General features: G+C 41.6%; 48 protein-coding genes and 1 other RNA gene (1 of these 49 only partly in view). 19 read left to right on the top strand and 30 right to left on the bottom strand.

The features are described from left to right. A protein-coding gene (ppk1, locus tag MKO06_RS12435) for a polyphosphate kinase 1 (RefSeq protein WP_241551470.1) crosses the window boundary here: on the top strand, nucleotides 1-1,478 show its 3' portion. The gene continues 625 nt to the left of window position 1, outside the view; 1,478 of the gene's 2,103 nt are visible here — the last part of the coding sequence; its start codon lies beyond the left edge, outside the window; the stop codon is at nucleotides 1,476-1,478. After that, complete coding sequence (locus tag MKO06_RS12430; protein WP_241551469.1) at nucleotides 1,478-2,377, top strand: Ppx/GppA phosphatase family protein; 900 nt, start codon at nucleotides 1,478-1,480, stop codon at nucleotides 2,375-2,377. Before ppk1 ends, MKO06_RS12430 begins: the two co-directional genes overlap by 1 nt. Here MKO06_RS12430 and MKO06_RS12425 read toward each other — a convergent pair. Together MKO06_RS12425 and MKO06_RS12420 are read right to left on the bottom strand one after the other, a co-directional pair. Next, nucleotides 2,374-2,955: a MiaE family protein gene (locus tag MKO06_RS12425; protein WP_241551468.1), complete on the bottom strand. Its 582-nt coding sequence runs from the start codon at nucleotides 2,953-2,955 to the stop codon at nucleotides 2,374-2,376. The genes MKO06_RS12430 and MKO06_RS12425 overlap by 4 nt on opposite strands. 2 nt (nucleotides 2,956-2,957) lie before the next feature. After that, nucleotides 2,958-4,910, bottom strand: coding sequence for a DNA polymerase III subunit gamma/tau (locus MKO06_RS12420; RefSeq protein ID WP_241551467.1), 1,953 nt, complete (start codon nucleotides 4,908-4,910; stop codon nucleotides 2,958-2,960). 113 nt (nucleotides 4,911-5,023) lie between these two features. On the opposite strand from MKO06_RS12420, the gene rnpB reads away from it, so the two are divergent. Then, nucleotides 5,024-5,338: RNase P RNA component class A (rnpB, locus tag MKO06_RS12415), an RNA gene on the top strand. Between the two features lie 47 nt (nucleotides 5,339-5,385). Here rnpB and MKO06_RS12410 read toward each other — a convergent pair. Genes MKO06_RS12410 through MKO06_RS12395 form a run of 4 tightly spaced genes read right to left on the bottom strand, consistent with a single transcriptional unit; the run spans nucleotide 5,386 to nucleotide 7,777 of the window. Continuing rightward, a complete protein-coding gene (locus MKO06_RS12410) occupies nucleotides 5,386-5,766 on the bottom strand; it encodes a hypothetical protein (RefSeq protein ID WP_241551466.1) in 381 nt (126 codons plus the stop codon). Nucleotides 5,767-5,782: 16 nt separating this feature from the next. Beyond that, nucleotides 5,783-6,316 carry an RsmD family RNA methyltransferase gene (locus MKO06_RS12405; protein WP_241551465.1) on the bottom strand — a complete coding sequence of 178 codons (534 nt, stop codon included), beginning with the start codon at nucleotides 6,314-6,316 and terminating at the stop codon, nucleotides 5,783-5,785. Continuing rightward, nucleotides 6,313-7,155 (bottom strand): DUF3822 family protein, encoded by an 843-nt coding sequence (locus tag MKO06_RS12400; RefSeq protein ID WP_241551464.1) that lies wholly within the window; start codon nucleotides 7,153-7,155, stop codon nucleotides 6,313-6,315. Before MKO06_RS12400 ends, MKO06_RS12405 begins: the two co-directional genes overlap by 4 nt. Then, a complete protein-coding gene (locus MKO06_RS12395; RefSeq protein ID WP_241551463.1) occupies nucleotides 7,115-7,777 on the bottom strand; it encodes a hypothetical protein in 663 nt (220 codons plus the stop codon). Before MKO06_RS12395 ends, MKO06_RS12400 begins: the two co-directional genes overlap by 41 nt. A gap of 121 nt (nucleotides 7,778-7,898) precedes the next feature. Here MKO06_RS12395 and MKO06_RS12390 point away from each other — a divergent pair, with 121 nt between their 5' ends. Together MKO06_RS12390 and kdsB are read left to right on the top strand one after the other, a co-directional pair. Next, nucleotides 7,899-9,335 carry an ATP-dependent DNA helicase gene (locus MKO06_RS12390; RefSeq protein WP_241552055.1) on the top strand — a complete coding sequence of 479 codons (1,437 nt, stop codon included), beginning with the start codon at nucleotides 7,899-7,901 and terminating at the stop codon, nucleotides 9,333-9,335. 19 nt (nucleotides 9,336-9,354) lie between these two features. After that, nucleotides 9,355-10,101 (top strand): 3-deoxy-manno-octulosonate cytidylyltransferase, encoded by a 747-nt coding sequence (kdsB, locus tag MKO06_RS12385; RefSeq protein ID WP_241552054.1) that lies wholly within the window; start codon nucleotides 9,355-9,357, stop codon nucleotides 10,099-10,101. Here the strand turns inward: kdsB and MKO06_RS12380 are convergent. Genes MKO06_RS12380 through MKO06_RS12370 form a run of 3 tightly spaced genes read right to left on the bottom strand, consistent with a single transcriptional unit; the run spans nucleotide 10,098 to nucleotide 12,617 of the window. After that, entirely contained in the window at nucleotides 10,098-11,405 is a 1,308-nt protein-coding gene (locus MKO06_RS12380; protein WP_241551462.1) for a cryptochrome/photolyase family protein, read from the bottom strand. The two genes, kdsB and MKO06_RS12380, sit on opposite strands and share 4 nt — an antisense overlap. Before the next feature lies 1 nt (nucleotide 11,406). Continuing rightward, nucleotides 11,407-12,102 (bottom strand): SDR family NAD(P)-dependent oxidoreductase, encoded by a 696-nt coding sequence (locus MKO06_RS12375; RefSeq protein ID WP_241551461.1) that lies wholly within the window; start codon nucleotides 12,100-12,102, stop codon nucleotides 11,407-11,409. Between the two features lie 5 nt (nucleotides 12,103-12,107). Continuing rightward, on the bottom strand, nucleotides 12,108-12,617 hold the full coding sequence (locus tag MKO06_RS12370; protein ID WP_241551460.1) for an SRPBCC family protein: 510 nt from the start codon (nucleotides 12,615-12,617) through the stop codon (nucleotides 12,108-12,110). Between the two features lie 146 nt (nucleotides 12,618-12,763). Between MKO06_RS12370 and MKO06_RS12365 the strand changes: the two genes are divergently transcribed. Further along, nucleotides 12,764-13,609: a DUF2911 domain-containing protein gene (locus MKO06_RS12365; RefSeq protein ID WP_241551459.1), complete on the top strand. Its 846-nt coding sequence runs from the start codon at nucleotides 12,764-12,766 to the stop codon at nucleotides 13,607-13,609. Between the two features lie 126 nt (nucleotides 13,610-13,735). Here MKO06_RS12365 and MKO06_RS12360 read toward each other — a convergent pair whose 3' ends face one another. The 9 genes from MKO06_RS12360 to MKO06_RS12320 form a co-directional block, all read right to left on the bottom strand. Further along, nucleotides 13,736-14,707, bottom strand: coding sequence for a Gfo/Idh/MocA family protein (locus MKO06_RS12360; protein ID WP_241551458.1), 972 nt, complete (start codon nucleotides 14,705-14,707; stop codon nucleotides 13,736-13,738). Beyond that, complete coding sequence (locus MKO06_RS12355) at nucleotides 14,704-16,407, bottom strand: sodium:solute symporter family protein (protein ID WP_241551457.1); 1,704 nt, start codon at nucleotides 16,405-16,407, stop codon at nucleotides 14,704-14,706. Before MKO06_RS12355 ends, MKO06_RS12360 begins: the two co-directional genes overlap by 4 nt. Nucleotides 16,408-16,518: 111 nt before the next feature. Further along, a complete protein-coding gene (locus MKO06_RS12350) occupies nucleotides 16,519-19,008 on the bottom strand; it encodes a PIG-L family deacetylase (RefSeq protein WP_241551456.1) in 2,490 nt (829 codons plus the stop codon). A gap of 71 nt (nucleotides 19,009-19,079) precedes the next feature. Continuing rightward, nucleotides 19,080-19,619: a mechanosensitive ion channel domain-containing protein gene (locus MKO06_RS12345; RefSeq protein WP_241551455.1), complete on the bottom strand. Its 540-nt coding sequence runs from the start codon at nucleotides 19,617-19,619 to the stop codon at nucleotides 19,080-19,082. After that, nucleotides 19,619-20,506: a septum formation inhibitor Maf gene (locus tag MKO06_RS12340; RefSeq protein WP_241551454.1), complete on the bottom strand. Its 888-nt coding sequence runs from the start codon at nucleotides 20,504-20,506 to the stop codon at nucleotides 19,619-19,621. Before MKO06_RS12340 ends, MKO06_RS12345 begins: the two co-directional genes overlap by 1 nt. A 24-nt stretch (nucleotides 20,507-20,530) precedes the next feature. Beyond that, entirely contained in the window at nucleotides 20,531-21,118 is a 588-nt protein-coding gene (locus MKO06_RS12335) for a Maf-like protein (RefSeq protein WP_241551453.1), read from the bottom strand. A gap of 5 nt (nucleotides 21,119-21,123) precedes the next feature. Continuing rightward, a complete protein-coding gene (locus MKO06_RS12330; RefSeq protein WP_241551452.1) occupies nucleotides 21,124-22,038 on the bottom strand; it encodes a geranylgeranylglycerol-phosphate geranylgeranyltransferase in 915 nt (304 codons plus the stop codon). Between the two features lie 3 nt (nucleotides 22,039-22,041). After that, nucleotides 22,042-22,554 (bottom strand): KdsC family phosphatase, encoded by a 513-nt coding sequence (locus MKO06_RS12325; RefSeq protein WP_241551451.1) that lies wholly within the window; start codon nucleotides 22,552-22,554, stop codon nucleotides 22,042-22,044. Beyond that, complete coding sequence (locus MKO06_RS12320) at nucleotides 22,538-23,299, bottom strand: Rossmann-like and DUF2520 domain-containing protein (RefSeq protein ID WP_241551450.1); 762 nt, start codon at nucleotides 23,297-23,299, stop codon at nucleotides 22,538-22,540. The genes MKO06_RS12325 and MKO06_RS12320 overlap by 17 nt, the downstream gene beginning before the upstream one ends. A gap of 129 nt (nucleotides 23,300-23,428) precedes the next feature. On the opposite strand from MKO06_RS12320, the gene MKO06_RS12315 reads away from it, so the two are divergent. Further along, nucleotides 23,429-26,593 (top strand): cytochrome c biogenesis protein, encoded by a 3,165-nt coding sequence (locus MKO06_RS12315; RefSeq protein WP_241551449.1) that lies wholly within the window; start codon nucleotides 23,429-23,431, stop codon nucleotides 26,591-26,593. A gap of 72 nt (nucleotides 26,594-26,665) precedes the next feature. On the opposite strand, the gene fumC is transcribed toward MKO06_RS12315, so the two are convergent. Next, complete coding sequence (fumC, locus tag MKO06_RS12310; RefSeq protein WP_241551448.1) at nucleotides 26,666-28,057, bottom strand: class II fumarate hydratase; 1,392 nt, start codon at nucleotides 28,055-28,057, stop codon at nucleotides 26,666-26,668. Nucleotides 28,058-28,273: 216 nt separating this feature from the next. On the opposite strand from fumC, the gene MKO06_RS12305 reads away from it, so the two are divergent. Next, entirely contained in the window at nucleotides 28,274-28,450 is a 177-nt protein-coding gene (locus MKO06_RS12305) for a hypothetical protein (protein ID WP_241551447.1), read from the top strand. A gap of 53 nt (nucleotides 28,451-28,503) precedes the next feature. Here the strand turns inward: MKO06_RS12305 and MKO06_RS12300 are convergent, their stop codons facing one another. The 4 genes from MKO06_RS12300 to prfB form a co-directional block, all read right to left on the bottom strand. Next, entirely contained in the window at nucleotides 28,504-31,047 is a 2,544-nt protein-coding gene (locus MKO06_RS12300; protein ID WP_241551446.1) for a TonB-dependent receptor, read from the bottom strand. Between the two features lie 103 nt (nucleotides 31,048-31,150). Next, nucleotides 31,151-31,519, bottom strand: coding sequence for a hypothetical protein (locus MKO06_RS12295; protein ID WP_241551445.1), 369 nt, complete (start codon nucleotides 31,517-31,519; stop codon nucleotides 31,151-31,153). A gap of 13 nt (nucleotides 31,520-31,532) precedes the next feature. Further along, nucleotides 31,533-31,874: an arsenate reductase (glutaredoxin) gene (arsC, locus tag MKO06_RS12290; protein WP_241551444.1), complete on the bottom strand. Its 342-nt coding sequence runs from the start codon at nucleotides 31,872-31,874 to the stop codon at nucleotides 31,533-31,535. A gap of 60 nt (nucleotides 31,875-31,934) precedes the next feature. Beyond that, nucleotides 31,935-33,036, bottom strand: a protein-coding gene (prfB, locus tag MKO06_RS12285) for a peptide chain release factor 2 (RefSeq protein WP_241551443.1) whose coding sequence is annotated in 2 segments (ribosomal slippage) — nucleotides 31,935-32,972 and nucleotides 32,974-33,036 — 1,101 coding nt in all. Because the reading frame shifts where the segments join, the coding sequence is not laid out codon by codon here. A gap of 97 nt (nucleotides 33,037-33,133) precedes the next feature. Between prfB and MKO06_RS12280 the strand changes: the two genes are divergently transcribed. Beyond that, nucleotides 33,134-35,524: a zinc-dependent metalloprotease gene (locus tag MKO06_RS12280; RefSeq protein ID WP_241551442.1), complete on the top strand. Its 2,391-nt coding sequence runs from the start codon at nucleotides 33,134-33,136 to the stop codon at nucleotides 35,522-35,524. On the opposite strand, the gene MKO06_RS12275 is transcribed toward MKO06_RS12280, so the two are convergent. From MKO06_RS12275 to MKO06_RS12265, 3 genes are read right to left on the bottom strand one after another with little or no spacing between them, the layout of a single operon-like run. Then, nucleotides 35,525-36,379, bottom strand: a complete 855-nt coding sequence (locus tag MKO06_RS12275; RefSeq protein ID WP_241551441.1) for a transglutaminase-like domain-containing protein — start codon at nucleotides 36,377-36,379, stop codon at nucleotides 35,525-35,527. Between the two features lie 41 nt (nucleotides 36,380-36,420). Then, nucleotides 36,421-37,365 (bottom strand): alpha-E domain-containing protein, encoded by a 945-nt coding sequence (locus tag MKO06_RS12270; RefSeq protein WP_241551440.1) that lies wholly within the window; start codon nucleotides 37,363-37,365, stop codon nucleotides 36,421-36,423. A gap of 3 nt (nucleotides 37,366-37,368) precedes the next feature. Next, nucleotides 37,369-38,841, bottom strand: coding sequence for a circularly permuted type 2 ATP-grasp protein (locus MKO06_RS12265; RefSeq protein WP_241551439.1), 1,473 nt, complete (start codon nucleotides 38,839-38,841; stop codon nucleotides 37,369-37,371). A 201-nt stretch (nucleotides 38,842-39,042) separates the two neighbouring features. Here MKO06_RS12265 and MKO06_RS12260 point away from each other — a divergent pair, with 201 nt between their 5' ends. After that, on the top strand, nucleotides 39,043-40,071 hold the full coding sequence (locus MKO06_RS12260; protein WP_241551438.1) for a threonine aldolase family protein: 1,029 nt from the start codon (nucleotides 39,043-39,045) through the stop codon (nucleotides 40,069-40,071). 81 nt (nucleotides 40,072-40,152) lie between these two features. Continuing rightward, a complete protein-coding gene (locus tag MKO06_RS12255) occupies nucleotides 40,153-40,668 on the top strand; it encodes a redoxin domain-containing protein (RefSeq protein WP_241551437.1) in 516 nt (171 codons plus the stop codon). 69 nt (nucleotides 40,669-40,737) lie between these two features. Here the strand turns inward: MKO06_RS12255 and MKO06_RS12250 are convergent, their stop codons facing one another. Beyond that, complete coding sequence (locus MKO06_RS12250; RefSeq protein ID WP_241551436.1) at nucleotides 40,738-41,064, bottom strand: YbaB/EbfC family nucleoid-associated protein; 327 nt, start codon at nucleotides 41,062-41,064, stop codon at nucleotides 40,738-40,740. A gap of 63 nt (nucleotides 41,065-41,127) precedes the next feature. Between MKO06_RS12250 and MKO06_RS12245 the strand changes: the two genes are divergently transcribed. From MKO06_RS12245 to capB, 3 genes are all read left to right on the top strand, one after another. Beyond that, nucleotides 41,128-43,254: a S9 family peptidase gene (locus MKO06_RS12245; RefSeq protein ID WP_241551435.1), complete on the top strand. Its 2,127-nt coding sequence runs from the start codon at nucleotides 41,128-41,130 to the stop codon at nucleotides 43,252-43,254. Between the two features lie 77 nt (nucleotides 43,255-43,331). Then, nucleotides 43,332-44,372, top strand: coding sequence for a cysteate synthase (capA, locus tag MKO06_RS12240; RefSeq protein ID WP_241551434.1), 1,041 nt, complete (start codon nucleotides 43,332-43,334; stop codon nucleotides 44,370-44,372). Between the two features lie 144 nt (nucleotides 44,373-44,516). Continuing rightward, nucleotides 44,517-45,779, top strand: coding sequence for a cysteate-C-fatty acyltransferase (gene capB, locus MKO06_RS12235; RefSeq protein ID WP_241551433.1), 1,263 nt, complete (start codon nucleotides 44,517-44,519; stop codon nucleotides 45,777-45,779). Nucleotides 45,780-45,853: 74 nt separating this feature from the next. On the opposite strand, the gene MKO06_RS12230 is transcribed toward capB, so the two are convergent. Beyond that, nucleotides 45,854-46,861, bottom strand: a complete 1,008-nt coding sequence (locus tag MKO06_RS12230; protein WP_241551432.1) for a transporter — start codon at nucleotides 46,859-46,861, stop codon at nucleotides 45,854-45,856. A gap of 81 nt (nucleotides 46,862-46,942) precedes the next feature. Here MKO06_RS12230 and MKO06_RS12225 point away from each other — a divergent pair, with 81 nt between their 5' ends. From MKO06_RS12225 to MKO06_RS12210, 4 genes are all read left to right on the top strand, one after another. After that, on the top strand, nucleotides 46,943-47,227 hold the full coding sequence (locus MKO06_RS12225) for a DUF4834 family protein (protein WP_241551431.1): 285 nt from the start codon (nucleotides 46,943-46,945) through the stop codon (nucleotides 47,225-47,227). A 68-nt stretch (nucleotides 47,228-47,295) separates the two neighbouring features. Then, nucleotides 47,296-49,710, top strand: coding sequence for a YfhO family protein (locus tag MKO06_RS12220; RefSeq protein WP_241551430.1), 2,415 nt, complete (start codon nucleotides 47,296-47,298; stop codon nucleotides 49,708-49,710). A 14-nt stretch (nucleotides 49,711-49,724) separates the two neighbouring features. Beyond that, nucleotides 49,725-51,008, top strand: coding sequence for a glycosyltransferase family 4 protein (locus tag MKO06_RS12215; RefSeq protein WP_241551429.1), 1,284 nt, complete (start codon nucleotides 49,725-49,727; stop codon nucleotides 51,006-51,008). After that, nucleotides 51,009-52,466 carry a lipopolysaccharide biosynthesis protein gene (locus tag MKO06_RS12210; protein WP_241551428.1) on the top strand — a complete coding sequence of 486 codons (1,458 nt, stop codon included), beginning with the start codon at nucleotides 51,009-51,011 and terminating at the stop codon, nucleotides 52,464-52,466. Between the two features lie 82 nt (nucleotides 52,467-52,548). Here MKO06_RS12210 and MKO06_RS12205 read toward each other — a convergent pair whose 3' ends face one another. Further along, on the bottom strand, nucleotides 52,549-53,793 hold the full coding sequence (locus MKO06_RS12205) for a hypothetical protein (protein ID WP_241551427.1): 1,245 nt from the start codon (nucleotides 53,791-53,793) through the stop codon (nucleotides 52,549-52,551). A 126-nt stretch (nucleotides 53,794-53,919) separates the two neighbouring features. Continuing rightward, complete coding sequence (uvrA, locus tag MKO06_RS12200) at nucleotides 53,920-56,709, bottom strand: excinuclease ABC subunit UvrA (RefSeq protein WP_241551426.1); 2,790 nt, start codon at nucleotides 56,707-56,709, stop codon at nucleotides 53,920-53,922. Nucleotides 56,710-56,944: 235 nt separating this feature from the next. On the opposite strand from uvrA, the gene MKO06_RS12195 reads away from it, so the two are divergent. Further along, the gene (locus MKO06_RS12195; protein WP_241551425.1) at nucleotides 56,945-57,529 is read left to right on the top strand and encodes an RNA polymerase sigma factor; all 585 of its coding nucleotides are present in this window, start codon (nucleotides 56,945-56,947) and stop codon (nucleotides 57,527-57,529) included. The last annotated feature ends 142 nt before the right edge of the window (nucleotides 57,530-57,671 follow it).

The following is a 57,671-nucleotide window of genomic DNA, read 5'->3' as shown; positions in this document are numbered from 1 at the left end:
AGTATATCATTCTTCTTGATGACCTTATTAGGTATAATCTGCACACGATTTTCAATATTTTCAACTACGAAAAACTTTCGGCCCACATGATCAAGATCACCAGGGATGCCGAATTGGATCTTGACAGCGATCTAAGTAAAAGTTTTATAGAAAAGATATCAGATAGTGTAAAGGACCGTATCAAAGGTGACCCGGTTAGGTTTGTTTATGATAAGAATATTGAAGAAGACACCCTTACCTATTTGATGAATAAAATGGGAATAGATGCTACCGATAGTATTATTCCCGGCGGGCGGTATCATAATCGAAGGGATTATATGGAATTCCCAGGATTGGGCAGGGGCGATCTTCATTACGAGGTCAAGGATGCGTTACCAATCCCGGGGCTCATTTTGCAAACCAGTGTACTTAAGGGAATTGCTGATAAGGATTACCTGCTTTACGCACCTTACCAGAGTTTTGCTTATGTGGTGAAATTTCTTCGGGAAGCTGCACTCGATCCAAAAGTAAAGACGATCAAGATAACCATTTATCGCCTTGCAAAGATCTCGCATATTGCCAGTTCACTGATCAATGCGGTAAAGAATGGAAAAAAGGTTACCGTCCAGATCGAATTACGCGCTCGTTTTGACGAGGTTGCTAATATCCGCTACGCGGAACAAATGCAGGAGGAAGGCGTGAAGCTCATTTTTGGAGTACCAGGACTGAAAGTGCATTGTAAGGCTTGCGTGATCGAACGTGAAGAAGAAGGTAAACTGAAGCGATATGGATTTATTAGCACAGGGAATTTCAATGAAAGCACCGCAAAGGTTTATACCGATTATACCTTATTTACCGCAGATCCTGAAATTCTGAAGGAAGTGAACAAGGTGTTCGATTTCTTCGAGATCAATTATAAGGTGAATAAATACAAACATCTAATCGTTTCTCCGCATTATACCCGAAGTGCTCTTTATAAGCTTATCCAGAATGAGATCGACAATAAGAAGAATGGTCTTCCTGCAGGTATTCGCTTAAAGTTGAATAGTATTTCAGATACCGGTGTAATCGATAAACTTTACATGGCAAGCAAGGCAGGGGTAAAGGTGAAATTGCTTGTAAGGGGAATCTGCTGTCTCGTGCCGGGGATCCCTGGTTTAAGCGAAAATATTGAGGCTATTAGTATCGTGGATAAATTTTTGGAGCATCCTCGCGTGTTTATCTTTGAAAATGCAGGAGATCCAAAGGTCTATATTTCTTCAGCCGATTTTATGACAAGAAACCTGGATCAACGTGTGGAAATTTCCTGCCCGATCTACGATGAGGATATTAAAAGCGAATTAATAGAAACATTTGAAATCAGCTGGAGCGATAATGTGAAGGCAAGGCTTCATTGCAGGGGAATCGAAAATCCTTACCGCAAGACCGATGGCCCCGTAATTAGGTCACAATTGGCCCTGTACGATTACTATCTGAAAAAAATTGAAATCAACGAGTAATGATAAAACAACGAGTTTACGCCGCAATCGATATTGGATCCAATGCCGTTAGGCTTTTGATCTCCACCATAACAGAAAAGAAAGGAATGGATACCGATTTCAGGAAAACCTCCCTGGTGAGAGTGCCAATACGTTTGGGAGCCGATGTGTTCCTGCGCCAGAAGGTTTCAGAAAAAAATATTCAAAGAATGGTAGATACGATGCAGGCTTTCAATTTATTGATGAAATCTCACGGGGTCGAAAAGTATGAAGCCTATGCAACCTCGGCTATGAGGGAAGCCAAAAATGGCCGGGAGGTTGGCCAGCTAATAAAGGAAAAGACCGGCGTAAACATTGAAATTATCGATGGTTCCCATGAAGCTGCTATTATTGCCGCGACAGATCTGCATGCGCTCATCCAGAACGATTGTAACTACCTGTATGTGGACGTTGGTGGTGGTAGTACCGAGTATACCTTATATAGCAACGGAAAGACCATCGCTTCAAGATCTTTTAAAGTAGGAACCGTAAGGATGATGGAAGACCTGGTGGAGCATCGTACCTGGGAAGAAATGCAGGACTGGGTCAAGGAAACCACCAATGGCTATGATGAAATTGACCTGATAGGTTCAGGTGGAAACATCAACAATATCTTTAAGACCAGTGGTAAAAAGGATGGGAAACCGCTTAGTTTAAAATATCTGAAGGATTATAATGAAAAGCTGAATAGCTATACCTACGAAGAGCGAATAACCGAATTAGGACTGAAAAATGACCGTGCAGATGTGATCATTCCAGCCGCGAAGATCTATGTGAATTCAATGAAATGGGCAAAAGCCAATCGCATCTTTGTTCCAAAGATCGGACTGGCAGATGGTATTATAAAATCGCTTTACAACAGGGCAACGAAAAAATCCTAGCCGTGAATGCTTTCAGATTTATTGAAATCTTTCATGATCTCGGCCTCATAATCGAGTAAGGCCTGCCATTTCTTATCTACTTCCTCACGCTCACCGTATTTACGGGCAAATTTAAGGAACATGGTATAATGGTTGGCCTCGCTTATCATTAGATCTTTATAGAATTTCGCGAGTTCCTCGTCTTCCAGCTCTTCAGAAAGAAGCCTGAAACGTTCGCAGCTTCGAGCCTCTATCAGCCCGGCTATTAATAAACGGTGAACCAGCTGGGTGTCGCGGCTTCCACCTTTAGGAAAGAACTTCATAAGCCTTAGAACATATTCATCTTTTCGTTCCCGACCCATGGTATAGCCTTTTTGAAGGATGCGGTCATGAACCATTCTAAAATGTCCCATTTCTTCCCTAGCAAGCGCGGTCATGGCGGTTACCAGTTCCGAATATTCAGGAAAGGTAACTATAAGTGAAATAGCGGTAGATGCAGCCTTTTGTTCACAATAGGCGTGATCTATAAGGATCTCCTTAATATTCTTTTTGGCGATATCGGTCCACCTGGGATCGGTGGGTAATTTAAGTCCTAACATAATTATACGTCCAGATCGAAAGTTGCTCTTAATTTATCTATTAAAGGATTGGCTTCCTTTAGTTTTTCATATTTTTCCTGTGGGGTAAAGGCGTATTTTCGTGAAACCTGTTCATCTACTTTGATCACTAAAGCAATATGTGTATTTCTAAGCTTCTTTTTAAGATAGGCCATTAACCTGTTTTCTTCCTTTTCCAGGTCTAATTTCATGGTCTCATTGGGAAATGTGAGTTCTATATCCCTGCCATTCAGAACCGGGTTCTGCGATTCCAGGATGGAAGCAAGGATCTTTTCACCCTTTTTCTTAAGCCATTCAGTGTATTTCTTCCATTCTTCCACCAGTTTCTCCTCATCAAACTCGTCGTCCATCACTTCTTCAACAGGTTCGTTTTCCCGGAGCTTCTCTGCAAGTTCTTTCTTTTTTGAAATACTTTTTAACGAAAGGCCAGAGACCTTTTCTCTTTTGATTTCGGGAAAACCGGTATTTGAGGAGGCGTTGACGGTGGCCACTTCTTCATTCGTGGTAGTTTCAGGTTTGGTAATGTGAGGAGTTGAACTCTGGGTTATTCCGTTAGTCTCAATTACCTCTTCCTCCTCTTTATGCGAAAGACCGGTAGCGCCGTTTTCAGAATTTCCAGCTGTCCTGTTGGCCTGTATACCTTCTTCTGGTTTCTTCGGAAGGCTACCCGGACTGTTTTCAGAATAATATGGCTGTTCTTCTGTTTTGGCACAGGTTTCTGTGGGTGCATCCTTTTCCGGAAGGCTTATTTCTTCAGAAGGCGATGAGACATCATGCTCATTTTCACGAACCAGCTCTTTTTTCTGACTATTGATCTTTACCGCCTCCTTTTCGAAGTTAGAAGGTGGAATGATCTTTACTTCAGGCTTTTTTTTTTCAGAATTAAAACTCAGCGAAGCCAGTTGCATCAGGCATAATTCTACCAGCAACCTTTGATTATGGCTGTTCTTGTATTTTAAATCACAATCGTTTGCCAGGTCTATGGCCTCAAGTAGAAACTGAAGGGAAGTCTTTTGAGATTGCTCAAAATACCTGGCTTTGGTTTCTTCGCCTACCTCCAGCAGGTCTATGGTTCTTTGGTCCTTACAAACCAGCAGATCTCTAAAGTGAGAAGCCAGGCCGGCTATAAAATGATGCCCATCAAATCCACTGGCAAGGGTTTCGTTAAAATTGACAAGTAATTGCGGTATATTATTTTCGAGAATCAGGTCGGTAGCCTGCATATAAGTATCATAGTCCAGCACATTCAGGTTTTCGGTCACCGCTTTCCTGGTAAGATCATTTCCGCTGAAACTTACTACGCGATCGTAGATAGAAAGTGCGTCCCTCATGGCACCATCAGCTTTTTGAGCGATGATGTGGAGTGCATCGTCTTCAGCATTTACTCCTTCCTGTTCAGCTATATAAGCGAGGTAATTTTTAGCATCACTAACGGTGATCCTTTTAAAATCGAAGATCTGGCAACGAGACAGGATAGTAGGTATGATCTTATGCTTTTCTGTAGTTGCCAGGATAAAGATGGCATGTTTTGGTGGTTCTTCCAGCGTCTTTAAAAACGCGTTGAAAGCAGCCTGGGATAGCATGTGAACCTCGTCAATGATATATACCTTGTAATTTCCTACCTGTGGTGGGATACGAACCTGGTCTATCAGGTTCCTGATGTCGTCTACCGAGTTATTGGAAGCAGCATCGAGCTCGAAGATATTAAAGGCGAAGTCTTCATCCGGACTTTGAGTACCATCGTGGTTGATCATTTTAGCCAGGATACGGGCACAGGTAGTTTTCCCAACACCTCTCGGGCCAGTGAACAATAAGGCCTGTGCCAGGTGATTGTTCTTGATGGCATTGGCCAGGGTGTTGGTGATCGCCTGTTGTCCTACCACATCCCTGAAAGTTTGCGGGCGGTATTTTCGTGCTGATACTACAAAATGCTCCATTAAAAAGTATTGAAAGACAAAGATAAAAATCGCTGACCTAAAGTCCAGCCAGATAGGCCTTATTTATGAACAAATAGCCTAAGAAATCAACATTAATTGCCTTACCTTTGCGCCAAGCAGGTCGCCTTATCGCTCCGACCATATTCGGGGAGGAAAGTCCGGACACCACAGAGCAGCATAGTGGGTAACACCCATCGGTCGTGAGATCAGGACCAGTGCAACAGAAAGAATGTACAGGTAAGGCTGTAGTGAAATCAGGTAAACTCTATGCGGTGCAATGCCATGTATACCGGTTTTTAAGGATTGCTCGTCCGTTGCCGGAGGGTAGGCAGCTAAAGAGCATCGGTAACGATGCTTTCAGATAAATGATAAGGAACCCGGTCTTATTCACCGGGTGACAGAATCCGGCTTACAGACCTGCTTTTTTAATATCTGTGTTTTGATCTGCACTTTCTGGTTGTTTCGGTGAACAATTTCAGTCATCATTTACCAAACTATTAGCCCAGATCAGGGCCTCTTCACGAATTTCAAAAAGTTCGTAAGGTACGGGGGAGAAATTCCGTTCAAAATTAGCCGTTTGTAATCTTTCTATTTTATCGCTAAGCACAGCGATTCCCTTTAAAGTTCCAACCTGAATAAGATCCAGGTAGATCACTGGGTTCACATTATAATTATATTTCCTGTTGGTGATATAAACGAAGTCCCTGTTTCCATAATGATCAATACAGATCTTCCTTAACTGTTGAACATGCTCATGCCCAAAGATCAGGTTTTCTTTGATAGTAGAAATAACAGCAGTTTCATAGAACTCAAGCTCTGTGAAACTAAGTTTTAGCTTCCTCGTAGATTGGGTCATAAAAGAAAGATAAGCTTTATTCGAAGAAACTAAAAACAGAACTTCCATATTTTCGCCCTTCTCTGAAATGATCAAGGTCTGAAAGATCGGTATGTTTAGAGTGTTCAATGATTAATTGGCCATTCTCCAGAAGTAGTTCTTTTTCAAATACGAGTTGGGCAATCCTGGCAAAATCATCCTTCTCCATGTTGTATGGCGGATCGGCGAAGATGATATCTGCCTTTACCGCAGCTTTTTCAAGATATTTGAAGGCGTCGCTTTTGATGGTGGTGATCGAAAAATCGAGTTCTGAAGCAGTTTTTTTTATAAACCTTACGCAATCGTAATTGGCATCTACGGCGGTGATATTTTCGCTGCCCCTGGCTGCAAATTCGTAGGAGATATTCCCCGTTCCCGAAAATAGATCCAGTACTTTTACTGAAGGTATATGATAATAATTATTGAGAATATTGAACAGGGCTTCTTTTGCCACATCGGTGGTAGGTCTCACCGGAAGTTTGGCTGGAGCTATAAGTCTTTTTCCTTTATATTTTCCCGAGATTATTCTCATGCCAGTGATTTTATAAGGAGGTATTCAGATAATTCATTAGCAGTGTTGCTGTCATTTTCAAAATCGTAACTGTGAAACGGCCCCATAAACGAAATGTTTCTTACGTAATTCCACGTTAATTTATATTCTTTGGATTCCCTGGTGATCCTTCCCAGGAGAACCAGGTCAAAGGTCTGCGGATTCAATTCAAGCTGTTCAGCAGTAAATAACAAGTAATACAGGAAATCCTCCGGAGTTTCATAGTCAAAACTATTTGCAAAAATAAGCTTCCCATTTTCGATGATCACCAGGTCATAGGAATGTCGCCCGGCATGTAAATAAACCCTGGGATTTGCCTCTTTTGGCAGTTCCAGCAAAGATTCGATAAGAACGCTCAGGCTGTGTTTATATTCGAACTCACCATATTTCTCGAAAAAATAATTGGTGATGTTGGCATAAGGGATGTAAATATTAACGATCTCATCTCTTATGGAGTCATGGGCTATATAATCGGTCTTTAAGATCCTGGTGTTGAACTTGAGGTAATTCGAGGCATTATCTTCATCAAAAAGTTCTTTAGGAACCAGGCTAAAAAGCGAATTGTTGAAGATAAGGCTAACCTCAGTTACCGGTTGCTGCAATTCTTCATTCGATTCATAGGTCTTTTCGATCCTCTCCAGAAGTTTAACCGGGTCCAGTTGCCTGTCGAACTGAATGCTTTTAAAAAAGTCAATTTTGGAATTCTCTTTGTCCAGGATGCAAAAAGAAAGTCCATTCAGGCTAACCTGAATGGACAGTTTATTATTGGAATTAGTTTCCTTAGTCGTTATCGCCTTCTCCACCATATCTGTCAAATCCATTACCACTGGTACTAACTTCGGTCATGGAACCAACACTGATATATCTACCATTTACATCGTCTACAGACTGAACTTCATTTTCCTGAAGTACTAGGGTTCTGTCCTGGTCCTGAAGCACAACCGCTTTAGGGATTCTCGCTTCGAATACCGGGATTTGATTCTCACCTTTCTGGATGAATCCGGCGCGAAGTTCGAACTTGGCGTCAACCCCTTCAACAGGAACGTTCATCATGTTTCGGTATCTTTGTTCGTTTCCGTTAAAAAGTGAATCTTTAACTGGTACGAAGCCTAAGGTGTCTATTATAACACTTTCAATGTACTGGTCTACACCGTAAGTCTTCTTATATTCTTCATCAAGGAAAGTAGTATCGCGACGCTGGGTGATAGCAAATTCAGCCGTATCGATGAATTTTACAAGGCTGTCCCAGTCTCCCTGAAATTTGCCGATCACCTCCTTATGAGCTAATTCAGCCGATCTGATATCCTTAAGATTTTTGATAACCTTGGTATATCTTTTCTCTTTTACTTTGTTAAACTGAAGTGGTTCGTAAACTGCATTGAAAGTAAGATATGCCAGGAAGATAATTACTGCCCATAGAAGAATCTGAATTACAAATCTCATTTTTTTTAATTTATGTTAAATTTCAGGGTTAAGGTTACCGACAAATCTACAACTTTTTTTTATTCGGAAAAGTTTCTGTCATAAAAATCCGTTCTTATCTTTGAGATTTTATGCGCTTTCTATGGATAAACCCACTCCCGACTCCTTTTATAAATTACTAACTGAAGACTTAGGATTTACTGCTACCAATAAGCAGAATATAGCTTTGCAAATGCTTTCCAAGTTTACAGTGGAAGGAGGTGATAACCAATTATTCCTGTTAAAGGGATTTGCGGGAACCGGGAAAACCACTATTATCAGCAGCCTGGTTAAGAATTTGTGGAAGATCAGGAAATCGGGTGTGCTTCTGGCACCAACCGGCCGTGCTGCGAAAGTCATCTCGAATTATTCGGGAAAAGAAGCCTTCACTATTCATAAAAAGATCTACTTTCCGAAGAAATCGGGTGGAGGAGGCGTGCAATTCACGCTTCAACCGAACAAGCATAAAAACAGTATTTTTATCGTTGATGAGGCCTCGATGATATCAGACGATGGCGGGAATTCCAAGTTATTTGAAAATGGTTCTTTGCTTGATGATCTTATCGAGTTTGTTTATGCCGGTCATCGCTGCCAGCTTATTCTTATTGGAGATACCGCCCAGCTGCCACCAGTGAAAATGGAGGTTAGCCCGGCGCTTGAAGAACAGAAACTGGAAATTAACTATAATAAGGAGGTTTCATTCATCGAACTTGACGAAGTGGTTAGACAAAGCGAGGGCAGTGATATTCTTCATAACGCCACTTTAATAAGGGAAAGCCTGCAGGAAGGTTTTTATGAAAGTTTTCAGTTCGAGCTATCCCAGAATGCTGATGTGGTGAGGTTGATCGATGGCTATGAGATCATGGATGCTATCCAGGATTCTTATAGTTCGTTGGGGCATGAAGAGACAAGCATTATCGTGCGTTCCAATAAACGTGCGAATATGTATAACCAGCAAATAAGATCCAGGATTTTATTTCAGGAAGAAGAAATTTCTGCCGGTGATCATCTAATGGTAGTAAAGAATAATTATTTCTGGCTCAAACCCAGCAGTGAAGCTGGTTTCATTGCAAACGGAGATATTGTTAAGGTGCTTGAAATCTTCGGATTTAAAGAACTGTATGGCTTTCGATTTGCCGAGGTGAAGGTTCAAATGGTAGATTATCCAAAAATGAGGCCTTTTGAAACCGTGGTAATGCTCGATACTCTAGAAAGCAATACCCCTTCACTTACCTATGAGGAGTCAAATAAACTCTACGAGGAAGTAAAGAAGGATTATGCGAACGAACGCTCTAAATACAAACAGTTTTTGAAGATCAAGAACAATAAATACTTTAATGCCCTTCAGATAAAATTCTCGTATGCCATCACCTGTCACAAATCCCAGGGTGGACAATGGAGTACGGTGTTTATTGAACAGCCTTACCTGCCTAACGGAGTGGGGAAGGAGTATCTACGGTGGTTGTATACGGCTGTGACACGTGCCAAGGATAAATTATACCTTATTGGTTTCGGAGATGACTTCTTCGCTTCCAACTAATCCTTAATTTTACAATATGATGAAAGCAGTTTCAAAGAATAAAGTAATAGCGATGATTCCAGCGCGTTATGAGGCATCCAGGTTTCCGGGGAAACTCCTGAAGGATCTTGCTGGGAAGACTGTGATAAGGCGTACTTACGAAGCGGCAGTAGACACCAACCTTTTTGACGAAGTTTACGTAGTAACCGATAGCGACAAAATAGAGGCAGAGATCAAACAGCATGGTGGGAAAGTCATCAGGAGCCAGAAGGAACATGAATGCGGAAGTGACCGAATCGCTGAGGCTGTTGAAAATATGGATGTAGACATTGTATTGAATGTTCAGGGCGATGAGCCGTTCATTGACAAGAACAGTCTGGCCAAACTGCTGGAGGTTTTCGAACAGGACCATTTAAAAGAAATTGACCTTGCATCCTTAAAAACCGCTTTATACGAAAGTGATGAGATTACCAGTGCGAATAATGTAAAAGTGATCACAGATCATAATGATTTTGCTTTGTATTTCTCCAGATTCCCCATCCCTTATCCAAGAGATACGTCTGCAAAGGTTACTTATTTTAAGCACATAGGAATTTATGCTTTTAGAAAGTCGGCTTTGATGGATTTTTACAAATTACCTATGCTTCCGCTGGAGGCAGCCGAGAAGATTGAATGCATCCGGTACCTCGAATACGGGAAGAAGATCAAAATGATCGAAACTTCAGTTAAAAGCATCGGGATTGATACGCCTGAAGATCTTGAAAAGGCAAAAAAGCTGCTGAGCTAAGTGCTAACAGCTTTTTTGTAGGTTTCCAGGGCCCGTTCCCGGGCTTCTTTATGATCTACCATAGGCTCCGGGTAATCATCAGTACCAAATTCTTCGACCCACTCCTTGATATATTCCTTATTCTTATCGAATTTATCTATCTGGGTCGTAGGGTTAAAGATCCTGAAATAAGGCGCGGCATCAACTCCGCTTCCGGCGATCCATTGCCAGTTTCCTACGTTGGAAGACATTTCGTAATCCAGCAGTTTTTCGGCAAAATAGGCTTCACCCCAGCGCCAGTCGATAAGCAGGTGCTTGCAAAGAAAGGATCCTACCAGCATCCTGATTCGATTGTGCATGTAGCCTGATTCATTAAGCTGACGCATTCCGGCATCAACCAGCGGATAGCCGGTTTTTCCTTCCTTCCATTTCTGAAATTCCTCCTTATTATTCCGCCAGTTGATACGATCGTACTTCTTCTTAAAAGCTTCGGTCACCGTATCAGGATAATGATGAAGTATCTGCATAAAGAATTCTCTCCAAACTAACTCCTGCAAAAAGGTTTTGTTCCGCTGTTTATCGGCTTCCCGTACCATCTGCCTAACGCTAACCGTACCAAACCTTAGATGCGGGCCTAACCTGGAAGTTCCCTCTACGGCCGGATAATCCCTTTTTTTCTCGTAATCCTTGATAAGTCCGGGTGTAACCTGGTAATCGGGAACCTTAAGACTCGATTTTTTAAACCCAATATCGCCCAGGCTCAAATTTGGAAGCCTGCTGTGCTCCACAAGATTATCCATATACCGCTTGGTGTACTGGAATTCGAGCTCGGTATTCCTGAATTTTTCCATCCAGGTGTTTTTATAGGGCGTGTAAACCACATAAGGATCCCCGTCGTTCTTGACCACCTCATTCTTTTCGAAGATCACCTGGTCTTTGAAGTCAAGGAACTCGATGTCATTTTCCTCCAGCAATTTGGTGATCTTTTCATCTCTTTCCTTTGCATAGGGTTCGTAATCCCGGTTGGTATATACCTTCTGGATGTTATAATCCTTAGTTATTTTCTGAAATATAACTTTAGGTTCTCCATGAAACATGGCTATGCTGCTTCCATATTCTTCCTGGATCTCATTTCGCATCTTTTGAAGTGTCTCGAAAATAAAAGTGACCCTTGCATCATCTTCGGGAAGTTTATCAAGGATTTCAGTATCGAAGATGAAAATTGGCATAACAGGCAGGTCATCCTGTAGCGCGGCTCTGAAACCTGCATTATCATCCAGCCTGAGATCTCTTCTAAACCAGAAAATATTGATCTTTTCCTGCATATTAATTAACGTTAAGGGCCGATAGTCCGCCATCAACGCCAAGTATCTGCCCGGTCATCCAGCTGCTTTCCTCACCCAGGAGGAAGGTGGCTGCAGAAGCGATATCTTCAGGTTTTCCATATCTTTTTAAAGGATGCCTGTCTTCCATTTTCTTCTTTTTATCGTCTGAAGAAAGTAGCTTTTCGGCCAGGGGAGTATCAGTTAATGACGGGGCGATCACGTTCACTCTTAAGTTTGGTGCATATTCTGCGGCCAGGGAACGCGCAAAACCTTCGATGGCTCCCTTTGCAGCGGCTACGCTGGTGTGGAATGGCATTCCGGTATTTACCGCTACCGTGCTAAAGAATACCAGGCTTGCCTGATCGGATTTCTTGAGTCTATCCATAATTCCATTCAGCGATTTTACAAGGCCGAAGAAATTTAATTGCATCTCTTTTTCGAAATTTTCAAGGCTGAGCATCTTGAACGGTTTCAGGTTAATGCTGCCGGGGCAGTAGACAAAACCATCTATCTGGTCTGGCAGGTCGAGTTCCTTTATGTCATCTTCAAGGGCATTGAATTTTAGATGTTTTATCTCCTTATCGGTTTCAATCTCATTTCTCGAGGCTACAAAAACATTGGCTTTTTCGCTTAAACGTTCTGCTATTTCCTTTCCAATTCCTGTTGAACCTCCAATTAATAAAATATTCTTTTTCATAATTCTCAATTTAAAATGTCATGTTTTTGGGTTTGCCTGCTTTCGTTTTCACTTTGATATTCACCGAAAAGTTCTACCAGCTTTTTCTGGCGATATTCGAAGATCTCTTCCAGCTTTGGTTTCACCAGAAAAGGTTGAACCATTTGGCCCAGGATTCCGAAGGGAAGCTTATAATCCACGATATCCTCCATTTCCACACCGCCGGGAATGGCCTTGATAAAATGTTTATGATGCCAGAGGCTGTAAGGGCCAAAGCGCTGTTCATCCACAAAATATTCCCCTTCCTGAACATGGGTGATCTCGGTCACCCATTTGTTCTTGATCCCGGCGACGGGTTTTACAATGTATTGTATGATCTGCCCTGGGAACATGGGTCTGTCGGCTCCAGAAAGTATGTCAAACCCCATATATTCCGGAGTAATCACCTTTAGGTTTTTGGGGTCTGAAAGAAAATTCCAGGCTTTCTCTACCGTAATGGGTAGCTTTTGAAACTTATGCAGGGTATATATTTTCATTCATAGAATTTAAAATAAAAGTAAGTCAGGTTTTGTTTAAAATAAAATATATACCGTTAAACAAAATATAAAACTGAAATGTTTGATAACAGGGGTAACTTATCTATATTTACTCAATACTATTACTTAAACTAATCTATTACCAAATGAAAAAACTAATTCTAGGCGTTATGGTCCTGGCTACAGGTCTTATGAACGCTCAAATCCAGGCGCCTGCTCCGAGCCCGGCTGCCAAAGTTGAACAAACAGTAGGGCTTACCGATGTAGCCGTTGAATATTCCAGGCCTGCAATGAGAGGGCGAGAGGTCTATGGTGACCTGGTGCCTTATGGTGAAGTATGGCGCACCGGAGCCAATGCGAATACCAAGATCAACTTCAGCGATGATGTGACCATTAATGGAAAAGAACTGAAAAAAGGATCTTATTCCATCTATTCCATTCCGAAGGAAGGTTCCTGGGAGGTGATGTTCTATAGTACTACCGATAACTGGGGTGTGCCACAGAACTGGGACGAAAGCAAGGTTGCTTTAAAGACCACCGCTGAAATTTCAGAACCAATGTCTGATATCGAAAATTTTACCATCTGGTTTGCAAATCTGGAAAATGATGCTGCCGATCTCAAAATGGGATGGGCTGATAAAATCGCAACTGTAAAGGTTGGCGTTCCCACCGAGGCTAAAACCATGGCCAGCATTGAAAGAGTGATGAACGGGCCAACTGCAAATGATTATTTTGCGGCTGCTTCTTATTATCATGAATCTGGAAAAGATCTTGATAAAGCATACGAATGGGTTACCAAGGCTACCGAAATGGCTGGTGACCAGGCTTTCTGGATGCTTAGAAGAAAGTCATTGATAGAAGCCGATATGGGTAAAAAACAGGAGGCTATAGCAACTGCTAAAAAATCCATGGCTTCGGCTCAAAAAGCCAATAATGCCGATTACGTAAAAATGAATAAAGAATCCATCGCAGAATGGGAGGGAGGTAAATAAACTTCTTCGAACAAAACAAAAAGGTTTTCTTTTGTCTAAAACGTCATCCTGAACTTGTTTCTGGATCTTTTGAGAAGCTGAAATAACTTCAGCTTGACGAAAACTTTGATAAAGGAAAACCTTTTTTTAATAAACCAATCCGGTCTTTTCCCTGATATCATCAAGCAATTTCATCAAATCCAGGGTTTTGGTGAAGTCCATTTTATCGCTTTCGGTTTTATGTTCGAGCAACATTCGAGTGACATGCGCCGCCTCGTAATTGTATCCATTCCCAATATTTTCAAATTTTATATGCTCTTCCTTTCCATCTGTAATTACAGTAAGACTTGAAGGTTCGTGGAACCTGGAATTGATCTTAATCACAGCCTTTTCTAACTGGACCTCACCAGTGGTAGGTGTTTTTTCGGCGAGAGTGGAATACAGTTCAGCTTCAGCCTGCGATGAATAGGAAAACCGAATTTCGGAAGAGGTATCTACCCCGGTTTCAGCAAAATGAGAGCTGGCTTCTATTTTTTCAGGATAACCCAGGATCGCATAGGCCAGGAAAACCGGATAAATACCAATATCCAGTAAACTTCCACCGCCCAGGGATTTATTGAAGAGCCGTTTACTGGCATCAAATTCGGCTTTAAAGCCAAAATCGGCCTTGATCTTTTTAACCTTACCATATTTACCCGAATTTACCAGCTCAAGTACGTGCTGGAAATGTGGTAAAAACATCGTCCACATCGCTTCCATCAGGAAAATATCCTTTTCCCTGGCCAGGTTGATCATTTTTTTGGCCTGTTCCAGGTTTATGGCGAATGGCTTCTCGCAAAGCACGGCTTTGCCGTGATTTAAACACTGGATACTTATTCTTTCATGAAGGGAATGTGGAGTTGCGACATAGATCACTTCTACTTCCGGGTCTTCCATTAATTGCTCATAACTGCCATAGGCTATTTCTGAATTATGTTTTTCAGAAAATTCTTCTGCTTTGGCCAGGTCCCGGCTGGCAACTGCATAAAGCTGTGCATTTTCTACATGCTTGAGACCTTCAGCAAATTTCCCAGCTATTTTACCAAGCCCAACAATTCCCCATTTTATCTTTCTACTCATCTGGTCTGTATCCTGTTGTTAGTGTTTTTTGTTAGTTGAATTATGAAAGCGATCGCCATCACCAATACACAACCTAGCACGTTTAACCATAAATAAGGAATCACTTCCATCTCGAAAACGATAAAAATAATGGCCTGTGTGATCAAAGCAGCAACGAATACCGCGTTACTTTTTATCATTTTTATGAAGAATGCAAGGAGGAAGATACCCAGGACATTTCCGTAAAACAAGCTACCTATAATATTTACCAGCTGGATAAGGTTATCAAACAGGTCTGCAAGGCTGGCAAAGGCTATGGCTATAAGGCCCCACATAAGAGTGAACCATTTGCTAGCATTTAAATAATGCGCTTCTCTTTTTTCCTCGCGATGGTTTCTTTTATAAAGGTCGATCACGGTGGTCGAGGCAAGGGCGTTCAATTCAGAAGCTGTTGATGACATGGCTGCGGAAAGTATTACGGCCAGTAAAAGACCAATGAAACCTCGAGGCAGGTTGTTCAGAATAAAATGGATGAACACGTAATCCTTGTCATTGCTTTCAGCTTCCACATCAGATTCGTCTATAAAACTCCTGGCCTGTTCCCTGATTTCACGTTCCTGTTGATCGAGCTCCAGGTATTTTTCTCGTAGATCGGTTATTTGAGCTTCACTGCCATTTTCCTTGCTTTCAATATATTCCAGTCCGAGCCTGTTCTTTTGCTCCTGGACTTCCTGATGTTCTATAATTAGATCTTCATATTGATGTGCATATTTGGAATTGAGAACCGTTTCGGTGGCTGCAGGATTAAAATTGAGAGGAGCCTGGTTGAACTGGTAAAAGACGAATACCATGACCCCAACCAGTAAAATAAAGAACTGCATGGGAACTTTCAGAAATCCATTGAAAAGCATTCCCAACTGACTTTCCCTTACCGATCTTCCCGAAAGATAACGCTGCACCTGGCTTTGGTCGGTTCCAAAATAGGAGAGGGCAAGGAAACTTCCGCCTATTAGTCCGCTCCAGAGGGTATACCGATTTTCCAGGTCAAATGAATAATCAAGAATGTTCATTTTGCCTGATGTTCCAGCAATTTCGAGCGCATTAACAATACTTACATTTTCCGGTAAATAATTCAGAATAATAAAAAAAGCTACGATCATCCCGAAAAAGATCACCGCCATTTGCTGTTTATGGGTCACGTTCACGGCCTTGGTTCCGCCGGAAACCGTGTAAATGGTTACCAAAGCACCAATTATGATGGTTAAATAAGTGAGGTTCCAGCCAAGTACTGCCGAAAGAACGATCGCCGGAGCAAATATCGTGATCCCTGCAGCCAGGCCTCTCTGAACCAGGAACAGTATAGCGGTTAGGGTCCTTGTTTTCCTGTCAAAGCGGGACTCGAGGTATTCATATGCCGTATATACATTTAGACGGTGGTAAATAGGGATAAAAACAAGGCAGATGATCACCATGGCAATAGGCAAACCAAAATAGAACTGTACAAATCCCATCCCGTCGTGATATGCCTGCCCGGGAGTAGAGAGGAAGGTAATTGCACTGGCCTGCGTGGCCATAACCGAAAGCCCAATGGTCCACCACTGGGCATCTTTGCCTCCTCCTATATAATCCTTTACATTCTTACTTCCGCGTGATTTGTAAATTCCGAACCAGACAATAAAAATGATGGTCCCAATGAGTACGATCCAATCGATTAACTCCATATCAGGCGAAATAATTCATGATTAAATAGAACGCCAGTATGTAAAGTGCATTTGCAATAAGAACAAGCGTGTAACTTTTTTTCCAGTGGTAGGTTTCGGGCTTTTCTTCCATTATTTTCCTATAGAGATTAAATTCGCAAACAGCCTGAAAGCTCCCGGAACTGCTTCGGGAAACTGCCTGAAAAAGCTCAATCCTGTGTAAATATAATATCCATCTCCGTATTGCGCCACGAGTAGACTTCCCTGTTTTTCAGTTTCGTTCGCATCACTCATGCTCAGGATAGGGGTGAAATTCTCATCCCAGCTCCCCGGAAAATAAAGTCCGCGTTCCTGAACCCAACCTTCAAAATCTTTTTGGCTGAGCTTATTTGGTGTATTCAAGACCGGATGTTCGGGAGACAGGAAGCTTACCCTTGCATTTTCATCGGTCACCCTGTCCCTTGAAAGACTTAAATTATAAGGAGAAAGGTCGTTAACTAAAAGGCCACGGCTGGTGTTGTATTGAACGAGCATGGTTCCTCCGTTTTTTACATAATCGAATAAAATCTGTTGTTTGTATTTTAAGGCTTCCACAATATTATATGCCCTTATCCCAACTACCACTGCATCGTATTTTTGCAGGGAATTCTTCGTGATGGCTTCTGGTGCCAGCATGCTCACCTTGTAGCCTATTTGCTCGAGACTTTTGGGAACTATATCCCCGGCTCCCTCTATGTAGGCAATATGCTGTCCTTTTTTCTCGATATCAAGCTTAACCAGTCTTAAAACTGAGGGCACTATAAGATTCTGGTCTGGGAAATGATCATAGGCTATTTCTACCAGTTTTTTATCATAAGAAACTCCATCGATAATTGCTTCAGGCACCAATTGACTTTCATCCTGATCATCAGGAGGAGTGATGCGGTATTTTAAGCTGGCCGAACCACCCGATTGCTGAATCGAAAATTTATTTTCAACCGGTTCTATCTTCCAGCCATTACCTGCGGAAAGCTTTAACTGGCCTTTTAAATCTCGTTTGTAAGACTTAACATTTACTATAACGTCCCTGAATTCATTATTGTTGAAGATGAGAACATCTTCCGGAAAACTTATGGATACCGGCGGAACGATCTCAAAGTTCTCGTAGGTTTCCCCAAAAACTTCATCGGTATACTTGTAGACAATAGGTTTATCAAAACTTATGGATTCTCCTTCGATCACAAGGTTAAAAGTTGCCTTTGTCTTAAGCGGGGTCTCAGGCAGGCCAATTAGTTCCTGTTCATCCACCTGGTACATTCCCATACTTCCTTCCTCTTCGAGCCAGTATGGCGAGGTATATTCTGCATTTTGAGGAATCTTAAAACTCATAGTATTGCTCCAGCCTTTATTGTTTTCGAGGTTGACCATTGGCTGAATCCTGGAATTGTTAGGGGTAAGTTCTACTGAATTCAGCGTGATGCCCGCATCACTTCGATTAATAGTTTCCAGGGTGACCGAAAGATCTTCTGAAGGTACTGCCGATGGTTTTGCTGCTACTGCTTCCAGGTAAAGACCGGAAACAGCATAGATGATCTCCTTTATCTCCTGTGTTTTGATCTGTTTCCAGTGTGCATCCTCCAGTTGCTGAATCAGCCTGTAAGCCTCAACCAGTTCAGCCAGGCTTTTTGAAGGATCTTCAAAATCAAATTCCTCCTGGACTTTATACAGTATATCTCCAATCTTTTCTCCCCCTTCTATACGATTCCAGGAAGTATCGATACCTTCGAATAGCCCAACTTCCTTGTTAGGCATATCACCCTTAATAAGCTCAAGATATTCCATTTGTTCGCCCCTGCTTCCGGAGCTTCCAAATCCCTGTGAGCGATGCTGACTGCGACTTAGAGATGCGATTTCAGGATTTGAAAGTCCCTTTAGTGGAAAATAAGTTCCTGTATCGAAATCCATGAATTTTGACTTGTCCATTTCGCTGAAAGCTTCATCTCCGCCATAGAACCACGGAGAAGTGTTGAAAAAGAGTCGTCTTGGCTGGTAGGCTTTAAGGTACTCGAGTTGATCTTTATAAGCGCTTTGGTCTCCTGCTATCTCAAAAGCTTCCACGCTAAGAATGGCCGAGGAGGTATGGTGCCCGTGAGTGCTTCCCGGGGTACGGTGGTCGAACCTGTTTATGATAACATCTGGCCTGAATTTCCTGATGGTCCAAACCACATCGGCAAGTACTTTTTCCTTATCCCAGATCTGAAGGGTTTCAGACGGATTCTTGGAATAACCAAAATCGTTAGCCCTGGTAAAAAATTGCTGGCCTCCATCTATTCTCCTGGCCGCAAGCAGTTCCTGAGTTCTAATCAATCCCAGTTGCTCCCTTAGTTCGGGACCTATAAGATTTTGTCCACCATCCCCTCTTGTAAGGGAAAGATAGGCTGTTCGTGCATTTCGTTCATTCGAAAAGTAGGAGATCAAACGGGTGTTCTCATCATCGGGATGAGCGGCCACATAAAGGACCGAACCTAGAAAATTCAACTTTTCAATATGCTGATAAATATCGGCTGAGCTCCATTTCTCGGGAGCCTGTGCGCTAGCAAAACAGGAAAATAGCAGGATAAAAGCAAAAAACGAATTTCGCATCAGGATTGTGATTTTACCAAATATAAAAACTTTCTATTCGCAGCCGGGAATAAATTGGCTTCTTTTACAAATTACAAAGCTTCCTTACCATCATCCTGTCGTTTATCCCTTTCGATAAGGGAAACGGCCTTTTGAAGTATAAGGTTATTGGGATAGGTGATAAGCTCGCCATCAGGAGTACGAAGATGTAAATGAAATGCCTTGATATCTTCGATCATCGCTTCCACAGGAATATCCTTATCGTGGATCTTTATGGTGTCCCCAATCTTATAAGGAAAAGAGAAGAACATGATGATCCCTGAAGTAATATTGCTCAGGATGGACCAGATGGCAAAAAGCGCCACTCCAATAACTGCAAATACAGATGAGAAAACAAGGGATACTTCGGTGAACCCAACTCCCCATGCCAGCGCCAAAAGAAAGGCCGCGATTAGGAAGACCAAAATATTGATGTATTTGAACATCAGCCTGGTACGGGTGATATTGATCTCACTTCGTTTACCAACCTTGTTGGCCGCTTTTTTCATTAGAAACTGTATGATCATCAAGAAGATGATCAACGCAAGCGTATAGCTTAATTCGTATCGGTAGGATGTTAGAAACTCGTACATTAATCCAGGTTCAGTTTTTCGCGTAAAGGTAGATTTTTATTCGAATTTTTATTCCAGTAGTCGCTAAGAATACGTCCTTTTTTTTCAGCTTTGGTTGTTTGTAATTTAGAATTCTCACCCGATCCTGATGGGTAGGTTTCTTCCCATTTTTCGATGCTGAACGGGAAACTCCTGCTATAAAAGATCTTTAATTCTCTTTTTAGTTCAGGGTAATTAAGCCGGTAAATATTAAGGTCGTCTACCGTATAAATCTCAGCAAAAGCCGAATATGTCTTTGTAGGATTATGGCTTAATCTCAGGTATTCGAATGAAGGAATCATTTCCACATCTCCCAATGGCAGCTCATCGGGATCGATCCTTAGCTGGTTCCAGATCTCGTTCTCGAGAAGGCTTTTCCCAAGCTGAAGATCCTGATCTGCCTCCCCCTGGAAATAGGAATGACTGGTGATTTCGAATTCACTTCGGTTGTTCAGCTGCATATACACCTGGCCGCACCATTCCTGTATGGAGGCTGAAACTTTTAGCGCATGTTCCTGCCCGTCCAATGGGTAAAAAGTGCTCTGCATGATACTGTAGGGATAGATCCCGGTGAGAAAGTTCTTGGTGTAATTCAGTTTTAGGACCGAAGTATTTTCCGGATCCTGGGTATTTGCCTTTACCTGCTGTTGCGGCAGGAAATCTTCAGTAACAAAAATTAGCACGGCTTCACCCTGGCGCATCTCTCCGTACCTGGATTGCTCAAGACTATAAGAGGTAATTTCGGCCTGTCCGGAATACCAGTAATCCTTGAATTCTTCTGAAAGCCGGAAATCTGTTTTCCGCGGTTCGTTATTTCCGCAGGAATATAAAAGAAAGACCGAGAACAAAATACTGCCGATGAGCCGCATGATTTTTTCTTAAAGTTACAAATTTCAGGAATTCGCCAGTTTTTTCAGTGTTCGATAAACCAAATGGGTGGGCAGGCCAACCACATTAAAATAACTGCCTTCGATCTTTTCGATCCCGATCAGGCCAATCCATTCCTGTATGGCGTAGCCCCCCGCCTTATCGTAAGGCTTGTATTTGTCCACATAAAATTGGATCTCTTCTTTTTCCAGTTCCGAAAAAAATACTTTGGTGGTGTTATTAAGAACCAGTTGTTTTTCGCTGGTGGTGAAGCAAACTGATGTGATCACTTCATGAGCTTTCCCTGAAAGAGATTCGATCATTTGGATGGCTTCCTCTCGGCTGTTTGGTTTTCCCATGGCCTTCCCGTCATTATAGACGATGGTATCACTGGTGATAAGCACCTGGTTTTCTTTTAAGTCCTTAAAGGCCGAAGCCTTTAATTTAGCCAGGTAATCTGTGATCTCCTTCTTTTTAAGGCTTTCAGGAAAGACTTCGTCTACAGGTCTTACATCTATAGTTACCGGTATTTCGAGCTCTTCAAAGAATTTATGTCTCCTAGGGGAACCTGAAGCCAGGATGATCTCTATGTTCTTTAAACTGTCCTGCAGCATTGGATCTAAATTAAAATGAATTGTAATAAACCTATGGAAACAAGTCCGAAGAAAAGCACCATTTTTAGAACCCGGCTGAAGCGGGTGTATTCTTTTTTCTTTTCAGCAGACCAGATATTGATTAAGAAATAGAGTAGCGGACCTACCAGTAAAACCAGGCAGTAAATCACTGCCGTTATATGCTCAAAAAGGTATTTATAGATGTAAAATACCAGGAATCCTAGGGGAACCAGAGCCAGCGCGAAAAGTATCTTGTTGGTTCGGCTTTTTCCCAGAACGATCGGCAGGGTCCTGTAACCTGCATTATAATCGCCATCGATATCTTCCTGGTCTTTAACCACTTCTCTTAAAAAGTTGATCATAAAGGCGAATATGGAATAATCGATCAAAATTGAAAAGATAGTCGACTGTGTTGGCTGATTCTGTTCAGTAATGGCTGGTAAGAGATCATATAGCCCAACACCTACCGGTACCAGGCCTACAATGATGCTTACCAAAATATTCCCAATAAGGATGCTTTGCTGAAATTGTGAATTATATAGGTAAAGAATAGCCGATCCAAAAATAAAGAATCCTGAAAACCCGGGGCGTCCTATCATGTTGGAAAGGTAGAATCCCAGGCCAACTCCAATGATGGTTAGGGCAAAGAAGATTCGATAAGCTACTTTTTCTGAAATGCCATTATTAATAATGGTACGCTCTGGTTTGTTCTTCAGGTCAGCCTTTACATCAAAGATATCGTTGATCACGTAACCCGATGCGGCCACGCAAACCACGGCAAGAACCAGCAACGAGAATCCGAATAAATTCAAAGTAACCGCTACACCAAAGGGTTCAAACAGGCCATATTTGATCAGGTACATGGTAAGAGCTATGAAAACCAGGTTTCCAGCCCGAATTAGTTTAAGGAATTTAAGCATGTATCAGGATTTTTCTACCCATTTCCCCTGTACTTTCATCACCTGTTCGATCACATCACGAACGCAGCCTTCTCCGCCTTTTTTATGGGAAACATAAAGTGAAACCTCTTTAACCTCTGGGACTGCATCCTGGGGGCAGCAGGGCAGGCCAACCAGCTTCATTGGGTAGTAATCTGGAATGTCATCTCCCATGTACAACACCTGCTCGGGTTTGATCTGGTAGATATCAAAGAATTCATCCATTTGTTCCACTTTGTCATCTACTCCAAGGTAAATATCGGTAATTCCAAGGTCTCTCAACCTGGCTCGTACGCCTTCGTTCTTTCCACCACTGATGATGCATACGGTATATCCTGCTTTCTGGGCCATTTTCATGGCGTATCCATCCTTGGTGTTCATAGTTCTTAATAATTCCCCCTTGGTAGAGATCTGAATACTTCCATCGGTGAGTACCCCATCTACATCAAAGACAAAGGTGGTGATCTGGTTGAGGTGTTCTTTATAGCTTTTTTCCATGCAATTTCTGTATAGATTGGGTTAATATAGTATAGATTTTTTTCTGATCTACCTCGAGCATTTCCAGGTGATCATGAATGGTCTTTTGATCATTTCTGAGAGCCGGTCCCGTTTGAGCCGAATAGGGCGGAAGCGTTTCGATCTTTGCCGCCGTTTCCTTGATCAAAGGCTGAAGGATCTTAAAAGGCAGGCCATTTAGCTTACAATATTCTGCAGCCAGGGCATACATGTGATTGCTGAAGTTGTTCACGAAAACCGCAGAAAGATGCAGGGCTTTTCGCTGTTCAGAATTTACCTCGAATACCTTGTCGCTGAGTTTACTGGCTGCTTTTTTCAGAAATTCGAGATTTTCGGCTGAATTGGCCTCCAGGCATAGCGGAACGTTTCTGAAATTAATTTCTTTATTTTTTGAAAATGTCTGAAGCGGATAAAAAACACCGAAATTCTTAAATTTTGAAAGGGTTTTCAGTGGCTGACTTCCCGAAGTATGAGCTACCAGCCCGCCAAAATCGGGTAAAATTCCAGCTATTTCCTCTATGGCTTCATCCTTGACTGCGATGAGATAGAGATCAGCTTTTTCCAGATCCTCAAGTCTGGTACACCTTTTTTTCAGATCTTTTACAAAGCTAAGATGCTCTGCCGTACGATTGTACACCTGTAAAACCTCAAGGCCATCTGCCGCTGTGATGTTTTGATATAAATGTGCTGCCACGTTACCGGCGCCGATTATAACCACGTTGATCATGCGGCTAAAATACCAAAATTTTTATGCAGTTTAAATTAACATTCGTCCACAGGATATTGGCCCGGCTATTGCCTGTAAAACTGATAATAAATCGTTAAATTTGCAGCCGTTTAAATTGACACTTCTTTCATGCAGAAAAAAATAGCCTCAATCCTTTTTTCTACCCGAATCATGGCCGTTTTATTCATCGTCTTTGCCATTGCCATGGCCATGGGAACTTTTATAGAAAGCTGGTACAGTATTGAAACCGCCCGAATATTGATCTATAATACATGGTGGTTCGAAGGGATTATGGTATTCCTTCTCATCAACTTCCTTGGGAATATTAGCAGATATCAACTTTACAAAAAGGAAAAATGGAGTGCACTGGTACTTCACCTGTCCTTTATCCTTATCCTCATTGGTGCTTTTGTGACAAGATATATTAGTCATGAAGGGATAATGCCAATACGTGAAGGAGAGACCACCAACAAATATCTAACCCACGAAACCTATTTCACTTTTTTCCTGGATGGGGAAATCGACGGAGAACCCAGAAGGAGGGTTTTACAGGAAGACGTGCTGTTTGGTCCCGAAGTTGAAAACGATTATGTGCTGAACACCGACTTTAACGGACAACCGGTAAAATTCGAAGTGACCAACTTTATCCATGGAGCAGAAGAGGCGCTGGTGCCTACTGAAGATGGAGAGACCTATTTGAAGATAGTAGAAGCCGGAGACGGAAACAGGCATGACCACTATATCAAGGAAGGGGAAGTGAGTAATATTCATAATGTTCTTTTTACACTGAACAACCCACAGGATGGCGCTATTAACTTAAGGCTAACTGAAGATGATCGATATTTGATCGATTCTCCCTTTGAAGGAACTTATATGAGGATGGCCGATCAAAAGCAAGGGGAACTGGTAAAGGATTCTGTTCAGGATTTGATGCTGCGTTCGCTTTATAATATCGGGAATATGCAATTCGTGATTCCCGAGCCTGCCATAGTTGGTGAGTATGATGTGGTGCCTACCAATCCAAAAACCAAGGAAGACCTGGATGCGGTCACTTTGCGAATTTCCTCTGGAGGTGAATCTCAAACTATTACTTTACTTGGAGGACAGGGTACGGTTGCCGATCCGCAGAAGATCGAAATGGCCGGCCTTGAACTGTTTCTTAATTATGGTTCTATAGAAAAGGAACTACCATTCGCTCTTAAACTGAACGATTTTATCGCTGAAAAATATCCCGGAACAGCAGACAGGGAGACTCCCGGGTATGCATCCTTCAAAAGCAAGGTCGAGATCGTCGAGGAAGGAAAAGAACCGCAACCTTATGATATTTATATGAATCATGTCTTAGATCACGAAGGATACCGATTTTTTCAGTCCAGTTTTCAACCAGATGAAAAGGGGACCGTGCTTTCCCTAAATCATGATTTCTGGGGTACCTGGATTACTTATATTGGTTATTTCCTGCTATATTTTGGATTGATGTGGATCATTTTTGATAAGAATTCCAGATTCGGGCAACTGGATCGTACGCTTACCAAGATCAAGAAAAAGAAAAAGAACCTGGCTACTTTAGCCATCATACTAGGTTTCGGCTTTGGTGCGAATGCCCAGGAAGAGATGCATGATCATGTAGAGAGTAATAAAAGGCAGATAGATAGTATTATCAAAGAGAATGCTGTTAAACTCGAACATGCGGCAAAATTCGGAAGGCTTATCATCCAGGATGCCGGGGGTAGAATGAAACCCGCCAATACCTATTCTTCAGAATTGCTTCGGAAACTAAGCAAAAGTGATGAATATGCCGGGTTGAATTCAGACCAGGTGCTGGTTTCAATGACCGAAAATCCGGTGTTCTGGTACCAGGCACCTCTTATATATGTTCAGAAAAGGAATGACAGCCTTCATCACTTACTGGATGTTGAAGAGGGAAGAAAATATTTAAGTCTTACCGATTTTTTCAACCAGGATGGTTCTTACAAATTATCACCTTTCCTGGAAGATGCATACAGGGCAGCGGTTCCTAATAAATTTCAAAAGGATTTTATAGAAACCGATAAAAAGGTAAATCTTTTATACCAGGCTTTGCAGGGGAAGGTATTGAAAATATTCCCGATTCCTAATGATGAAAACAACAAATGGGTTTCTTACCCGGAGGTAGAGGAGTCTGCACTTACGGGTATGGACTCAGTTTATGCGAAACAAATACTTCCGCTTTATATGAATGCTTTAAGAACTGCCAGGGAAACCGGAGATTATTCTAAAGCAGAACAGTATTTGGAAAGTATTCATACTTACCAGGAAAAATTTGGTTCAGAAGTGATGCCTTCAGAAGATAAAGTGAAAGCAGAAATCCTCTATAACGAATATGATGTCTTTAGAAATCTCTTCTGGATGTACATGCTTGCAGGACTTTTAATGCTTGTATTCGTGATCGTTCAGATTTTTAAGGATAATAAATTTATGCGAGGGCTTATCAAGGCAGGCGCTATCTCGATAATTGTATTGTTCGTAGTGCATACCCTGGGCCTTGCAGCCAGGTGGTATATATCTGGACACGCTCCATGGAGTGATGCGTATGAATCGATGATCTATGTGGCCTGGGCAACCATGTTATTTGGACTTGTTTTTGGAAGTAAATCTAACCTTACTATTGCTTCCACAGCTTTTGTAACTTCGATGATCCTGATGATCGCTCACTGGAACTGGATGGATCCGGCCATTGCCAACCTGCAACCTGTATTGAATTCATATTGGTTGATGATACACGTTTCGGTGATCGTTGGTAGTTACGGTCCGTTTACACTGGGAATGATCCTTGGTGCCGTAGCACTAATCCTCATGATCCTTACCAACGAAAAGAATAAGAAAAAAATGGAGATCAATATTCACGAGATCACCGTTATTACTGAAATGGCTCTTACGGTTGGACTGGTAATGTTAACCATTGGAAATTTTCTTGGAGGACAATGGGCGAATGAAAGCTGGGGGCGCTACTGGGGCTGGGACCCTAAAGAAACCTGGGCGCTTATCAGTATTATGATCTACGCCTTTGTGATCCACATGAGGCTGGTGCCCGGGTTGCGAAGCAGATGGTTCTTTAACCTGATGGCAGTTATCGCTTTTGCCAGTATTATGATGACTTATTTTGGGGTGAACTTTTATCTTTCCGGTCTACATTCATATGCCAGCGGGGATAAAGTGATCACACCAAGTTTTGTTTATTACGCGGTAGCGGTGATAGCAGTGCTCGGAGCATTGTCTTACTGGAAATTCCAGAAGTATTTCTCTAAAAAATAATAGTAAAACTGGATTATATCTATAAAAAAGCCCCGCAATTTGCGGGGCTTTTTAATTATAAAGAGTGGAAAATTAATTTCCAACCATATCTTTAGGATCTACCCACTCATCAAATTGTTCCTTGGTCACATACCCAAGATTCACCGCTTCTTCCTTAAGAGTAGTTCCATTCTTATGAGCGGTATTGGCAATTTCGGCCGCTTTGTAATAACCAATTTTGGTATTAAGAGCGGTTACCAGCATTAGCGAATTATTTAGATGTTCCTGGATTCGGCTCTCGTTGGCCTCTATCCCTCTTGCACAGTGTTCTTCAAAAGAAACACAGGCATCGCCAAGAAGTTCAGCGCTTTGCAGTAATGCGTTTGCCATTACCGGTTTGAAGACATTCAATTCGAACTGTCCCTGCATTCCTCCAACACTCACGGTGGTATCATTTCCTATCACCTGGGCGCAAACCATGGTTAAGGCTTCACATTGAGTAGGATTTACCTTTCCTGGCATGATGGAAGATCCCGGTTCATTAGCCGGAATATTGATCTCTCCAATACCACTTCTTGGACCAGAAGCCAGCATCCTGATATCATTTCCAATTTTATTGAGGGAAACGGCCAGTTGTTTTAGAGCGCCATGAGTCTCCACAAAGGCATCATGAGCAGCAAGTGCTTCAAACTTATTACCTGCAGAAACCAAAGGCATATCGGTAAATTTAGCGATAAATTCGGCCACACGTTTAGAATATCCTTTTGGAGTGTTAAGCCCGGTTCCAACCGCGGTTCCTCCAAGAGCAAGTTCTGCCAAATGAGGTAGTGAGTTTTCAAGAGCCCTGATCCCAAAATCAAGCTGGGCCACATAACCGCTGAATTCCTGACCTAGAGTAAGGGGAGTGGCATCCATAAAGTGAGTTCGGCCTATCTTAACCGTATTCTTAAACTCGTCTGATTTCTTCTTTAGCGTATCTCTCAATTTCTTTACACCAGGCAAGGTCACTTTGGTGATCTTTTTATAGGCCGCGATGTGCATTCCCGTAGGGAAAGTGTCGTTTGACGATTGTGACTTGTTCACATCATCGTTTGGCTGAAGTGTTTTCTCTCCTTCGCCAATGGTTTTCCCGGCCAGCTGGTGAGCTCGGTTGGCGATCACCTCGTTCACGTTCATATTGCTCTGGGTACCGCTCCCGGTTTGCCAGATCACCAGCGGGAACTGGTCATCATGTTTTCCTTCTAGGATCTCATCACAAACCTGGGCGATAAGATCTCTTTTTTCTACCGGAAGTACTCCCAGTTCACAGTTTGTATAAGCAGCTGCCTTTTTCAGGTAGGCGAAGCCATAAATGATATCCAGTGGCATTGATGCTGCCGGACCTATTTTAAAATTGTTGCGGGACCTCTCAGTCTGCGCACCCCATAATTTATCTGAAGGAACTTTAACTTCCCCCATCGTATCTTTCTCGATTCTATAATCCATAATCCTAAAATTGGTTGTCGCGCAAAGTTAAGGTTTAGCAGTTTTCTTTGATTAAAAAAACCTTTAAAAATTGAATGAAATCAGGTAGGTGAAGTTTTAATGTTCAATAATTTGGCTGTTACAGGAAAGTGGATTGATCAAAAAAAGGCTTTTTTTTTGTGATAAGCGTGACATACTTCATATCTTTGACCAGATTCAAATCAAACTTTCAGAGCTATGTTCGAATTCGATCAGTATCTTGGTTTCTTGGCGTTCCTGGTTATCCTTACCATGGGATTCTGGTTAATGATTTTTCTAATGGCATTTGTACCTTACTGGATCGGTGGTTCGGTTGGGGAGTTGATCAAAGAAAAACGTGAAGCTAGAAAAAAAGCTAAAGAAGAAAAACTATAAAAAAAAGGGACTTTTTCAAGTCCCTTTTTTTGTAACCAACAGCTAATTTAAATTTAGAATTCTCCTCCTTCATCGTCGAAGTCCTGATCTTCACCTCTCCTTTCCTGACGTTTCTTTTGCTGATTGAATCTGTAGATAAAGGAAACATTAACATTTTGTCCCTGTCTCCACTGGAACTCACTATCCTGCTCAAAGAAATCGGTTCTGGTGTATGAACTTCTTCTTCTTCCGTTAAAAATGTCTCTTACGTTTACCGAAATGGTAGCGTTATCATTAAATAACTCTTTACTCAAAGCCATATCTACTGAAAGGATCCCGTCCTGTCTTCCCTGAACTTCATCTGAAGCTCCGCGGTAGAACGCATTGGTTTGCCAGTCAATTTTCCAGGGAAGGGTCACTTTTGAACTAAACCTTCCAAACCAGCTTGTGTTTTCCTGGCTGTAATCCACTCCGTTGAATTCTCCATCTAATTTGAACTGGAAGAAATTCACACTACCATTCAGCCTCAACCAGTCGGTTGGGTTGTATAAGGCACCAATCTCAGCACCGGTACGGTCATTGGTGGCAAGGTTAAAGGGGATACTACGAATTACTTCAATATCGGTATTGTTAGGACCTGAAATGATCACTTCTTCCTGAACCCTTTCAAAGGCATCGGTTTCTCTTTGGTAATAAACCGAACCGGTAAGGGTTAATTTTTCCCATCTCTTAAGATAACCAATGTCAAAAGCATTGGAAAATGCAGGTCTTAAGTTAGGATTTCCCTGGAAGATGTTGTTCCTACTACTTCTTGATGGGAACGGGTTGATAAACCAGCCACGAGGCCTGTTGATCCTTCTATTGTAACCAAGGGTAATATTCTCTTCTTCGGCTATTTCATAAATCACGTTAAGAGTAGGGAAGAGTCCAAGGTAATTATTGTCAAAATCGGTATCTATATCAAATGAAAATTCTTCCTCCAGTTCTTCTTCGGTTAATTCAGAATCGATCTTACCGGCAAGATTCGTGTTCTCCAGTCTTAATCCTAAAAGAAAACTGAAATCTCCAAATTTGGTTCCGTACTGAGTATACAACGCCTGCACATTTTCGGTATAATCGAACACGTTGGTTTGATTTTCATTGATTACCAGTTCACCATTCGCATTTTCCTGGTAGAGTACATAATCGGTGATTTCATTTTCAAAAGTTCCACGATAACCTGCTTCAAATTGTGATTCTTCACCAATTGGTCTTACATAATCGGCCTGAATCAAATATTCTTTCTGAGTTTCTTCGGTTGTGGTCTCTTCTCTTGGAATTTCCACGTTTTCGATATCGCTGTTGTTGTAGACAATTGGTTCACGAATAAAAGCTGCCTGCTCTTCACTGTCATCTTCAAACTGAAAATCGGCCGTAAGTTCATGACCCTCATTATCGAATCTTTTGATATAATTCAGGGAAAACTGCAGGCTTCGATCTTCTTCTGTTTCCAATTCGATCCTTTCAGATCCCAGGAGAGGATTTCCATCCAGGAAATAATCGTTTACGTTTGTAGTAAGGTCTTCGTCATCTCCGGTTCTGAAGAAAATGGCACCGGTGATCGAGGACATGTCTGAAAGATAATATTCCATACCAAAATTGGTATTGAAACCCCTGTTTATCCTGTCGTAGTCCCTGTCTTCCACGTTTCGGTCGTAGGTAAGGCCATCAAGAAATGGGTCATTTCGAACATCAAAATAACGCGTATCGAAGAATCCGCTACCTGGAGATTCATTATATCGATAACCTGTTGTTGTAAAAAGGTTAAATTTATCGGTACGGTAATTCAGGTTTGCGTTTATCCCGGCATTTTCAGGAAAACCTCCGTTCAGGGTTACAGAACCGTTGAAACCAAGTGTCTCTTTCTTTCTAAGGATAATATTGATGATACCTGCAGTACCTTCGGCATCATAACGGGCAGATGGCGAGGTAATGACCTCTACGCGTTCAATGGCCTCGGCTGGTAACTGTCCAAGTACATCGGTCCCTCCAAATCCAGCCATTGCAGATGGCCGTCCGTTAATAAGAATACGAACATTCTCATTTCCTCTCAGGCTTATGCCACCCTCAATATCTACGGAAACAGACGGTACATTGTTCAGGGCATCATTCACCGTTCCTCCGGCGGTGGTAAGGTCTTTCCCTATATTATAGATCTTTTTATCCAGCCTCACATCTACCTGGGTGGTTTCGGCCTGGACCACTACCTCGTCCAGATTCTCAGAGCCAAGCCCGAGTTTAATGGTTCCAAGGTTAAGATCAGAATTTACGGTTCTATTATTAAAGGTTTTGGATTCATAAGAAATGAATTCCACAACAATGTTGTAGACACCTTCCTCAACTTCTATAGAAAATTCTCCCTGAGCATTGGTCACTCCCCCTGTGAGATCCTCAGGATTTTCGGTGTTGATCACCGAGATTGTGGCATATTCGAGAGGAACTTCCAGTTCGTCATCTATTACTTTTCCTGTAATCGTGTATTCTCTGGGCTCGGCTGGGCCCTGTGCCTGAAGGTTAAGTACAAATGCGGTGAGTAAACTCAAAAGCAGACTTAGACAAGCTTTCCTTAAGTTGGTCATTATCAATTTTTTCTTTTATGACCAATTAAAGCTGCTATGGTTTAATAGATACCGGTTAATATTTTGTTAAACAGAATAAATAAAAACTATAACAAATTGCGTATCAGGATTTTTTCGTGATCTGTTTATTCAAAAAAATATAATTTTCGAACTGATCATCGTTCATGAACTTCTGTAAAGCCTTGTGTTCATTTCTCTGAATAGCCTTTAATTTTGCGATCTGATTTCCTATGCTCAGGCTGGAATTGATGATCTCATTTTTTTTGATGGTGTACTCGATGATAGAATCTTCCAGAAGATCGGTTTGATGTTCTGTGAGATTAAGCTGATGTTTCCAGGTATTGGCGAGTTCGGCTGCGACCTCTTTGATCTCTCTGCGATTTTTTTCGTGGATATATATTTGTGAATAAACGAAACCAGCCACTGCTGCCGCTGCCACACCCATCAAAGCTATTCTGTGTTGAAGTTTCATTTTTCTGTAGTTTTTAAAGTAGTTTTTCTATTTCTGAAGGCGGTCTTCCTATCACCGCATTTTTATCGGTTTCCACCACGGGTCTTTCAATCAATTTGGGATTTTTAACCATCACACTTACCAGCTCCCGGTCACTAAGATCTTTGTGCTTATATTCCTCTTTCCAGACCTTTTCATTTTTCCTAACCAGTTGAATAGGTGTGATCTTCAGTTTATCAATTAATTCAGTTAGTTCCTTTTCGTCAAGCGTATCCTTTAGATACTCCCTGGTTTCAAACTCCTTGCCAGAGTTTTTCAATATTTCAAGACCTTCTCTCGATTTTTTACATCTCGCGTTATGATAGATCCTTAACATGTACTTTAAATTTTATATAAAATAACTAATAATTCTTAGTAATAAAAACCTGATTAAAAATTAAGGCGTTTCTTCTTTCTGTCCCATCATCATCAGGAAGGATTTGAGGAACTGGTCAATCTCACCGTTCATTACATCATCAACATTTCCTGTTTCTTCCCCGGTTCTCACATCCTTGACCAGTTTATACGGATGCATTACGTAATTCCTGATCTGCGAGCCCCATTCGATCTTCATCTTGGAATCTTCGATTTCCCGTCTTTGAGCCTGCCTCTTCTGAAGCTCAATTTCGAATAACTGACTCTTCAAAAGCTGCATCGCCTTATTCTTATTCTCAAGCTGAGAACGAGTCTCTGAATTCTCAATCACAATTCCGGTAGGAGCATGCCTTAAACGAACAGCGGTCTCTACCTTGTTTACATTCTGTCCTCCTGCTCCAGATGCCCTCATGGTTTCCCAGCTAATTTCGGCCGGATTGATATCTATTTCGATACTTTCATCCACCAGAGGGTATACATAAACCGAAGCAAAAGACGTGTGTCTTTTGGCATTGGAATCGAATGGAGAGATCCTCACCAGCCGGTGAACGCCATTTTCTCCTTTTAGCCAGCCAAAGGCAAATTCCCCTTCTATTTCCAGGGTAACGGTTTTAATTCCGGCTACATCTCCAGCCTGGTAATTGAGCTCCCGAATCTTGAATTTGCGCTTCTCGGCCCACATTAAATACATTCTCATGAGCATTTCTGCCCAGTCGCAGCTTTCGGTACCACCAGCCCCGGCGGTGATTTGCAGAACAGCGCTCATATTGTCACCTTCTTCTGAAAGCATGTTTTTAAATTCCAGGTCTTCGATCACATCTATTGCCTTTTGGTGTCTTTCCATGACATCTTCGGCAGATGCTTCATCTTCTTTATAAAATTCATAGATGACCTCGAGGTCATCTACAAGGGTCTCCGCATTATGAAAATCTTCGACCCAGCTTTTTTCAGAATTGACCTCCTTCATGATCTGTTCAGCCTTTTTAGGGTCGTCCCAGAAATCGGGGGCGAAGGTCTTTTCCTCCATATTGGTTATTTCGATCTTTTTGGCATCAATGTCAAAGATACCTCCTTAACGCAACCAGGCGCTCCTTAAGATCTCGAATAGTTTCTGTAGTGATCATTCATGATTGATTTGTTGTAAAAATAGAATTAAAGCATGTTTCGGAAAAGTATTTAACGATAATTTTATAGTTTTAGAAGCCAATAATAAAACTACCCATGAACAGATTTTTCCTTATTTTCCTGGCCTTCAGCTTTTCGCTTTCTGCCAGTGCCCAGTTCCTTGAGAAAAAAGAAAATTTAAAAAAATACGAAGGCTTTTTCGATTTCTATTATAACGAAAAAGAAGATGAACTCTACCTGGAAGTCGACAGTCTTGAAATGGAGTTTTTGTATGTACATTTCTTAACCTCCGGGGTTGGTTCGAACGATATTGGGCTGGACAGGGGCCAACTGGGAGGCGAAAAGATCGTAAAATTTCAAAAAGCCGGGAATAAACTTTTGCTAATCCAGCCAAACCTGGATTACCGGGCCATAACCGAGAATGAAGCTGAAAAGCAAAGCGTAGCCGAAGCCTTTGGGAAATCGGTTCTATTCGGTTTCGAAATCAAAGAAGAAAAGGAAGACAGTTACGTTATCGACCTTACTCCGTTCTTAATGCAGGATGCCCACGGAGTGGCCGATAAACTTAAATCTGGTAACTACGGAACCTATAAACTTGAAAAATCTAAAAGTGCTCTTTCACTGGATCGCACCAAAGCTTTTCCTGAAAATATCGAACTGGAGGCCTTACTTACTTTTGAAGGCGAGCCAAAAAACCGGACTGTTGGTTCGGTGGTTCCGGATTCCAAGAACATTAGTGTGGTGCAGCATCATTCGTTTGTGAAGTTGCCTGATGATAATTATAAGAAAAGGATATTCGATCCCAGGAGCGGCGCAATCTTTATTTCATATATGGATTATGCTTCCCCGGTTTACGAACCAATTAAAAAAAGATATGCGGTTAGACACCGGCTTGAAAAGAAAGATCCCAAAGCTGAAGTGAGTGAAGCCGTAGAGCCCATTATTTACTACCTTGACCCGGGAACTCCTGAACCGGTAAGATCTGCACTTCTCGATGGAGCTCGCTGGTGGAACGAGGCGTTTGAAAATATTGGCTACAAGGATGCTTTCCAGGTAAAGATGTTACCTGAGGGAGCCGATCCGCTGGATGTTAGGTATAACGTGATCCAATGGGTTCATAGATCTACGAGAGGCTGGAGCTATGGTGCCAGTGTGGTAGACCCCAGAACCGGGGAGATCATTAAAGGTCATGTAAGCCTTGGAAGTTTAAGGATTCGCCAGGATTTTATGATTGCCCAGGCAATGATGAACAAACCTTTTGCTGAAGATGATAAAAATCATAACCCCATGATGGAACTGGCACTGGCAAGGATTCGTCAGCTTTCAGCACATGAAGTAGGGCATACCATTGGTTTTACTCATAATTTCGCCGCCAGTACGAATGACAGGGCTTCGGTGATGGACTATCCGCATCCTCAATTTGAAATGAACAACGGCGAGATCGAATTTACGAATGCCTATGATACAGGGATAGGTGAGTGGGATAAGGTCACTGTGAATTACAGTTACAGTGATATTCCCGAAGGAATGGAGGAAAGGCAGTATTTGAATTCTATACTCGAAAAGGCCAGTCTTGATGGTCTAAAATTCATAACCGATTCTGATGCGCGTGCTTCTGGTGGCGCTCATGCCTTTGCGCATCTATGGGATAATGCACAGGATGCTGCAGATGAACTTGAAAGGGTTCTTGAAATCAGGAAAAGGGCGATCAGTATTTTTTCAGAAGATAACATCAGGCAGGGTGAACCTTACTCTGTCCTGGAAGATGTTTTTGTACCGCTGTATTTTTTCCATAGGTATCAAACCGAAGCAGCCGTAAAGATGATCGGCGGCCTGGAATATAACTATGCGGTAAAGGGCGGACCTGAAGAAACCGTTAAACACCTGGATAAAGATCTACAGGAAAAAGCACTGGATGGAGTGCTAGCAACCTTAACTGCAGAAGAACTTGCAATTCCTCAGGAAAAACTGGCCCTGTTTCCTCCGCGAGCTTTTGGCTACGGACGAGATCGGGAATCCTTTAAAAGCAATACCAATGTGGCCTTTGACGCCCTTGGAGCGGCATCTACCGCCAGCGATATGAGCATGGGATTGCTTTTGCACCCGGCAAGGGCTGAGCGGCTCGTTCAGCAGCATTCGCTTGATAAGGATCTGCCTGGACTATCCCAGGTTTTAAATGAAACCATAGAAAGAACTATCAAAAATGACCAGAAAGACAGCTATATGCAGGCGGTACAGCATACCATCAATTTTGTGGTTTTCAAACATCTGCTGAACCTTGCGGTTAATGATGACGCAACTCCCATGGTTCGTGCTGAAACCAATCAAGCGATCGATGAGCTTGCTAACTGGTTAAGAGGAAGGAAAGATGCTGTTTCCCAGGAAATGTACAGGAATATAAACCGATTCAGAGAAGAGCCGGAGGAATTCAAACTGGAACTGAATGTCCCCAAGATCCCGGATGGTTCACCAATCGGGTCTTATTAACTATTGCTGTTGCTGTTGAGCGGAAACCTGTACGCTGTATTCGGTTTCATTTTTGCCTGAAGAATAGACCACGCCTTTTAGTGGCGGGCAATCTGAATAATCCTTGCCGTGGGCAACCTTGATATGATCTTCAGCAGCTAGAAGGTTATTGGTGGGGTCGAAGCCAATCCAGCCGGTATCAGGAATATGGCATTCTACCCAGGCGTGCATCTGTGAATCTCCAAAATAGCCATTTCCCTGATGCAGGTAACCGGAAACATACCTGGATGGAATTCCAAATTGTTTTGCGATCGCAATAAACAGATGTGTGAAATCCTGGCAAACGCCCTGTTTGATCTCCAGGATATGGTTTAGATCTGTGTCTATATCGGTAACGTTGGTCTTAAAGGTGAACTCATTTTTAATCCAGGAATTTAGATTTTGAAGGTTTTCAAATAAAGTGATGCTTTCATCAAACTCGAAATCTACTTTTTGATGGAGGCTCGTAAGATTGGTAAATCTCAAAAAAACATCATTTTCTGCACGGAATTCCAGCGATCTTAAATTTGTATACTCATCTTTCGAATACTCGTGGGATACTCTTTCGAAAATGTTTTCTACTTTTTTAATGATCTTAAAATCTGCGGTAAAAACGATTTCTTCGATAGATTGCCTGGGCCTGATCCGGTAAGTTCGAAAACCGTAACCGTTAATAGAATTTTCCACAGGAATGTTCAGTGAATTGATAAACTCATCAGAGATCAATTGCTGGGAATAGTTGTTTTCTGGAATGATCAAAAATTGCCATAGTGCACCATCGGTCTTATTTTCATAAGTGTTTTTAGCGATATAGCGTATTTTATAATCCAGGTTCATCTCCAAAATTTAAGCTTTTAAATTAAAGTCATTTTGATCAATTAATAATGAAAATATTCCTTTTCGAGTTTTACTCCAATTCCGTTGAGATCATCAAGGATATTTTCAATAAAGGCTTGCAGATCGCTTTCGATCTCTTCGATTACCTTAAAGCGGTATTTGGCTCTAACCTTTCCGATTAAAAAAGCCGAAGAGTGTTTAGAATGATGTTTTTCACGGCTAAGATCATTAATATGTTCCCAAACTTCATTAAGACTGTTCATTACTGACCTGGGACAATCGGTATTCAGAATTAGAAATTCGAGGGTGGTTATACTGGTGGGGGTTTGGCGGTAGAACCTTCTCATCATATCATAAGACTCCGCGCACTTTAAAAGCGTGGTCCATTCGTAACTGTTTTTCAAGGTATCTCCGTAGCTTCCCTGTGCGATCTCTGCGTCCTTGTATTTTGAATTGATGATACGAATCACCTGGGTGGCGCGTTCAATATTCACTCCAAGCATAATGATCGAATAAACCTGATCGTGCAAAAGTGTTCCTCTTATCTTTCCTCGAAGGATCGAAGTATTTTCAGTCACCTGAACACTAAAGTCATAAAGACCATTTTTTTTGAAATTTTCAACCGGGTAGTTCAGAACAAAATGATAGAACTTATTGATAGCTTCGTAAAGTTCAGTGGAAATTAGGTCCCTGGCGCTATTCGCATTTTCCCGGGCCAACTTTACATAATTTATGATCGAAAATTGTTTATCCGGATTCAGAGCAATATCAAAAAGAACCTCTTCTTCATTCAGCTCATTCTCGTTACGGGTGAAATCATCGGCCATAAAAAGCATGGATTGCAAAACGAATTGCCTTGATTGAGACAATTCATTAGGGGCATCCAGTGAAGTAAAATAATTGACATTTAAATACCTGGCTACATGTTCTGCACGTTCTATATATCTTCCCATCCAGAACAGGTTATTGGCTACTCTTGCTAACATAAATTATTGGTTGTTTTTTAGTACCCAGGTGTCTTTAGAACCACCACCCTGAGAGGAGTTAACAATTAGATTCCCTTTCTTTAGCGCAACCCTCGTAAGACCTCCCTTCAGAACAAAATCCTTACTGGAGCCTAAAAGGGTAAAGGTTCGCAGGTCTACATGTCGTGGTTCAAAACATTCAGAATCCTCTATATAGGTAGGATGAACCGATAGAGACATTATTGGCTGGGCGATATATTTCCTGGGACTCGCACTAACCGTTTGCTTCACTTCTTCAATTTCTTCCCTGCTTAGCCTATTCCCAATAGAAATTCCATAGCCCCCTGCTTCATCTACCGGTTTGATCACCAGATTCTGAATATTGTTAAGGACATAATCCAGCTCATCCGGCCTGCTGCAATGGTAAGTGGGTACATTGTTAAGAATTGGATCTTCCTTCAGATAATATTTAATGATTTCTGGCATATAGGTGTAGATCGCCTTGTCGTCTGCAACTCCCGTTCCCGGAGTATTCACCAAACACACATTGCCCTTTTTATAGGCTGCCATCAAACCTGGCACTCCTATGGCAGAATCTGGTTTGAATTCTAAAGGATCCAGGAATTGATCGTCAATTCTCCTGTAGATCACATCAACTTTTTCCGGACCGTTAATGGTTTTCATATAAACAAAATCATTTTCTACGAACAGATCCTGTCCTTCTACCAGTTCAACACCCATCGCCTTTGCAAGGTAGGAATGTTCGTAATAGGCAGAATTGTAAATACCCGGGGTGATCACCACGCAATTGGGAACATCCACTCCTTTTGGTTTAACGGTTTCCAGGATCTCCAGTAGATTTTCGGCATAATTAGTCACCGTATAAGCCTGGTAATGATTAAAAACTCCAAAAAGTGCTCTTTTTAAAGCAGTTCTATTGCAAACAACATAACTCACTCCGGATGGACAGCGTATGTTATCCTCAAGCACGTAATATTTTCCGTCAGAATGTTTAATTAGATCGGTACCTGAAATGTGGTTGTAAATTCCTCCCGGTGGATCAAACCCGTTCATCTGGTCTAAATAGTTTTCTGAAGAACTAATGAGATCAAGGGGTACAATCCCTTCCTTGATTATTTTCTTGTCGTGATAGACGTCCCAGAGAAAAGCATTGAGTGCCCGGCTTCTTTGAAGCACACCCTTTTCAATATGTTCCCATTCTTCAGAGTCGATGATCCTTGGAAACAGGTCGAAAGGAAAGATCTTTTCTTTTATTTCGTGGTCACCATATACCTGAAATGTGATTCCCTGGTTAAAAAACGAAGCCTTAGCTTTAGTATTGAGCTTTCCAAAATCCTTGGCCGAATGCTCACTGTATAATTCAAATAAGGTTTTATAGGTCTCTCTTACCTCATCGTTTTCATCAAAGATTTCATCATATAACTTGGGATCCCTGTTGTAAGATTTGAAAGTCGGGTTGTTTTTATTGCTTTTCATAGATCAGGTTTGTCATAAAATACGAATAAATTATCTGTTTTTCAGTGTTTTATGTAAAAGCTTGAAATATTTTGAGTGACCGAAGATTTTGGTTGCGAAAATTTTGATCAGAAGTCGAGAGAACTGCTAATTATTCTGAAAATTCTAATTCGAAAAAAGAATTTTTAAATTTTACCTTAGCATTTCAGAAACAAACAATACATGAAAGAGATAGATCTTAGAAGTGACACGGTAACTCGTCCAACTAAAGAAATGCTTCAGGCGATTATGACAGCCAAAGTAGGGGATGATGTATATAAGGAAGATCCAACTGTAAATGAACTGGAAAAGAAACTGGCAGATATGTTCGGGATGGATGAAGCCCTTTTCTTTCCCACCGGCAGTATGGCGAACCAGGCTGCTATAAAATTGCACACGCAACCAGGGGAACAGCTAATTTGTGACAAGTGGGCCCATGTGTATAATTACGAAGGTGGCGGAGTTTCTTTTAATAGTGGTGTCTCCTGCAAACTGGTTGATGGTGACCGCGGAATGATCACCGCAGAGCAGGTCGAGGATAATATCAACCCACCAGATTTTTATCACAGTCCGCTTACGAGCCTGGTATGTCTTGAAAATACCACTAATAAGGGAGGTGGAGCCTGTTATGATCTTGAAGAAATTAAGAAGATCCGTGAAGTCTGTAATAAGCACGGGCTCGGGCTGCACCTGGATGGCGCAAGGTTATTTAATGCACTGGTAAAAAAGGGTGAAGACCCAAGGGATTATGGAAAGATTTTCGATACGATCTCGGTTTGCCTTTCCAAAGGCCTGGGTACTCCAATGGGATCTGTACTCATCGGCAATAAAAAACTTATGAAAAATGCCATAAGGGTTCGAAAGGTACTTGGAGGGGGAATGCGACAAATAGGTTTCATGGCCGCTGCCGGGGTATTTGCACTGGACCATCATGTGGATCGCCTGGAAAAAGACAATGAACGCGCCGCCGAAATAGGAAAGGTGCTTACCGATCAGTTCTATATTTCCAAAGTTGAACCTGTTGAAACCAATATTGTGATCTTTTATATGAAGGATCAGGAAAAGGAAGAAGAATTTCTAACCGAACTGGCCAGGCAAAACATCAGGATCAGTAATATGGGACATGGTAAGCTTCGTATCGTAACTCACCTTGACTATACCGAAGAGATGCATCAACGATTTTTGGATACTCTTGAAAAAATGGAATTGTAATTTTTCAATTATTAACTAAAGATTGGGATTACATTAATAATTGAGGTTTTCAGGATAATTTATTTTTAGGAAAAATTAAATATGAAATATCTAAAACCTGGTCATCTGGTACCCGATTTGATTCTGGATACGACCAAAGGAGTAAAATGGAATCTACAGGAAAGCGAACCTGAAAACTTTACGATGCTTGTTGTCTATCGTGGAATTCATTGCCCGGTATGTAAAAAGTATCTCGAGGAGCTCAATGAGAAAGTTGAAGATTTTCGAAATAAAGGTGTGGAAGTGGTATGCGTAAGTTCTAACTCAAAGGAGCTTGCAGAGAAGACTGTAGAAGAATGGGAAGTTGAAAATCTTGATATTGGATTTGAAATGGATATTGAAGAAGGAAGAAAATGGGGGCTTTTTGTATCTGAAGCGATCAAGGATTCCGAGCCTGAAGTTTTTTTAGAACCAGCTCTTTTTCTAATAAAGCCCGATAAAACTTTATATTCAGCCAGTATTCAATCCATGCCGTTCGCAAGGCCAAAATTTGATGAACTTCTTAAATCGATTGGATTTGTATTGAAAGAAGATTATCCGGCCCGGGGAGGTCATTAAGTTCAAAATAAGAATAAAAGAAAGCCTGGAAATTTTTCCAGGCTTTCTTTTATGTAATAAATAGATTTGTTATTTCAGCATATCGCTCATTCCAGGAATATCTGGCATTCCGTCCTTAGCCGCAGCCGCAACTTCGGTCTCGTGTATCTCCCCGGCCTTTTGTATGGCGTTGTTCAGGGTTAGGATGAGGTAATCTTCAAGCTGCTCCTTATCATTCATTAGCTCATCATCTATCGAAATATTCTTTAATTGCCTGTTCGCTGTAACGGTAACCTTTAGAAGACCATCAGTCGATTTTTCCTCGACCATAACGGTATCCATTCTTTTTTTAGTGGCTTCTACATTGGCCTGGGCTTCCTTCAGTTTATTCATCATGCCCATCATATCTCCAAACATAATATCTGATTTTAAATTTTTGTGAACTCAAAATTACTAAATTACCCTGTTAAATTGGTACAAATGATTAGACTATTAGTAATTCTATTAGGATGCGTTACCTTTGCATCTGCTCAAAATAATATCGATTTGAAAAAAGACATTCTGGCCCCACGGGCGAAAAAAGTTCCGAAGAAACTGGAGATCCATGGAGATGTACGGGTAGATAACTATTTCTGGATGAATCAAAGGGAAGATCCTGAGGTTATTGCTTATTTGAATGCCGAAAATGAGTATAACGATAAAATGACCGCTCATACTAAAAAGTTCCAGGAAGACCTTTTCCAGGAAATGAAGGCTCGTATTAAAGAAGACGATGAGTCAGTCCCATATAAACTCAACGGCTACTGGTATATCACCCGTTTTGAAAAAGGATATGACTATCCTGTTTACTCCAGGAAAAAGGAAAGTCTTGATGCGCAGGAAGAGATCCTCTTTAATGTGAACGAAATGGCCAAGCCTTTTGAGTATTACAGCCTTGGAGGATTGAACGTGAGTCCAGATAATAAGCTGGTTGCCTTTGGTACTGATACCGTTAGTCGCAGGCAATACACAATTAGAGTTAAAAACCTCGAGACGGGGGAGATTTACGATGAAAATATAGAAAATACCACCGGAGGTTCTACCTGGGCAAATGATAATAAAAGCCTTTATTATGCCAAGAAGGATCCTCAAACGCTGAGGTCTTACCAGATCTTTAAACATATCCTGGGAACCGATCCTAAAGAGGATCAGCTGGTTTATGAAGAGGAAGACGAGACTTTCAATACGTATGTCTATAAGTCGAAATCCAGGGAATATATCATCATTGGTTCACATAGCACTTTAACAACTGAATACCGGTTCCTTGATGCTGATACTCCTGAAAAGGAATTTAAACTTTTTCAGCCCAGAACCCGTGGGATGGAATACAGCATTTCCCATTTTAACGGTGATTTTTATATAGTCACCAATAAGGATGGAGCCACTAATTTCAAACTGATGAAAACCCCGGTCGATAAGACCGGAATGGAGAACTGGGTAGACGTGATCCCTCACCGTAAGGATTACCTGCTTGAAGATATCGATATTTTCAAGGATTACCTGGTGGTTAGTGAGCGAAACAACGGACTCAATAAAATAAGGATCATAAGATGGGATGAAAAGGAAGATTATTACATCCCCTTTGATAATGAAACCTATACGGCTTTTACCGCGATAAACCCCGATTTTGATACCGAATACCTGAGGTATAATTATAACAGTTTAACCACGCCTACTTCGGTAGTAGAATTCAATATGAAAACCCGGGAGAAGGAAGTTTTAAAGGAGCAGGAAGTTTTAGGAGGAAAATTCGACAAGGATAATTATGCTTCCGAAAGGATCTGGGCCACGGCCACGGACGGGACCAAAATCCCGGTTTCACTGGTTTACCGAAAGGGTATGAAAATGGACGGAAGTAGCCCATTGCTTCAATATGCCTACGGATCATATGGTTCAACGATTGATCCTTATTTCTCTTCCGTTAGATTGAGTTTGCTAGACAGAGGATTCATTTATGCGATCGCGCATATTCGCGGCGGAGAGTATCTTGGACGGGAATGGTATGAGGATGGTAAATTATTCACTAAAAAGAATACGTTTACAGATTTTATTGATGTTTCAGAATATCTTATCCAGGAAAAATATACCTCACCGGAGCATTTATATGCAATGGGCGGCTCGGCTGGCGGATTATTGATGGGAGCAGTGGTGAATTTGGCTCCTCAATTATATAATGGAGTGATCGCAGCAGTACCCTTTGTAGACGTGGTTACTACCATGCTGGACGATAGTATCCCATTAACGACCGGGGAGTATGATGAATGGGGTAACCCTAATAATAAGGAGTATTATGACTATATGAAATCCTATTCGCCTTATGATAATGTAAAAGCGCAGGATTATCCAAATATGCTGGTGACAACGGGATTACATGATTCACAGGTACAGTACTGGGAGCCGGCCAAGTGGATTGCTAAATTGAGGGAAGTAAAAACCGACAATAATGTTCTGCTTTTGCATACCAATATGGATGCCGGACATGGTGGCGCTTCCGGGCGTTTTGAAGCCTTAAAGGAAGTAGCCGAGGAATACGCGTTTTTACTGGACCTGGAAGGAATAAACCAATAATTAAAAAATTTACCTTAAATTTGACCGGTTTTTGAATTTAACGATTTGAGAGCCTTTCGTAAAAAGAACTTCGATTTATGAGAGAAGACTTGAAGGTTTATGACAATGTATTACAACTGGTTGGTAATACTCCGTTAATTCACTTAAACAAAATAACCTCAGGATTTAAAGGTGACTACCACGCCAAAGTAGAAGCATTCAATCCTGGGCATTCTTCCAAAGACCGAATCGCACTTTATATCATTGAAGAAGCCGAAAGAAAAGGTATTTTAAAGCCAGGTGATACGATTATTGAAACCACCTCTGGAAATACCGGTTTCAGCATTGCTATGGTGAGTATCATCAAAGGCTATGAATGCATCCTCGCGGTAAGTTCTAAATCCTCCAAGGATAAGATCGATATGCTAAGAACCATGGGAGCAAAGGTATATGTTTGTCCGGCCAACGTTCCGGCAGATGACCCAAGGTCTTACTACGAGGTTGCTAAAAGACTGCATTCAGAAATAAAAGCCTCGGTATATATCAATCAATATTTCAATAATTTGAATATTGATGCTCATTTTAACTCGACCGGACCCGAGATATGGAAACAAACTGAAGGAAAAATCACACACCTGGTTGCCTGTAGCGGTACCGGTGGAACCATTTCCGGAACGGCGAGGTACCTGAAATCTAAAAATCCTGAAATTCGTATCCTTGGAATAGACGCCTTTGGTTCGGTATTAAAAAAATACCACGAAACCAGGGAGTTCGATAAAGACGAGATCTATCCATACAGAATTGAAGGGCTTGGGAAAAACCTGATCCCAACTGCCACCGATTTTGATGTGATCGATCAATTCATGAAGGTTTCTGATGAGGATGCTGCGCATACAGCGCGAGAATTGGCGAGAACCGAAGGGATCTTTGCCGGTTATACCAGTGGAGCTGCCATGCAGGGGCTTAAGCAATATGCCGAAGAAGGTGAATTCGATGAAAATTCCAGGGTGGTAGTGCTGTTCCCAGACCATGGATCAAGATATATGAGTAAGATCTATAGTGATGACTGGATGAATGAACAGGGCTTTTTCGATGCGAAAAACGAACTTTCCACACAGGATATAGAGATCATTAAATAGAAAAACTTTTTAACACTTATTAACAAAAGGCATCCAATTTCTTGTTGGATGCCTTTGTTTTTCTTAGCTTTCGTGGGTTGAAAATTAACTTTGTAGAATTGAGCCAATTTTCAGTATTTTTGCGGCTCGTCTAAAAAATGACTGATGAAGGATTTATTTGATAAAATTTACAAAGACAAAGGACCATTGGGTAAATGGGCGGAGCAGGCTGAAGGATATTTCGTATTTCCAAAGCTGGAAGGGCCAATCTCTAATCGAATGAAATTCCGCGGTAAAGAAGTAATTACCTGGAGCATCAACGATTATTTAGGTTTGGCAAACCATCCCGAGGTTCGTAAAGTAGATGCTGAAGCAGCTGCCGAGTATGGTTCTGCTTATCCTATGGGGGCGAGGATGATGAGTGGTCATACAGATCTTCATGAAAGATTACAGGATGAACTGGCTTCTTTTGTTCATAAGCAGGCCGCTTATCTTTTGAATTTTGGTTACCAGGGTATGGTTTCTACTATAGACGCACTGGTTTCCAAGCAGGACGTGATCGTTTATGATGTAGATGCTCATGCCTGTATCATAGACGGTGTTAGGTTGCACCTTGGTCAGCGTTTTACCTATAAGCACAACGATATGGAAAGTATCGAGAAGAACCTTAAGCGCGCTACCAAAATCGCTGAACAGACCGGCGGCGGAATTCTTCTTATTTCTGAAGGAGTCTTCGGAATGCGCGGTGAACAGGGAAAACTTAAAGAGATCGTTGAGCTTAAGAAAAAATATAATTTCAGATTATTTGTAGACGATGCTCACGGATTCGGAACCCTTGGTAAAACAGGAGCCGGAGCCGGAGAGGAGCAGGGAATACAGGACGAGATCGATGTATATTTCGCCACTTTTGCTAAATCCCTTGCCAGCACCGGAGCTTTTATCGCCGGTGATAAAGAGATCATCGATTATTTAAAATACAACCTTCGTTCGCAAATGTTCGCCAAATCACTGCAAATGCAGCTCGTTGTTGGTGCATTAAAACGATTGGAAATGCTTCGCACCATGCCAGAGCTAAAAGAAAAGCTTTGGGATAATGTGAACGCCCTTCAGAACGGATTAAAAGACAGAGGTTTCGACATTGGAACAACCCAAAGTTGCGTAACCCCGGTTTACCTGAAAGGAAGTATCCCGGAAGCCATGGCGCTTGTAAAAGACCTTCGTGAAAATCATGGTGTATTCTGTTCGATCGTGGTTTACCCGGTAATTCCTAAAGGCCTTATCCTTCTAAGAATGATCCCAACTGCTACGCATACCATGCAGGATATCGAAGAAACTCTTGACGCATTCTCTGCGATCAGGGAAAGACTTGAAAATGGAACTTATAAAAGGCTTTCGGCTTCTGTAGAAGAAGCGATGGCTAACAAGTAAGAAATAATATATACCCAGAATAAAAAATGCCGGTTTTTAAACCGGCATTTTTAGTTTCAAAAAATAATGTCTTTCTAATTTCCGCCTCCGCTACCGTTGCCGTTTCCATTACCGTTCTCGTTTTCGATCTCTTCACCAAGCTTTTCACTTCGCTGTCTTCTTTTGTTCCCTTCATTGGACTCTTCCAGGAATTCGTCTACCTTATGTAGATCGAATCTATAAGAAATCCCAGCGGCAACCTGCCATTTTGAAGGCGTATCCTTGAAGTTCACCAGTCCTGAAACATCAAACTGGAAGTTCTCGCCAATTAAATAGGCAGCTCCTCCACGCAGGATATCATCTGCATACAGATCACTGATGATCCCCTGGTATTCGCCAAATATCGCCAGGTTTTCAGTAAGAGTGTGGGTTACGGTTATGATGCCAGTGTAGGACCTGAAGTCTTCCGTGAGTCGGTCTCCTATAAAATTAAGAACCAGTACCCAGCGTCCCCAGTTATTCTGGGTGATAATGGCAGCCTTGGGACTAAATTTGCTTTCTCCTTCGAACAGGTATGGGTTATCTCCAAAGGCAAAATTCGCCCCAGCATAGATTGAAATAGCCGGAATCAATGTTTTCCATTTGAATCTTTGGTTTGCTTTCCAGCTGTATAAGTTAGGTTTGTCCTCTTCAAGGCTCACATAAGGGTCAAAAATTAAATATTTTGCGCCTATAGTATTTGATCTAAAATTATTGATCTTGTATTCACTGTCTACACCCAAGAAATTCTGAACCACATCCTGGGATTCATAGGCACCAATGAGGTTGATCTCCAGTCTTTCATATAGCAAACCATATCTAAGCTGGTAATCTATTCCCCAGACCCCTGCCTGGGTTCCGTACCCGGTATGCTCTTCATCACCGAAAAATCCGCCGGTTTCGAGTTGGATCACATTGGTACCAACGGCAAATGCCCCCTGGGACTGTCCCGGACGGTTTGAATTGATGGTTTCGGTATATTGAGCGTTCATCAAATGGAACGTGAAAAAGAACAGGCTTAGAAATGCTATTTTCCGCATGGATGGTGGGCTTGTTTCCCTCAAATATAGGAGATTTATTATAATTTTATGTTCAGTCTTATAGGTTTGTGAAGGCTTCTTTTTATTTTTGCAAAAAGCATTCAAATGTTAGAAGCATCATTATCCGGAGTACTAAAAACGGTACTTATCGTTTTGTTAGTATACTTCGGTCTTAAAATATTTTTCCGCTTTTTCGGTCCCATGATTCTCAAATATTTCATGAAGAAAATGGGGAAGAAGTTCGAGCAGCAATTCAACCAGCAGTTTGGCGGCTACCAGCATCAGAATCAAAAACAGGAAGGCGAGGTTAGCATAGATAAAAAATCTGGTTCTAAGCGCCGTTCCAATAAAAAAGTGGGGGAGTATATCGATTACGAAGAAATTGATTAATTTCGATTTTAACAATGCCTTTCAGAGGCTTGTCTTTTTATTCTGAAATAATCAAAAAGCCCCGTTTAATGGCCAAACTGAAGCAATTCTTACCTCACCTGCTCGCACTGGCAGGATTTGTAATTTTATCCTTATTCTATTTTAGTCCGGTTCTTCAGGGAAAGGAGATCTTCCAGAGTGATATCGTTCAGTATATCGGGATGGCGAAGGAACAAAATGATTTCAGGGCCGAGACCGGGGAAGAACCCTACTGGACCGATTCGGCCTTTGGTGGTATGCCTACTTACCAGCTTGGTGCTTATTATCCTCATAATTATGTAAAGAAACTGGACCTGGCTCTTAGATTTCTTCCCAGGCCTGCAGATTACCTGTTTTTATATTTCATAGGCTTTTACATTCTGCTGCTTTGTATGAAGCTGGACTATAAATTGGCTTTCCTGGGAGCTCTGGGCTTCGGATTTTCAACTTACCTTATCATCATCCTTGGCGTTGGCCATAATGCCAAGGCGCATGCGATCGCCTATATGCCTATGGTGCTGGCCGGGATAATCGCTGTCTTCAGGCACAGGAATATATGGAGTTTCCTGCTCCTTGCCGTAGCCATGGCCCTCGAGATACAGGCCAATCACTTCCAGATGACCTATTATTTGTTACTGCTGGTGATCGCCCTTGGAATCGCATACCTGGTAGATGCCTGGAAAAAGAAATTGCTTCCAAAATATTTTAAAGCGCTCGGAATTATGGTCGTAGCCGTGATTTTAGGTGTGGCGGCCAACGCGACGAATTTAATGGCAACCAGTGAGTATGCTGATTTTAGTACTAGGGGGCAGTCTGATCTTAGCATCAACCCTGACGGAAGTCCTATTGAGAAAAGCGGACTCGGTTTTGAGTACATTACCGAATACAGTTATGGAATACTGGAAACTTTCAACCTTTTTGTCCCAAGATTTATGGGAGGAGGGAGTTCAGAAAATATAGGAAAGGATTCAAATGTATATGACGCCCTGAGAAAAATGGGAGCCTCGACCACACAGGCGGCCGATTTTACCGAAAATGTACCTACCTACTGGGGCGATCAAACCTATGTAGCAGCTCCGGCTTACATAGGTGCCGCTGTAATTTTCCTTTTCGTCTTTGCCTTATTCTTGATCAAAGGCCGATTGAAATGGTGGATCGTAGGCGGTAGTATCCTGGCCCTTTTATTGAGTTGGGGTAGGAACTTCGAATTTTTGACGCAATTCTTTATAGATTTAGTGCCGCTTTATAATAAGTTCAGGGCTGTTTCTTCTATTCAGGTGATACTCGAATTGTGTATCCCGTTAATGGCGGTAATTGGCCTGTGCAAGCTGTTCCTTGAAAATATTAAAAAGGAAGAAAAGCTTTACGCTTTAAAATGGTCGGTAATAGGAACCGGAGGTTTACTGCTTATCTTTTTATTATTCAAATCAGTTCTGTTCGATTTTTCCGGTGCCCAGGATGCTATGTACCGGCAGCAGTTTGGGATGGATTTCATGAATGCGCTGGAAGAAGACCGGAAGTCTATCTTCACTTCAGACGTGATTCGATCCCTGATCTTTGTGTTGCTTTCAGCAGGGCTTATTTTTGGCTATTTAAACGGAAAGATAAACCGAAACCTGGTTATTGGCGGATTCGTGATCCTGTTCCTGGTAGATCTAATTGGTGTTGATAAGCGCTATGTGAATGAAGATGATTTTGTTCAGGCCAGGGAAATGCAGCAGCCATTCCAGATGATGGAAGCCGATGCAGCAATTCTTCAGGATGCAACTCACTACCGGGTGTATGATCTTTCGGGCAATCCGTTTAATACAGCCAGGACTTCTTATTTCCATAATGCGCTTGGGGGATATCATGCAGCGAAACCTGGAAGAATTCAGGATCTATACGATTTCTATATTTCACAGAACAATATGGATATTCTGAATATGCTCAACGTGAAGTATTTCATTATTCCAACGGAGGAGGGCAACCAGGCGCAGCAAAATCCTAACCCATTCGGAAATGCCTGGTTCGTGGAGCAATTAGAATGGGTTGATAATGCCAACCAGGAGATCCTTCAGTTAAACGAGGTGGACCTCCAGAGAACCGCGGTGATCAATGATACTTTTAAAAATGAGGTTAATACCGATTTCGATTATAGTTCTGAAGCCAGTATTGAATTAACCCATCAGCAGCCAAATGAACTCAGATATGAGGTTAGTGCTCCCTCATCGCAATTTGCGGTATTTTCTGAAGCCTATTATCAGCCGGGCTGGCAGGCCTATTTAGATGGAGAACCGGTAGGACATGTTCAGGTTAATTATGTGCTGCGGGGAATGAATGTTCCTGCGGGTGATCATGAGATCACTTTTAAATTCGAGCCTTCGGTGATCAAAACCGGAAGTACGGTTTCACTGGTTAGTTCATTGATCCTGGTACTGGTATTGATCGGAGGAATTGGGTTTGAATTGAAAAAGAGAAACTAGCCAACTTCTGTTGAATGAAAAAAGTTCTCATCATAACTTATTACTGGCCTCCGGCTGGTGGGCCAGGTGTGCAACGCTGGCTGAAATTTGTTAAATACCTGCGTGATTTTGAGATCGAACCGGTGGTGTATGTTCCTGAAAATCCCAGTTACCCCATACTAGATGAGAGCCTTAATTCTGAAGTTCCCTCGAACATTAAAATCTTAAAGCAAAAGATCTTTGAGCCCTATAGCATAGCGGGCATTTTCTCCAGAAAACAAACCCAGACAATAAGTTCAGGGATCATTGAAGCTGAAGAAGAACAAACGGCCCTCCAAAAGGCCTTACTCTTTATTCGGGGCAATTTCTTTATTCCTGATGCCCGAAAGTTCTGGATAAAACCTTCAGTAAAATTCCTTAAAAAGGAACTTGAAAAGCAGAATTACGAGGCAATTATAACAACCGGTCCACCTCACAGCCTTCACCTTATAGGTCTTCAGCTTAAGGAACAAACACGGGTAAAATGGATAGCCGATTTTCGCGATCCCTGGACCCGGATTGGATATCATAAAAAGCTGAAATTAACCAGTTCTTCCCAGGCCAGGCACCAAAAACTGGAAAAAAAGGTACTTACTTCAGCTAACCATATCATAACCACCAGTTATACGACCAGGGAAGAATTTCAGAATAAAACTTCAAAACCCGTTAGCCTTATCACTAATGGTTTTGATATTTCAGTAAATGACCGGTCCCAAAAAAAGGAAAATTTCGAGATCTCCCATATAGGTTCGTTACTGGCAGGCAGAAATCCTTGCATTCTCTGGCAATCCCTTGCAGAAATTATAAAAACCGATGATGATTTTAAATCACATTTCAGGTTGCGACTTGCGGGAAGAATTAGCGAGGAGGTGTTGAGCGAACTTCAACAACATGAGCTGATGCCTTTCGTGGTAAATGAAGGCTATGTAAATCATTCCAGGGCCGTGGAAATGCAAAGACAGGCTTCTATTTTGCTGCTTATCGAAATCGATTCTGAAGAAACGCGTGGCATCATTCCGGGTAAGATCTTTGAATACCTCGCCGCTAAAAACCCAATTCTGGCCATAGGTCCGGAGAACTGGGATGCCGCAAAGATCATCCGGGAAACTAAAAGCGGGGAAGTCTTTAATTATAATGATCGTAAAGAACTTGAAAATTATATCAGGGAACAATTTGAATATTTCAAGAAGGGGAATTCTGGCCTGAATTCTATTGGAATCTCCAGTTTTCACCGCAGGGAATTAACCGGGCAACTTGCCCAGCTTATCCATTCATTATAAATGGGAATCATAATCAGCCAGTCCATCAAGAATATGGTCACCACCTATATCGGTTTTGGGATAGGCGCGGTGAACACTTTATTCCTATTCACTTATTTCCTGGATAAGGAATATTATGGTCTGGTAAGTTTCCTGTTATCTGCGGCTAATTTGATCTGGCCATTTCTGGTTTTTGGTGTTCACAGTACCCTAATCAAATTCTTTACCTCTTATAAGACAAGGGGGGAGCAGGACAGGCTTTTAAACCTGGTGCTGCTTATCCCGCTTGGTGTAGCGCTAATTACCGGGTCTTTGGGTTTATTCTTTTACGAGCAGCTACTGGATTATTTTAAAGGGGAGAACAGCCTGGTGCAGCCATATATCTGGCTAATATTTTTAATTGCGCTGGCCACGTCTTATTTTGAAATATTCTTTTCCTGGTCCAAGCTTTATTATAAAAGCAGCTTCGGAAATTTTATGAAAGAAGTCTTCCACAGGTTCTGTATAAGCCTTTTGTTATTTGCTGTTTATTTTAAGTGGATAGAAGTAAACAGTTTTATCTATGCAATTTCCGGCGTTTTTGTTATACGAACAATCATCATGGCCATGTATGCCTTTTCATTGCACAGGCCAAATTTCAGCTTCAGGTTTCCAAAGAATTTATCGCCGGTTTTAAAATATTCAGCACTTATCCTGGTGGCAGCGTCGGTGGCCACGGTGCTTTTAGACCTGGATAAGGTGATGATCGAATATTATTTGCCCATCGAAAATGTGGCTGTTTACGGGATCGCGGTTTATATTGCTACGGTAATTTCGGTGCCTCAAAAAGCCATGCACCAGATCACGAATCCCTTAACCGCCGAGATGCTAAACAATAGGGACAGAGCCTCTCTTAAAGATCTGTATGTTAAAAGTTCCCTGAATCTTTTTATCGTTAGCGGATTGATCTTTATCTGGATCATTACTAACGTGGAATCGCTGTATGAACTCATTCCGGATGAATATGAAATAAGTTTGCTGGTAGTGATGCTTATCTCCCTGGTGAAGTTATATGATAATTTCCTCGGAAATAACAATAGTATACTTTTTAACTCAGATTACTACCGCATTGTTCTGGGGGTTGGTGTGGTCCTGGTGATCCTGGCTTTTTTGCTGAATTTATACTTTATCCCTGAATTTGGCATTAAGGGGGCTGCGATGGCAAGCTTTATAGCTTTCTTCCTGTATAATACCTCAAAAATTTTTATTGTGTACCGAAAATTTGGAGCTCATCCTTTTACAGGTCTTAGCGGGCTGGTCTTGCTTATAATGTCCATTTTTACGGTTGGCTTTTTTTACCTGGAAACCGGTTTTCATCCAATTCTGGACATTTTGATAAAAGGAAGTCTTAGCGGGTTATTATATATTTCCCTTATTTACCTTCTGAAGATTTCACCGGAAATAAATAATATCCTGAACAGGCTTCTGAAAAGGGCCTAAAAGAGAAAACCCCATCAGCGAGGGTGCTTCAGGGGTTTTCCAACTAACCAACCAAAAAATTAAATTATGAACTTGTCATCTATTAATTATTATTCATATTCCGTGCCGAACTTCTAGTTCGGGTAGATTTTTTTGCTCTTATTTCATTTCTTGAGTTCCCATTTGAAGATCTACTCCTAACTGATGAACTCTCTCTTCTTGTTGGACGTTTCACAGATGAATTCCTTTCAATTCTATTTCCAGAACTTTTCACCTGAGGGGTCCTGCTGGCTCTAACCGACCTTTCGGTTCTTGGGTTAGAACGGCTTTCAATTTGCCTGGCATTCTGCCTGTTCGTAGATCTGCTTTCCTTTACTCCGTAATTAGATGTTCTCTTATTACTGTTTTCTACTCTTGAATTTCGTCCTCTTGAATTAGAACTTGTTTCAGTTCTTCCTTTAAAAACTTCAGATCTTTGAGTGTCCTGTCTTCTGGAGATAGCCCTGGACCTGGAGTCGTTTCTTTCGGCATAATTTTTATTCTCATTTGAAGACCTTCTAGTACTTATTCTATCTGAATAGGATCTCTCACTTGTTCTGCGATCATTACTTTTAACTGCAGCATTATTAGATCTTGATGACCTGTGCGCCGCAAGCTGTCGTTTACTGGACGTCCTGTTTCCGTAGCTATAGCTTCTCACACGATCTGATGGCCTGTAGAAATTTCTTCTGCCGTTATTTTTTGAATAGTAATTATTATAAACAGTTACATAATTAGTATATGAAATTCGCCTTGGCTGATAATAGGCTCTGTAAGGCCTGTTAAATACTATGCTCACATTCGCATGCGGACGGGTATAATATCGGTGCCATGGCCTGTAAACATAATGCCTGTTGAACGGATTAATGAAACCGGTATAATGGGTAAAATGATGATGCCTGTTATAGTGAAGATGCATGTTCCCTATATGCGCAAGTCTTCCAAACCTGTTATATCCCAGGTATACGTTTCCAGCCTGGATAATTCTTCCGTAATAGTCATAATAAACAGGTACATTTTCTATTTGTATCACGGCACCATAATCGTCATACTGCACATATGGTTCGTAATTATATCCGGAATTATAGCTGATATTCACATTTGGAGTGGAAATACGCACCGAATTTCCTCTTCTGAATTCAGGGTTAAAATAGAAATCAAATTCACCATTCGGGTATACGGCGAACTCCACGCCTCCTTCAACAAAAATGAAGGACTCGTTATAGAAGTTACCGGGAGGAGCTTTAACGGATGCCTTTGCTGACCATCCAATAAAAAGCAATACGAATATATAGGTCAGGTTTCTCATGGTAGTAAAGTTTTTAATTAGGAACATTTTAATACTTAGATACAAAGCCTGTGCCAAAGTCCTGATAACGCTACTTTCGCGGTATTTGAATATGTAAATCGCTGAAAGATAAGATCCCTGAAAATTTTATTTCAGCTTTTCTTCCAGATATTTTGCTGTGTATGATTCTTCTACTTGTACTACTTCTTCAGGAGTTCCTGCAGCGATGAGATGCCCACCATTTTCGCCGCCTTCAGGTCCCAGGTCGATGATATGATCGGCGCATTTTACCAGGTCCATATTATGTTCGATCACCACGATGCTATGACCTTTCGCGATAAGGGCATTAAATGATTTCAGCAGTTTTTTAATGTCGTGAAAATGCAGCCCCGTAGTTGGTTCATCAAAGATAAACAGGGTCTTGGTTTTCGTACTTCCTTTAACCAGAAAGGAAGCCAGTTTAATACGCTGTGCTTCCCCGCCTGAGAGGGTGGAAGAGCTCTGACCTAATTGTACATATCCCAGACCAACATCCTTAAGAGGCTTCAGTTTTTTAACGATTTTAGCCTCATTGTGGTCCTCAAAGAACTGGGTGGCATCATCGATGGTCATATTAAGGATATCATCGATACTCTTATCCTTAAAAGTTACTTCCAGTACTTCTTTCTTGAATCGCTTCCCGTTACAGGTCTCACATTCCAGGTGCACATCAGCCATAAACTGCATTTCGATGGTCACTTCGCCTTCTCCCTTGCAGGTTTCACATCTACCGCCATCCACATTAAAGGAAAAGTGTTTGGCCTTGAATCCTCTTAATTTGGAGAGTTTTTGCGAGGCGAATAGATTACGAATATCGTCATAGGCCTTTATATAGGTGACCGGATTTGACCTGGACGATCTTCCTATTGGATTTTGATCAACGAATTCTACGGTTCCAATGCTCTTTACATCGCCTTCGATCCCATTGAACTGGCCTGCTTTTTCACCATAACCACCAATTTCCTTTTGAACAGCCGGGTAGAGAATCCTTCTAACCAGCGTACTCTTCCCACTTCCGGAAACCCCGGTAAGAGCAGTAAATACACCCAGCGGAAATTCAACATCGATATTTTTTAGATTGTGTTCCCTGACACCGAGAAGTTTGATCTTCTTTTTTGAAACGCGTCTTTTTTCCGGAACCTCGATCTCCATTTTTCCGTTCAGGTAACTGGCGGTAAGGGAATCAGATTTCAGGATGTCATCCATCTTACCAACGGCAACCACATGGCCTCCATTGGTTCCGGCTTCAGGACCAATATCGATGATCTCATCGGCAGCCTTCATGATCTCCTCGTCGTGTTCTACCACGATCACGGTATTGCCTAGATCCCTGAGGTGTTTTATTACTCCAATAAGCTTTTCGGTGTCTTTAGGGTGAAGACCTATGGAAGGTTCATCCAGGATATACATAGAACCAACCAGGCTACTCCCCAGGGAGGTCGCGAGGTTGATCCTCTGTGATTCCCCTCCTGAAAGAGTATTGGATTTTCTGTTCAGGGTAAGATAATCCAGGCCAACATTTGATAAAAATTCGAGTCGGTTTCTAATTTCGGTCAAAAGACGTTTGGCGACCTTTTGATCGTGTTCGTTCAATTCCAGCTCATTAAAAAATGCCCTTACTTTATCCAGTGGTTTTTCCACCAGGTCGGTTATGCTATGGTCATTGATCTTTACATATTGCGCTTCCGGCCTTAATCGCTTTCCTTTACAGGCAGAACATCTGGTCTTCCCGCGATAACGAGAAAGCATCACACGGTTCTGAATTTTATATGCCTTACTTTCCAGGAATTCGAAGAACTGGTTGATCCCTTCAAAATATTGATTTCCGTTCCAGACAAGGTCTTTTTGCTCATCGGATAATTCGAAATAAGGTTTGTGAATAGGAAAATCGAATTTATGAGAATTGTTCACCAATTGATCTCTGTACCAGCTCATACTCTCCCCACGCCACGGGAAAATGGCATTTTCGTAAATGGAAAGGCCTGTATTAGGAATGACAAGGTCTTCATCTATGCCAATAACATCGCCATAGCCTTCACATTTTGGACAGGCTCCGTAAGGATTATTAAAACTGAAAAGATGAACATTGGGTTCCAGGAAACTCATCCCGTCCAGTTCGAACTTGTTGCTGAAGTGTCTCCTGGAATTATCGGCCAGTTTTTCTATGAATAATTCACCTTTTCCTTCAAAAAAAGCGGCTTCAACGGCATCTGCCAGCCTGTTATAAAAATCTTCCTCGTCTTTTTTGATTATTCGGTCTACAACCAGCCAGGTATTATGATCCTGGGCTTTTTCAAGATCGGTTTCGTCGATCCGCAGAACTTCATCATCTATTTTGATTCGGCTATAACCCTGCTGGGCGAGTACCTGGATCTTTTTCTGTATGGATCGTCCTTCTTCAACATGAATAGGGGCGAGGAGTAGCAGTTTTTCGCGTTCTGGAAAATCTCTTACATAATTAATAACATCGGTAACCGTATCCTTTTTTACCTCGTTTCCAGAAATAGGGGAGTAAGTTCTCCCGATCCTGGCAAAAAGAAGTTTCAGGTAATCATAGATCTCGGTTGATGTACCAACCGTGGATCTTGGATTGGTGCTATTAACCTTTTGCTCGATCGCAATAGCCGGTGCAATCCCCTTGATGAAATCAACCTTTGGCTTATTAAGCCGCCCAAGAAACTGCCTGGCATAGGAACTAAGGCTCTCTACATACCGCCTCTGGCCTTCAGCATAGAGCGTATCAAATGCAAGGCTGGATTTCCCCGAACCAGATAGTCCGGTGATCACCACCAGTTTGTTCCTGGGGATAACGGCATTGATATTTTTGAGGTTGTGCAGTTTTGCACCTTTGATTATAATATTCTTTTTAGGATCGGTTCCGGTAATATCTACTATCATTCCTGGGTTTGCTAAGACGGCAAAGATACTTAATATGAGCGGGTAAGAAAAGGAGGCTAAAAGCTATAGTAATGTTAAAAATTTAAGGTTTCATTTGCATATCTCAGAATTATCTTACTATATTTGAATCATTATAACCGAAATCTAATTGCCTATTTAACACAGTTACTTTTTAAAAGCCTAAATAACCTAACCCGCAGGAAGCCCTAAGTTCCTGTACTTAAAAGTAACTGTTATGAATGACACTAAAGTTCCTGACTCTTCTCTTGTACGTGATTACCTGGATGGCAATGAAAATGCACTTGGAGCATTAATCGATCGACATCAGCACCGCATTTACAGTTTTATTTATTCGAAGGTCTTTGATAAGGATATTTCTGAAGATATCTTTCAGGATACCTTTATAAAAGTGATTCGAACTTTAAAACGAGGAAAATATAATGAAGAAGGTAAATTTCTTCCGTGGGTGATGCGTATCGCTCATAACCTGGTGATAGATCATTTTAGAAGGAATAAGCGAATGCCGAAATTCGATAATAATGGAGATTTCAATATATTTTCGGTTTTAAGCGATGAAGGCCTGAATGCCGAAAAGCAACTCATTAAGGATCAAATAGAATCTGATGTACAGGAATTAATAAAAGAATTGCCTGAGGATCAGCTCGAAGTTTTAACGATGAGGATCTATAAGGATATGAGCTTCAAGGAAATTTCTGAGCGCACCGGAGTTAGTATAAACACCGCTCTTGGAAGAATGAGATACGCACTTATTAATTTGAGAAAGATCATCGAAAAAAGAAATTTGATACTTACCAATTAATTAGAATACAATATCCCCCCTTTTGTAACGTTATTAGTAATACCATCAAAAAAAATTAACAAATGGGGAAACTTTACTTTAAAAAAACCTCTAATGAGGAAAAATCTGATCGACGCCGCCCTAAACCTGAAACTGTACAATT

The organism is Christiangramia oceanisediminis (genome assembly GCF_022570735.2).
In the GTDB taxonomy this organism is placed as follows: domain Bacteria; phylum Bacteroidota; class Bacteroidia; order Flavobacteriales; family Flavobacteriaceae; genus Christiangramia; species Christiangramia oceanisediminis.
This window is presented reverse-complemented; position numbering and strand designations above follow the sequence as displayed.

What these genes read in the sequence shown, in the direction of transcription:
- MKO06_RS12430 (WP_241551469.1), top strand. Translation starts at nt 1,478, where the DNA reads ATGATAAAACAACGAGTTTACGCCGCAATCGATATTGGATCCAATGCC.
- MKO06_RS12425 (WP_241551468.1), bottom strand. Translation starts at nt 2,955, where the DNA reads ATGTTAGGACTTAAATTACCCACCGATCCCAGGTGGACCGATATCGCC.
- MKO06_RS12420 (WP_241551467.1), bottom strand. Translation starts at nt 4,910, where the DNA reads ATGGAGCATTTTGTAGTATCAGCACGAAAATACCGCCCGCAAACTTTC.
- MKO06_RS12410 (WP_241551466.1), bottom strand. Translation starts at nt 5,766, where the DNA reads ATGACCCAATCTACGAGGAAGCTAAAACTTAGTTTCACAGAGCTTGAG.
- MKO06_RS12405 (WP_241551465.1), bottom strand. Translation starts at nt 6,316, where the DNA reads ATGAGAATAATCTCGGGAAAATATAAAGGAAAAAGACTTATAGCTCCA.
- MKO06_RS12400 (WP_241551464.1), bottom strand. Translation starts at nt 7,155, where the DNA reads ATGGATTTGACAGATATGGTGGAGAAGGCGATAACGACTAAGGAAACT.
- MKO06_RS12395 (WP_241551463.1), bottom strand. Translation starts at nt 7,777, where the DNA reads ATGAGATTTGTAATTCAGATTCTTCTATGGGCAGTAATTATCTTCCTG.
- MKO06_RS12390 (WP_241552055.1), top strand. Translation starts at nt 7,899, where the DNA reads ATGGATAAACCCACTCCCGACTCCTTTTATAAATTACTAACTGAAGAC.
- kdsB (WP_241552054.1), top strand. Translation starts at nt 9,355, where the DNA reads ATGAAAGCAGTTTCAAAGAATAAAGTAATAGCGATGATTCCAGCGCGT.
- MKO06_RS12380 (WP_241551462.1), bottom strand. Translation starts at nt 11,405, where the DNA reads ATGCAGGAAAAGATCAATATTTTCTGGTTTAGAAGAGATCTCAGGCTG.
- MKO06_RS12375 (WP_241551461.1), bottom strand. Translation starts at nt 12,102, where the DNA reads ATGAAAAAGAATATTTTATTAATTGGAGGTTCAACAGGAATTGGAAAG.
- MKO06_RS12370 (WP_241551460.1), bottom strand. Translation starts at nt 12,617, where the DNA reads ATGAAAATATATACCCTGCATAAGTTTCAAAAGCTACCCATTACGGTA.
- MKO06_RS12365 (WP_241551459.1), top strand. Translation starts at nt 12,764, where the DNA reads ATGAAAAAACTAATTCTAGGCGTTATGGTCCTGGCTACAGGTCTTATG.
- MKO06_RS12360 (WP_241551458.1), bottom strand. Translation starts at nt 14,707, where the DNA reads ATGAGTAGAAAGATAAAATGGGGAATTGTTGGGCTTGGTAAAATAGCT.
- MKO06_RS12355 (WP_241551457.1), bottom strand. Translation starts at nt 16,407, where the DNA reads ATGGAGTTAATCGATTGGATCGTACTCATTGGGACCATCATTTTTATT.
- MKO06_RS12350 (WP_241551456.1), bottom strand. Translation starts at nt 19,008, where the DNA reads ATGCGAAATTCGTTTTTTGCTTTTATCCTGCTATTTTCCTGTTTTGCT.
- MKO06_RS12345 (WP_241551455.1), bottom strand. Translation starts at nt 19,619, where the DNA reads ATGTACGAGTTTCTAACATCCTACCGATACGAATTAAGCTATACGCTT.
- MKO06_RS12340 (WP_241551454.1), bottom strand. Translation starts at nt 20,506, where the DNA reads ATGCGGCTCATCGGCAGTATTTTGTTCTCGGTCTTTCTTTTATATTCC.
- MKO06_RS12335 (WP_241551453.1), bottom strand. Translation starts at nt 21,118, where the DNA reads ATGCTGCAGGACAGTTTAAAGAACATAGAGATCATCCTGGCTTCAGGT.
- MKO06_RS12330 (WP_241551452.1), bottom strand. Translation starts at nt 22,038, where the DNA reads ATGCTTAAATTCCTTAAACTAATTCGGGCTGGAAACCTGGTTTTCATA.
- MKO06_RS12325 (WP_241551451.1), bottom strand. Translation starts at nt 22,554, where the DNA reads ATGGAAAAAAGCTATAAAGAACACCTCAACCAGATCACCACCTTTGTC.
- MKO06_RS12320 (WP_241551450.1), bottom strand. Translation starts at nt 23,299, where the DNA reads ATGATCAACGTGGTTATAATCGGCGCCGGTAACGTGGCAGCACATTTA.
- MKO06_RS12315 (WP_241551449.1), top strand. Translation starts at nt 23,429, where the DNA reads ATGCAGAAAAAAATAGCCTCAATCCTTTTTTCTACCCGAATCATGGCC.
- fumC (WP_241551448.1), bottom strand. Translation starts at nt 28,057, where the DNA reads ATGGATTATAGAATCGAGAAAGATACGATGGGGGAAGTTAAAGTTCCT.
- MKO06_RS12305 (WP_241551447.1), top strand. Translation starts at nt 28,274, where the DNA reads ATGTTCGAATTCGATCAGTATCTTGGTTTCTTGGCGTTCCTGGTTATC.
- MKO06_RS12300 (WP_241551446.1), bottom strand. Translation starts at nt 31,047, where the DNA reads ATGACCAACTTAAGGAAAGCTTGTCTAAGTCTGCTTTTGAGTTTACTC.
- MKO06_RS12295 (WP_241551445.1), bottom strand. Translation starts at nt 31,519, where the DNA reads ATGAAACTTCAACACAGAATAGCTTTGATGGGTGTGGCAGCGGCAGCA.
- arsC (WP_241551444.1), bottom strand. Translation starts at nt 31,874, where the DNA reads ATGTTAAGGATCTATCATAACGCGAGATGTAAAAAATCGAGAGAAGGT.
- MKO06_RS12280 (WP_241551442.1), top strand. Translation starts at nt 33,134, where the DNA reads ATGAACAGATTTTTCCTTATTTTCCTGGCCTTCAGCTTTTCGCTTTCT.
- MKO06_RS12275 (WP_241551441.1), bottom strand. Translation starts at nt 36,379, where the DNA reads ATGAACCTGGATTATAAAATACGCTATATCGCTAAAAACACTTATGAA.
- MKO06_RS12270 (WP_241551440.1), bottom strand. Translation starts at nt 37,365, where the DNA reads ATGTTAGCAAGAGTAGCCAATAACCTGTTCTGGATGGGAAGATATATA.
- MKO06_RS12265 (WP_241551439.1), bottom strand. Translation starts at nt 38,841, where the DNA reads ATGAAAAGCAATAAAAACAACCCGACTTTCAAATCTTACAACAGGGAT.
- MKO06_RS12260 (WP_241551438.1), top strand. Translation starts at nt 39,043, where the DNA reads ATGAAAGAGATAGATCTTAGAAGTGACACGGTAACTCGTCCAACTAAA.
- MKO06_RS12255 (WP_241551437.1), top strand. Translation starts at nt 40,153, where the DNA reads ATGAAATATCTAAAACCTGGTCATCTGGTACCCGATTTGATTCTGGAT.
- MKO06_RS12250 (WP_241551436.1), bottom strand. Translation starts at nt 41,064, where the DNA reads ATGTTTGGAGATATGATGGGCATGATGAATAAACTGAAGGAAGCCCAG.
- MKO06_RS12245 (WP_241551435.1), top strand. Translation starts at nt 41,128, where the DNA reads ATGATTAGACTATTAGTAATTCTATTAGGATGCGTTACCTTTGCATCT.
- capA (WP_241551434.1), top strand. Translation starts at nt 43,332, where the DNA reads ATGAGAGAAGACTTGAAGGTTTATGACAATGTATTACAACTGGTTGGT.
- capB (WP_241551433.1), top strand. Translation starts at nt 44,517, where the DNA reads ATGAAGGATTTATTTGATAAAATTTACAAAGACAAAGGACCATTGGGT.
- MKO06_RS12225 (WP_241551431.1), top strand. Translation starts at nt 46,943, where the DNA reads ATGTTAGAAGCATCATTATCCGGAGTACTAAAAACGGTACTTATCGTT.
- MKO06_RS12220 (WP_241551430.1), top strand. Translation starts at nt 47,296, where the DNA reads ATGGCCAAACTGAAGCAATTCTTACCTCACCTGCTCGCACTGGCAGGA.
- MKO06_RS12215 (WP_241551429.1), top strand. Translation starts at nt 49,725, where the DNA reads ATGAAAAAAGTTCTCATCATAACTTATTACTGGCCTCCGGCTGGTGGG.
- MKO06_RS12210 (WP_241551428.1), top strand. Translation starts at nt 51,009, where the DNA reads ATGGGAATCATAATCAGCCAGTCCATCAAGAATATGGTCACCACCTAT.
- MKO06_RS12205 (WP_241551427.1), bottom strand. Translation starts at nt 53,793, where the DNA reads ATGAGAAACCTGACCTATATATTCGTATTGCTTTTTATTGGATGGTCA.
- uvrA (WP_241551426.1), bottom strand. Translation starts at nt 56,709, where the DNA reads ATGATAGTAGATATTACCGGAACCGATCCTAAAAAGAATATTATAATC.
- MKO06_RS12195 (WP_241551425.1), top strand. Translation starts at nt 56,945, where the DNA reads ATGAATGACACTAAAGTTCCTGACTCTTCTCTTGTACGTGATTACCTG.